Annotated in this window: 42 protein-coding genes; 20 read left to right on the top strand and 22 right to left on the bottom strand. The window is 71.7% G+C overall.

Annotated elements, in window-relative coordinates; all coding sequences use genetic code 11:
* Nucleotides 1-125: 125 nt before the first annotated feature.
* The 5 genes from ACWGH0_RS26595 to ACWGH0_RS26575 all read right to left on the bottom strand — a co-directional run bounded on the left by ACWGH0_RS26595 (nucleotide 126) and on the right by ACWGH0_RS26575 (nucleotide 7,220).
* Nucleotides 126-1,124, bottom strand: coding sequence for a TerC family protein (locus tag ACWGH0_RS26595; protein ID WP_453406764.1), 999 nt, complete (start codon nucleotides 1,122-1,124; stop codon nucleotides 126-128).
* A gap of 226 nt (nucleotides 1,125-1,350) precedes the next feature.
* Nucleotides 1,351-3,330 carry a TerD family protein gene (locus ACWGH0_RS26590; RefSeq protein ID WP_453406763.1) on the bottom strand — a complete coding sequence of 660 codons (1,980 nt, stop codon included), beginning with the start codon at nucleotides 3,328-3,330 and terminating at the stop codon, nucleotides 1,351-1,353.
* A gap of 151 nt (nucleotides 3,331-3,481) precedes the next feature.
* A complete protein-coding gene (locus tag ACWGH0_RS26585) occupies nucleotides 3,482-4,048 on the bottom strand; it encodes a TerD family protein (RefSeq protein ID WP_069930790.1) in 567 nt (188 codons plus the stop codon).
* Between the two features lie 186 nt (nucleotides 4,049-4,234).
* Nucleotides 4,235-6,361: an excinuclease ABC subunit UvrB gene (uvrB, locus tag ACWGH0_RS26580; protein ID WP_453406762.1), complete on the bottom strand. Its 2,127-nt coding sequence runs from the start codon at nucleotides 6,359-6,361 to the stop codon at nucleotides 4,235-4,237.
* A gap of 49 nt (nucleotides 6,362-6,410) precedes the next feature.
* Entirely contained in the window at nucleotides 6,411-7,220 is an 810-nt protein-coding gene (locus ACWGH0_RS26575) for an MHYT domain-containing protein (protein ID WP_453406761.1), read from the bottom strand.
* A 253-nt stretch (nucleotides 7,221-7,473) separates the two neighbouring features.
* Here ACWGH0_RS26575 and ACWGH0_RS26570 point away from each other — a divergent pair, with 253 nt between their 5' ends.
* The 3 genes from ACWGH0_RS26570 to ACWGH0_RS26560 all read left to right on the top strand — a co-directional run bounded on the left by ACWGH0_RS26570 (nucleotide 7,474) and on the right by ACWGH0_RS26560 (nucleotide 10,455).
* Nucleotides 7,474-8,352, top strand: coding sequence for a glycerophosphodiester phosphodiesterase (locus ACWGH0_RS26570; RefSeq protein ID WP_453406760.1), 879 nt, complete (start codon nucleotides 7,474-7,476; stop codon nucleotides 8,350-8,352).
* A gap of 44 nt (nucleotides 8,353-8,396) precedes the next feature.
* Nucleotides 8,397-8,951, top strand: coding sequence for a methylated-DNA--[protein]-cysteine S-methyltransferase (locus ACWGH0_RS26565; RefSeq protein ID WP_453406759.1), 555 nt, complete (start codon nucleotides 8,397-8,399; stop codon nucleotides 8,949-8,951).
* Nucleotides 8,952-9,084: 133 nt separating this feature from the next.
* Nucleotides 9,085-10,455 carry an MFS transporter gene (locus tag ACWGH0_RS26560; RefSeq protein WP_453406758.1) on the top strand — a complete coding sequence of 457 codons (1,371 nt, stop codon included), beginning with the start codon at nucleotides 9,085-9,087 and terminating at the stop codon, nucleotides 10,453-10,455.
* On the opposite strand, the gene ACWGH0_RS26555 is transcribed toward ACWGH0_RS26560, so the two are convergent.
* Both ACWGH0_RS26555 and ACWGH0_RS26550 read right to left on the bottom strand, forming a co-directional pair.
* Nucleotides 10,445-10,807: a cupin domain-containing protein gene (locus tag ACWGH0_RS26555; protein WP_453406757.1), complete on the bottom strand. Its 363-nt coding sequence runs from the start codon at nucleotides 10,805-10,807 to the stop codon at nucleotides 10,445-10,447. The genes ACWGH0_RS26560 and ACWGH0_RS26555 overlap by 11 nt on opposite strands.
* A gap of 184 nt (nucleotides 10,808-10,991) precedes the next feature.
* Nucleotides 10,992-11,417, bottom strand: a complete 426-nt coding sequence (locus tag ACWGH0_RS26550; protein WP_453406756.1) for a VOC family protein — start codon at nucleotides 11,415-11,417, stop codon at nucleotides 10,992-10,994.
* Nucleotides 11,418-11,507: 90 nt separating this feature from the next.
* Here ACWGH0_RS26550 and ACWGH0_RS26545 point away from each other — a divergent pair, with 90 nt between their 5' ends.
* Both ACWGH0_RS26545 and ACWGH0_RS26540 read left to right on the top strand, forming a co-directional pair.
* Entirely contained in the window at nucleotides 11,508-12,428 is a 921-nt protein-coding gene (locus ACWGH0_RS26545; protein WP_453406755.1) for a pseudouridine-5'-phosphate glycosidase, read from the top strand.
* Nucleotides 12,425-13,396: a carbohydrate kinase family protein gene (locus ACWGH0_RS26540; RefSeq protein ID WP_453406754.1), complete on the top strand. Its 972-nt coding sequence runs from the start codon at nucleotides 12,425-12,427 to the stop codon at nucleotides 13,394-13,396. The genes ACWGH0_RS26545 and ACWGH0_RS26540 overlap by 4 nt, the downstream gene beginning before the upstream one ends.
* 378 nt (nucleotides 13,397-13,774) lie before the next feature.
* On the opposite strand, the gene ACWGH0_RS26535 is transcribed toward ACWGH0_RS26540, so the two are convergent.
* The 4 genes from ACWGH0_RS26535 to ACWGH0_RS26520 all read right to left on the bottom strand — a co-directional run bounded on the left by ACWGH0_RS26535 (nucleotide 13,775) and on the right by ACWGH0_RS26520 (nucleotide 16,469).
* The gene (locus ACWGH0_RS26535; RefSeq protein ID WP_453406753.1) at nucleotides 13,775-14,413 is read right to left on the bottom strand and encodes a uridine kinase; all 639 of its coding nucleotides are present in this window, start codon (nucleotides 14,411-14,413) and stop codon (nucleotides 13,775-13,777) included.
* 2 nt (nucleotides 14,414-14,415) lie between these two features.
* Nucleotides 14,416-14,622, bottom strand: a complete 207-nt coding sequence (locus tag ACWGH0_RS26530; RefSeq protein ID WP_453406752.1) for a hypothetical protein — start codon at nucleotides 14,620-14,622, stop codon at nucleotides 14,416-14,418.
* A gap of 21 nt (nucleotides 14,623-14,643) precedes the next feature.
* Nucleotides 14,644-15,099 (bottom strand): cupin domain-containing protein, encoded by a 456-nt coding sequence (locus ACWGH0_RS26525; protein ID WP_453406770.1) that lies wholly within the window; start codon nucleotides 15,097-15,099, stop codon nucleotides 14,644-14,646.
* Between the two features lie 638 nt (nucleotides 15,100-15,737).
* Nucleotides 15,738-16,469 (bottom strand): DUF7873 family protein, encoded by a 732-nt coding sequence (locus ACWGH0_RS26520; RefSeq protein WP_453406751.1) that lies wholly within the window; start codon nucleotides 16,467-16,469, stop codon nucleotides 15,738-15,740.
* 127 nt (nucleotides 16,470-16,596) lie between these two features.
* Here ACWGH0_RS26520 and ACWGH0_RS26515 point away from each other — a divergent pair, with 127 nt between their 5' ends.
* The gene (locus ACWGH0_RS26515; protein WP_453406750.1) at nucleotides 16,597-17,295 is read left to right on the top strand and encodes a DUF2293 domain-containing protein; all 699 of its coding nucleotides are present in this window, start codon (nucleotides 16,597-16,599) and stop codon (nucleotides 17,293-17,295) included.
* Between the two features lie 110 nt (nucleotides 17,296-17,405).
* Here ACWGH0_RS26515 and ACWGH0_RS26510 read toward each other — a convergent pair whose 3' ends face one another.
* Together ACWGH0_RS26510 and ACWGH0_RS26505 are read right to left on the bottom strand one after the other, a co-directional pair.
* On the bottom strand, nucleotides 17,406-18,617 hold the full coding sequence (locus tag ACWGH0_RS26510; RefSeq protein ID WP_453406749.1) for an SWIM zinc finger family protein: 1,212 nt from the start codon (nucleotides 18,615-18,617) through the stop codon (nucleotides 17,406-17,408).
* Nucleotides 18,614-21,478: a DEAD/DEAH box helicase gene (locus tag ACWGH0_RS26505; protein WP_453406748.1), complete on the bottom strand. Its 2,865-nt coding sequence runs from the start codon at nucleotides 21,476-21,478 to the stop codon at nucleotides 18,614-18,616. Before ACWGH0_RS26505 ends, ACWGH0_RS26510 begins: the two co-directional genes overlap by 4 nt.
* Nucleotides 21,479-21,718: 240 nt before the next feature.
* On the opposite strand from ACWGH0_RS26505, the gene ACWGH0_RS26500 reads away from it, so the two are divergent.
* On the top strand, nucleotides 21,719-21,919 hold the full coding sequence (locus ACWGH0_RS26500) for a hypothetical protein (RefSeq protein ID WP_453406747.1): 201 nt from the start codon (nucleotides 21,719-21,721) through the stop codon (nucleotides 21,917-21,919).
* Between the two features lie 58 nt (nucleotides 21,920-21,977).
* On the opposite strand, the gene ACWGH0_RS26495 is transcribed toward ACWGH0_RS26500, so the two are convergent.
* Entirely contained in the window at nucleotides 21,978-22,427 is a 450-nt protein-coding gene (locus ACWGH0_RS26495) for a DoxX family protein (RefSeq protein ID WP_453406746.1), read from the bottom strand.
* A 182-nt stretch (nucleotides 22,428-22,609) separates the two neighbouring features.
* Between ACWGH0_RS26495 and ACWGH0_RS26490 the strand changes: the two genes are divergently transcribed.
* Nucleotides 22,610-22,867, top strand: a complete 258-nt coding sequence (locus ACWGH0_RS26490) for a DUF6343 family protein (RefSeq protein WP_453406769.1) — start codon at nucleotides 22,610-22,612, stop codon at nucleotides 22,865-22,867.
* A gap of 102 nt (nucleotides 22,868-22,969) precedes the next feature.
* Here the strand turns inward: ACWGH0_RS26490 and ACWGH0_RS26485 are convergent, their stop codons facing one another.
* The 4 genes from ACWGH0_RS26485 to rpsA all read right to left on the bottom strand — a co-directional run bounded on the left by ACWGH0_RS26485 (nucleotide 22,970) and on the right by rpsA (nucleotide 26,739).
* On the bottom strand, nucleotides 22,970-23,338 hold the full coding sequence (locus ACWGH0_RS26485) for a tetratricopeptide repeat protein (protein WP_453406745.1): 369 nt from the start codon (nucleotides 23,336-23,338) through the stop codon (nucleotides 22,970-22,972).
* Between the two features lie 140 nt (nucleotides 23,339-23,478).
* Entirely contained in the window at nucleotides 23,479-24,087 is a 609-nt protein-coding gene (gene coaE, locus ACWGH0_RS26480; RefSeq protein WP_453406744.1) for a dephospho-CoA kinase, read from the bottom strand.
* Between the two features lie 33 nt (nucleotides 24,088-24,120).
* Entirely contained in the window at nucleotides 24,121-25,002 is an 882-nt protein-coding gene (locus tag ACWGH0_RS26475; RefSeq protein ID WP_453406768.1) for a PAC2 family protein, read from the bottom strand.
* 222 nt (nucleotides 25,003-25,224) lie between these two features.
* The gene (rpsA, locus tag ACWGH0_RS26470; RefSeq protein ID WP_453406743.1) at nucleotides 25,225-26,739 is read right to left on the bottom strand and encodes a 30S ribosomal protein S1; all 1,515 of its coding nucleotides are present in this window, start codon (nucleotides 26,737-26,739) and stop codon (nucleotides 25,225-25,227) included.
* Between the two features lie 361 nt (nucleotides 26,740-27,100).
* On the opposite strand from rpsA, the gene ACWGH0_RS26465 reads away from it, so the two are divergent.
* Complete coding sequence (locus ACWGH0_RS26465) at nucleotides 27,101-27,967, top strand: class I SAM-dependent methyltransferase (protein ID WP_453406742.1); 867 nt, start codon at nucleotides 27,101-27,103, stop codon at nucleotides 27,965-27,967.
* Nucleotides 27,968-27,971: 4 nt separating this feature from the next.
* A complete protein-coding gene (gene hrpB / locus ACWGH0_RS26460; RefSeq protein WP_453406741.1) occupies nucleotides 27,972-30,557 on the top strand; it encodes an ATP-dependent helicase HrpB in 2,586 nt (861 codons plus the stop codon).
* Between the two features lie 326 nt (nucleotides 30,558-30,883).
* Here the strand turns inward: hrpB and ACWGH0_RS26455 are convergent, their stop codons facing one another.
* From ACWGH0_RS26455 to ACWGH0_RS26445, 3 genes are all read right to left on the bottom strand, one after another.
* Nucleotides 30,884-31,879, bottom strand: coding sequence for a DUF3068 domain-containing protein (locus ACWGH0_RS26455; RefSeq protein ID WP_453406740.1), 996 nt, complete (start codon nucleotides 31,877-31,879; stop codon nucleotides 30,884-30,886).
* A 14-nt stretch (nucleotides 31,880-31,893) separates the two neighbouring features.
* A complete protein-coding gene (locus tag ACWGH0_RS26450) occupies nucleotides 31,894-32,031 on the bottom strand; it encodes an SPW_0924 family protein (protein ID WP_453406739.1) in 138 nt (45 codons plus the stop codon).
* 174 nt (nucleotides 32,032-32,205) lie between these two features.
* Complete coding sequence (locus ACWGH0_RS26445; protein ID WP_453406738.1) at nucleotides 32,206-34,017, bottom strand: lytic transglycosylase domain-containing protein; 1,812 nt, start codon at nucleotides 34,015-34,017, stop codon at nucleotides 32,206-32,208.
* Nucleotides 34,018-34,208: 191 nt separating this feature from the next.
* On the opposite strand from ACWGH0_RS26445, the gene ACWGH0_RS26440 reads away from it, so the two are divergent.
* Nucleotides 34,209-35,105: a DUF4184 family protein gene (locus ACWGH0_RS26440; protein WP_453406737.1), complete on the top strand. Its 897-nt coding sequence runs from the start codon at nucleotides 34,209-34,211 to the stop codon at nucleotides 35,103-35,105.
* A 30-nt stretch (nucleotides 35,106-35,135) separates the two neighbouring features.
* On the opposite strand, the gene polA is transcribed toward ACWGH0_RS26440, so the two are convergent.
* Entirely contained in the window at nucleotides 35,136-37,796 is a 2,661-nt protein-coding gene (polA, locus tag ACWGH0_RS26435; RefSeq protein WP_453406767.1) for a DNA polymerase I, read from the bottom strand.
* Nucleotides 37,797-37,965: 169 nt separating this feature from the next.
* Between polA and ACWGH0_RS26430 the strand changes: the two genes are divergently transcribed.
* The 9 genes from ACWGH0_RS26430 to ACWGH0_RS26390 all read left to right on the top strand — a co-directional run bounded on the left by ACWGH0_RS26430 (nucleotide 37,966) and on the right by ACWGH0_RS26390 (nucleotide 49,308).
* Nucleotides 37,966-40,245 (top strand): FdhF/YdeP family oxidoreductase, encoded by a 2,280-nt coding sequence (locus tag ACWGH0_RS26430; protein WP_453406736.1) that lies wholly within the window; start codon nucleotides 37,966-37,968, stop codon nucleotides 40,243-40,245.
* 50 nt (nucleotides 40,246-40,295) lie between these two features.
* Nucleotides 40,296-40,766 (top strand): PaaI family thioesterase, encoded by a 471-nt coding sequence (locus ACWGH0_RS26425; protein WP_453406735.1) that lies wholly within the window; start codon nucleotides 40,296-40,298, stop codon nucleotides 40,764-40,766.
* Nucleotides 40,767-41,429: 663 nt separating this feature from the next.
* Entirely contained in the window at nucleotides 41,430-42,326 is an 897-nt protein-coding gene (locus ACWGH0_RS26420; RefSeq protein ID WP_453406734.1) for a trypsin-like serine protease, read from the top strand.
* Between the two features lie 51 nt (nucleotides 42,327-42,377).
* On the top strand, nucleotides 42,378-42,791 hold the full coding sequence (locus tag ACWGH0_RS26415) for a hypothetical protein (protein ID WP_453406733.1): 414 nt from the start codon (nucleotides 42,378-42,380) through the stop codon (nucleotides 42,789-42,791).
* A gap of 576 nt (nucleotides 42,792-43,367) precedes the next feature.
* Nucleotides 43,368-44,600, top strand: a complete 1,233-nt coding sequence (locus ACWGH0_RS26410) for a branched-chain amino acid ABC transporter substrate-binding protein (RefSeq protein WP_453406732.1) — start codon at nucleotides 43,368-43,370, stop codon at nucleotides 44,598-44,600.
* 124 nt (nucleotides 44,601-44,724) lie between these two features.
* Nucleotides 44,725-45,657, top strand: a complete 933-nt coding sequence (locus ACWGH0_RS26405; RefSeq protein WP_453406731.1) for a branched-chain amino acid ABC transporter permease — start codon at nucleotides 44,725-44,727, stop codon at nucleotides 45,655-45,657.
* Nucleotides 45,658-45,662: 5 nt separating this feature from the next.
* Nucleotides 45,663-47,396, top strand: a complete 1,734-nt coding sequence (locus ACWGH0_RS26400; RefSeq protein WP_453406766.1) for a branched-chain amino acid ABC transporter permease — start codon at nucleotides 45,663-45,665, stop codon at nucleotides 47,394-47,396.
* 5 nt (nucleotides 47,397-47,401) lie between these two features.
* Nucleotides 47,402-48,595, top strand: a complete 1,194-nt coding sequence (locus tag ACWGH0_RS26395) for an ABC transporter ATP-binding protein (protein ID WP_453406765.1) — start codon at nucleotides 47,402-47,404, stop codon at nucleotides 48,593-48,595.
* A complete protein-coding gene (locus ACWGH0_RS26390; RefSeq protein WP_453406730.1) occupies nucleotides 48,592-49,308 on the top strand; it encodes an ABC transporter ATP-binding protein in 717 nt (238 codons plus the stop codon). Before ACWGH0_RS26395 ends, ACWGH0_RS26390 begins: the two co-directional genes overlap by 4 nt.
* The last annotated feature ends 45 nt before the right edge of the window (nucleotides 49,309-49,353 follow it).

Genomic DNA, 49,353 nt, shown 5'->3' with positions numbered 1-49,353 from the left:
GGCCGGGGCCTGGTACCGTGGGGCAACCCGCCCGGGGGTAAACACCGCCGACCGCCGCCACCCGGCCGGGTGCGAGGGGGCGGCCCGCCCCCCCCGGCCGCTGTCCTGCATGCCGCGCCGGTCGGTCAGGACTCGACGCTCTCCTTGTCCGCGGCCTCCGCGGCCTCGGCCTGGGCGCGCTGTTCCGTCTTCTTGTTGGCGATGAGGCTGGTGATCGTGGTGATGATCAGCACGCCGCAGATGACCGTCAGCGAGAAGGGGATGGAGATCTCGGGGACGTGCACCCCGGACTCGTGCAGGGCGTGCAGCACCAGCTTGACGCCGATGAAGCCCAGGATGACCGACAGGCCGTAGCTCAGGTGGACCAGCTTCTTGAGCAGTCCGCCGATGAGGAAGTACAGCTGCCGCAGACCCATGAGGGCGAAGGCGTTGGCGGTGAAGACGATGTACGGGTCCTGCGTGAGGCCGAAGATCGCCGGGATCGAGTCGAGCGCGAAGAGCACATCCGTGGTGCCGATGGCGAGCATGACGACCATCAGGGGCGTCAGAACGCGCTTGCCGTTGTTCCGGATGAAGAGCTTCGTGCCGTGGTACCTGTCCGCGACGCCGAAGCGGTGCTCGATCGACTTGAGGAGACGGTTCTCCTCGAACGCCTCTTCCTCCTCGTCGGCCCGCGCCTCCTGGATCAGCTTCCAGGCGGTGTAGATGAGGAACGCGCCGAAGATGTAGAAGACCCACGAGAAGTTGGCGATGACCGCGGCGCCGGCGGCGATGAAGATCGCCCTCAGCACCAGGGCGATCAGCACACCGATGAGCAGCACGCGCTGCTGGAGGTGGGACGGCACCGAGAACTTCGCCATGATCAGGACGAAGACGAACAGGTTGTCCACGCTGAGCGATTTCTCGGTGATGAAGCCCGCGAAGAACTCGCCGGACGCCTGCGCGGTGCCGAAGATCAGCAGCCCGAGGCCGAAGAGAACGGCCAGTGCGATCCAGACGACCGACCAGATTCCGGCTTCCTTGATCGACACATCGTGCGGCTTGCGCCCGATGAGGAAGTCGACGGCGATCAGGGCGACCAGACCGAGAATGGTCAGCACCCAAAGGGTCATTGAAACGTCCACTGCGCCTCCGGCAGATAGCTACGGCAACTCACTCAGCGTCGTCGCTGCCGGAGGTCTCTTCCACCCGAGTGCGTGTCCGCGCGATTCGGGCCGACGCCCCGGGACCGATGGCGGTCCGTATTGACGGGTACGTCGCAGCCGGGAGTACTCCCCTCCGCTCATCAAAGAGTACAGGAACACCCAAGAGAAGGTAAAGGGATGGGTAAAGCCCTCCCAAAAGGGCAGGTCAGCGTGGCATTGACCGTCTCGCCGCCGCCACCTGCGCAAGGACTTGGCGCACGACCCGGCTGCCCGGGGGCGGCAATTGCGGCTCGTACGTCCACGTGTGGCCGACCCACGGGTCGATCAGGTGGTCGTCGGGCACCGGCGTGACGCGCAGCATCGAGCGCCACAGCGGATCGAGCACCGGTCCGTAGGCGCTCGCGTCCTCCCGGTCCGCGACCAGCATCAGATGCACGCCGACCGACGGGCCCTCGTCGGCCAGGTAGCGGAGCTGGGTGACGGCACGGTCGTCGAAACCGTGCGGGAAGTCGTTGACGATCAGGAGCTGCTCCGCCGTGTCCAGATCCGGCGGCAGCGAGTCGCTCACTCCGCCGCGGACCGCCATCTGCACCAGCTCCACCCGCTGGGTGAGCTTGGCCAGCACGGCCGTCACGCCCTGGGCGCCGGCCGCCGGCGGCGCGGCGAGCACGCCGGACTCGGTCAGCGGGGCGAGCGCGGTCGCGCCGGTGCCCGCCGGGTCGATGACGTGGACGGTGAACTCCCCCGCGGGGTAGACCGCCAGCAGCCGCGCGGCGTGCGCGACGGCGGCCTCCAGGGCCGCCCTGCGCAGCTGGTCGGACTCCATCATGAGCGCGGCCTCGGAACGGGAGCGGCCGCTGTCGATCCACAGACCGCGCTCGAGCGGGAGCCGCACCAGCATGGGGATGCGCAGGTCGGGCCGTTCGGGGAGGTGGAGGTCGCCGACGCGCAGGGCCATCGGGATCTCCATGGGCACCCGGTAGCCGTGCCAGACCGGGTTGCTCCAGGAGGCGAAGGCGGGCGGCAGGGCCGGCTCCACGACGTCCGCCTCCGCGACGAGCTGCGTCAGCTCGCGCTCCAGTACGTCGCGGGCCTGGCCGACGAGCTGGTCGTGCTTGGCCTGGGCCGCCGCCCGGGCGGTGTCGCCCGCGGTGCCGATGCGGCTGCGCGGATCGGAGAGGGCCTTGTCGAGCTCCTGGTCCATGCGCGACTCGGCGAAGTCGACCGCGCTGCGGTACGCCGAGACGGTACGGGCCAGGTCTTCGAACATGCCCCAGACCTGGTTGTACAGCCGCTCGTCCATGGACCAGCCGGTGGCGTCGCCCGCGACCGGCTGCGGGTGTCCGCCCGGCGGGACGGGGGGTGCGGTGGGCGGCGCGGGCGGCGGCGCGGTGTTCCGGCGGCGCGGGTGCGCGTAGTCGATGGGGCCGCCCTGGGGGGACGGAGAGGCACCGCCCTCGGGGCCGGCCTGCGGCGCGGTGACGGGCGGTACGGGTGTGGGGCCCGGGGCGGGCACGGGCGGCGGCACGGCGTCGCTCTGGGCGTCGCGTCCACCGTTGGCGGCGTGGGGGGCCGTACGCCGAGCCCGGTCGTCGGCCTGGGCGCGCGGCGGGGCCGGGGCGACGGAGCGGGCCACGCCACTGCTGACGGCCGCCTGGATGGCGGCGGCGAGTTCGAGGGCCTGCGGAAGGCCCTGGTCGCGGAGCATGTCGGCGAGGCCGCCCGCGTACCCCTGACCGACGGCGCGCACCTTCCAGACGCCCTGCCTGCGGTAGAGCTCGAGGGCGACGACCGCGGACTCGCTGTCCAGGCCGGTCACCGTGTAGGTGGCGACCTCGGACCCGTCGAGTCCGGTGACGGAGACGAAGGGGGCCGCGACGGCGCCGAAGCGCGTCGGGCCGCCCCCTCCCGCCGGAAGGGCCAGCAGGACGTTCAGCCGGTGCACGGTCTCGGGCAGTGCCCCGAGGTCCACGGCCAGCCGGTGGTCGGCCGCGGCCTGCTTGGACACCTCGAGCCCGGGGAGGCTGGGGGAGCCGGGGTGGGCGACCCATTCCGTGCCGCGTACGGCGCCCTGCTCGTCGCAGAGCGTGGCTCCGGCCACGACCGGCGTACCGGCCGACACCCGGATCTCCAAACGGGCCTGGGGCAGGGGGTGGTTCTGCCCCCGGACCAGTTCGGCCGTCATCGCCTGTCTCCCCCGCGTCGCTTCGTACCCGACCACAGGGGTGGCCGGTGGTGGCTTGTGCGCGGTGCGCGTGTACTCGCGCGGTGCGCATGTGGTGCAGCTCCCGGCGGCGGATGCCACCGGGAGCTGCGCGTGCTTCGGCAGTCGCCTGCTACAGGTGCGGCAGGATCGACGGCATCAGGTCCTGGAAGGTGCGGCCGTTGGCAGGGGTGCCGATGGCCGTCATCTGCCAGCCGGCGCCGGCGCGGTGCACCTTCGCCATGATCTGGGCGGTGTACTGGCCGCCGCCGTCGAGGGTGTAACGGGCCATCTCCTGGCCGTTGGTCTCGTCGACGATGCGGCAGAACGCGTTCTGCACTTCCTGGAACGTCTGGCCGGTGAAGGAGTTCACCGTGAAGACGATCTGGTCGATGTGCACCGGCACGCGCTGGAGGTCGACGAGGATCGCCTCGTCGTCCCCGCCCTGACCGGCGCCGCCGACCAGGTTGTCACCGGTGTGCTTGACGGAGCCGTCGTCGCTGACGAGGTGACGGAAGAAGACGACGTCGACCGGCTGCTTGTCCGCGAACAGGACGGCCGAGGCGTCGAGGTCCACCTCCCGGGTGCGCGAGCCGAACAGCCCGCGCCGGGGCGCCGCCTGCCAGCCGAGCCCCATCCGGACGGCGGTCAGCGTGCCGCCGCCCTTCTTCTCCAGGCTGATGGCCTGACCCTTGGTCAGATTGACGCCAGGTCCCCCGGGCGCGCTGCCCTTGGATACGTCCACCACGCGCTGTCCCCTCTCCTTGCATACCCCGCGGCCCGCCCGTGTGCGTGCGGCTGTCAAGAACCCTACGCAGTCGGGCCCGGGCCGCACAGTCGTGGCGTGCTTTGTGTCGGTCTTGCAACACACCGGGCGCCCGGTGCGTCAGGCCTGCCCCGCCTCCCTCATCTGCCGCAGTTCCTTCTTCAGTTCGCCCACCTCGTCACGCAGGCGGGCGGCCACCTCGAACTGGAGCTCCGCCGCGGCTCCGCGCATCTGTTCCGTCATCTCCTCGATGAGGGCGGCCAGTTCGGCGGCGGGGCGGTCGGTGAGCACGTCGCCCTTCCTGGCCGCCCTGGCGCCCTTGGCCGCCTTGCCGAGTACGGGCACGGGCGCCTTGGCGTTCTTGCCCTCCTTGGCCTGGCGGAAGCCGGAGCCGAGGAGCTGCTCGGTGTCGACCTGCTCGCGTGCGATCGAGGCGACGATGTCGTTGATCTTCTTGCGCAGCGGCTGCGGATCGACTCCGTGCTCCGTGTTGTACGCGATCTGCTTCTCCCGGCGCCGGTTGGTCTCGTCGATGGCCTTCTCCATCGCCGGGGTGATCTTGTCGGCGTACATGTGCACCTGTCCGGAGACGTTGCGCGCCGCGCGGCCGATCGTCTGGATCAGGGAGGTGCCCGAGCGCAGGAAGCCCTGCTTGTCGGCGTCGAGGATGGCGACCAGCGAGACCTCGGGGAGGTCGAGTCCCTCGCGCAGCAGGTTGATGCCGACCAGGACGTCGTACTCACCGGAGCGCAGCTCGCGCAGCAGCTCGACGCGGCGCAGCGTGTCGACGTCGCTGTGGAGGTAACGGACCTGGATGCCGAGTTCGAGGAAGTACTCCGTGAGGTCCTCGGACATCTTCTTGGTGAGGGTGGTGACGAGGACCCGCTCGTCCCGCTCGGTGCGCTTCCTGATCTCGTGCACCAGGTCGTCGATCTGGCCCTCGGTGGGCTTGACGACGACCTCGGGGTCGATGAGGCCGGTGGGACGGATGATCTGCTCCACGAAGCCGTCCGAGCGCGACAGTTCGTACGCGCCGGGGGTGGCGGAGAGGTAGACCGCCTGACCCACGCGCTCCTGGAACTCCTCCCACTTCAGCGGGCGGTTGTCCAGGGCGGACGGGAGCCGGAAACCGTGGTCGACCAGGGTCCGCTTGCGGGACGCGTCGCCCTCGTACATCGCGCCGATCTGCGGGACGGTGACGTGCGACTCGTCGATGACCAGCAGGAAGTCCTCGGGGAAGTAGTCGAGGAGGGTGTGCGGCGCGGTGCCGGGAGCTCGGTCGTCCATGTGCATCGAGTAGTTCTCGATGCCGGAGCAGCTGCCGATCTGGCGCATCATCTCCAGGTCGTACGTGGTGCGCATGCGCAGACGCTGGGCCTCCAGCATCTTGCCCTGCTTCTCCATCTCGGCGAGCCGGTCCTCCAGCTCCTTCTCGATGCCCCGGACCGCCTTCTCCATGCGCTCGGGTCCGGCGACGTAGTGGCTGGCGGGGAAGACGTACAACTGCTGGTCCTCGCTGATGATCTCGCCGGTCAGCGGGTGGAGCGTGGAGAGCGCCTCGATCTCGTCGCCGAACATCTCGATCCGGACGGCCAGCTCCTCGTAGACCGGGAAGATCTCGATGGTGTCGCCGCGCACCCGGAAGGTGCCGCGGGCGAAGGCCACGTCGTTGCGCGTGTACTGGATGTCGACGAAACGGCGCAGCAGCTGGTCGCGGTCGATCTCCTCGCCGACCTTCAGCGGCACCATGCGGTCCACGTACTCCTGCGGCGTACCGAGGCCGTAGATGCAGGAGACGGAGGCGACCACGACGACGTCACGGCGGGTGAGCAGCGAGTTCGTCGCGGAGTGGCGCAGCCGCTCGACCTCCTCGTTGATCGAGGAGTCCTTCTCGATGTACGTGTCCGACTGCGGGACGTACGCCTCGGGCTGGTAGTAGTCGTAGTACGAGACGAAGTACTCGACGGCGTTGTTGGGCAGCAGCTCGCGGAACTCGTTCGCCAGCTGGGCCGCCAGGGTCTTGTTCGGCGCCATGACGAGCGTGGGGCGCTGGAGCTTCTCGATCATCCAGGCCGTCGTCGCCGACTTGCCGGTGCCGGTCGCACCGAGCAGGACGACGTCCTTCTCACCTGCGCGAATACGCCGCTCCAGCTCGGCGATGGCCGCCGGCTGGTCGCCGCTGGGCTGGTAGGAGCTGACGACCTCGAAGGGCGCCACCGTACGTTCGATGCTTGAAACGGGCCGCATGCATCAACCGTACGGCCCGGCACTGACACTCACGTGGCGATCGCCCGCGTCACCGGCGCCACGAGACCTCCGCGGCCGGCCGCGGCATGCCGGTCGCGGGCCGGCGCCGCGCCCGCGGCCGGCCGCCGACGAGCCGCGGATCGCGCAGGACGACCACGCCCGCCACGACGAGGAAGATCACCGGGCCGATCAGCATGGGCGCCAGGACGGGGGCGGCCGACGCGCCACCCGCGGCGCCCGCGGGCTCGTGCAGGTGGACGCTGAGCGCCGCCATGCCGGTGTAGTGCATGCCGCTCACCGCGAGCCCCATGACCAGGCTCGCGCCGAGGCTCGGCAGGAAACCCCGGACCGACACGGCGGCCCAGAGTGCCGTCGTGGCGGCGACGACCGCGATCACCACGGAGAGGGCGACGGTGAGCGTCTCGTACTGCAGCTGTCCGCGCAGTCGCATTCCGGCCATACCGAGGTAGTGCATGGAGGCGACCCCGAGGCCGGTGATCGTGCCGCCGGTGACCAGCGCCATCGGGGTGACACCGCGGTGCCCCACGATGAAGACGCCGATGCCGGCCATGAGGACGGCGACGCCGAGACTGGCGTACGTCAGGGTGGCGTCGTAGCCCACCGGGGTCTCCTTCACCGCGAAGCCCATCATCGCGATGAAGTGCATGGTCCAGGTTCCGGAGCCGATCGCGGCGGCGGCCAGGGCCAGCCAGCCGGCCCGCCGGCCCAGTTCTTCGTCCAGGAGTGCCCGCGCGGTGCAGCGCAGTCCCAGCGCGCCGCCGAGGCAGGCCATGAGGTACGCCGCGGCCGGGGTGACGAGACCGTAGCTGAATCCGTCGACAGTGCCAGTGCCCTGCATGCCTTTTGCGCCCTTCAGCTGCCGTCACCGGGTACAGAGGGCCCCACTCGTGGTACGGAGGCCGTTTTTGGCGAGAGTAGGCGGAGCCGGGTGATCAGTACACGTTTTCCCGGCAAAAACAGCGGTGGGGAAAGTGACACGTGACGCCGCCACGCCGGTTTCGTTCACTTCGTGGCCATCCTTCGCCTGCCCGTCGTTGACTATGTGCTGTCACTCTCGGACCGTCCGTGATCGCCCCATGCGAGGAGTCCTCGTGTACGCACGCACCGTCTCGGCCGCCGCGCTCCTGGGCGCCGCCGCACTGCTGCTGCCCGCCCCGGCCACCCCGGCGTTCGCTCCCACCGCCGCCCACCACGACGGCCCCTCTGTCATCGCCCACCGCGGCGCGTCGGCCTACGCGCCCGAGAACACGCTGGCGGCTGTCGACCTGGCCGACCGGATGGGCATCCACTGGGTGGAGAACGACGTACAGCGCACCAGGGACGGACAGCTGGTCGTCGTCCACGACGAGAGCCTGGCCAGGACGACGAACGTCGAGCAGCTCTTCCCCGGCCGTTCGCCCTGGAAGGTCAAGGACTTCACGGCGGCGGAGATCGCCACACTGGACGCGGGCAGCTGGTTCAGCCGGAAGTTCGCCGGCGCGCGGGTGCCGACCCTGAAGCAGTACGTGAACCGGGTCGAGCGCAACCGCCAGAACCTCCTCCTGGAGATCAAGAAGCCCGAGCTCTACCCGGGCATCGAGAAGGACACCCTGCGGGTGCTCGGCAAGGCGGGCTGGCTGGACCGCCACCACGTCCGGTACCGGCTCGTCGTCCAGAGCTTCGGCGCGGACAGCGTGAAGGCCGTGCACAAGCAGCGGCCCGACGTCACGACCGGCTTCCTGGGCAGGCCCCCGGTCGCCGAACTGCCGAAGTACGCCCGGTTCACGGACCAGATCAATCCGACGCACACCTCGCTCACGGCCAGTTACGTCGCGGCGGTCCACCGGCTGAAGGGCCCGCACGGCAAGCAGGTGCGGGTCAACACCTGGACGGTGAACACGGCGGCGGGCGCGGCGCGGGTGGAGGGCTTCGGCGTCGACGGGATCATCACCAACAACCCCGACATCGTGCGGGACGCGGTCGGCGGATAACCGTCGGCCGGTCCGTTGTCAGTGCCCGGTCGTACCGTGGGCGCATGGACAGTGACGGGCGGATCGTGGAGTGGGCGGTCATCGGCAGCGGCGACAGCGGCATCGGGCCGCTGCTCGTCGCGGCCGCCGACGCCGGCCTGGTCTGCGTGGCCTTCCATGCCGGGCCGGTGACACGAAACCGGACGGTCGCCCGGCTGCGGACGCGCCTGGGTGCCGAGGCGACCGAGGCGCCCGGCTCACCGTGGCTGGCCGAGCCCATACGGCAGTTCGCGTCGTACTTCGCCGGGGACCTCCGCGGCTTCTCTCTTCCGCTGGACTGGTCGCTCACTTCCGGATTCAACCGGCAGGTGCTCCGTGAGCTGGCGACCGGCGTTCCGTACGGCACGGTCGTCGGATACGGCGACCTCGCGGGCCGGGTCGGCCAGCCGGGCGCGGCGCAGGCGGTGGGCGCCGCCATGGGGTCGAACCCGCTGCCGGTGGTGGTGCCCTGCCATCGGGTGGTGGAGAGCGACGGCGGGCTCGGCGGATTCGGCGGCGGCCTGGAGACCAAGCGGGCGCTGCTGGCGCTCGAAGGCGTGCTGCCGCAGCCACTGTTCTGACACGGGACGGACTGGTTGAGGGGGAGGACGGGGCGGTCGCCGGAGCGGCGAGGTGAACGGCGGACGGGGCGGGTGCCGAGCCGGGGCGGCATTCTCGGTTTCGTCCCTTCGTAAGGACTGGCACACTGCGGCGGTGACTACCCCCCCTGCTGCGTCCGCACCCGGTCCCGAGGCGCTGCGCGCCCTGAGGCGGCGTACCTCCGTCGTACTCGTCGTGAGCCAGATCCTCGGCGGGCTCGGCGTACCCATCGGCATCGCGCTCGCGCCCGTGCTGGCGGTCGAGGTCAGCGGCACCGAGGCCGTTTCGGGACTCGCGCCGACCGCGTCCGTCGCCGGCACCGCGCTGCTGTCGATTCCGCTGGCCTCCCTCATGACCTCGCGCGGCCGACGGCCCGGACTCGTCCTCGCGTACCTGATCGGCGCGCTCGGCGCGGGACTTGTGGTCGTCGCCGCCGTCGTCGGGAGCTTCCCGCTGCTGCTGCTCGGCATGGCCGGGTTCGGCGCCGCCTCGTCGGCCAACCTCCAGGCGCGTTTCGCCGCGGCCGACCTGGCCGAGCCGGACCGGCGCGCCCGGGCGATCTCGACGGTCGTCTGGGCCACGACGATCGGCGCGGTCTTCGGCCCCAACATCGCGGCCCCGGCGGGCCGCGCCTTCACCGGCACCTCCATACCCGAGACGGCGGGCCCGTTCCTGTGGGCCGCCGGGATCTTCCTCGTCACGGGCGTGATCGTCGCCGTACTGCTGCGCCCCGACCCGCTGCTCACGGCCCGGGCGCTCGCCCCGGCGGAGTCGCAGTCCGCGCAGAGCCGCTCGCTGCGCGCCGGCCTCGCCGCGGTGGCCGCTTCGTCGCGGGCCCGGCTCGCTCTGGTGACCGTGGCGGTCAGCCACACCGTCATGGTCTCGATCATGGTCATGACCCCCGTCGATCTGGGGCACCACGGCGCCGACCTGGAACTCGTCGGGCTCGTCATCAGCGGCCACATCGCCGGGATGTACGCCTTCTCGCCGGTCATGGGCTGGCTGTCCGACCGCGTCGGCCGTCTGGCGGTCATCGGCCTGGCCGCCGGTCTGCTCTGCCTCGCCGCGCTGCTGGCCGGTACGGCGGGTCCGAGCCACGCCCAGACCGCCGCAGGGCTCTTCGTCCTCGGTCTCGGCTGGTCCGCGGGTCTCGTGTCGGGCTCCGCCCTGCTCACCGACTCCGTCCCGCAGCCCGCGCGCGCCGCCGTGCAGGGGCTCTCCGACCTGACCATGAACTCGGCGGCGGGCGTCGGCGGCGCGGCAGCCGGCCTGATCGTCGCCCAGGCCGGCTACGGCTGGCTGAACGCCATCGGCGCCTGCCTGCTGCTGCCGATGGCCGCGCTCGCCCTGCTGGCCGGCCGGGGCGGGCGGGCCGGAGCCCTGGCGGCCGGTCCGGCCGGCGCCCCCGGCGTCAGCTCCGGCACCGTCGCCCCGCCCGACCCCGCGGGCCCGGCCGACGCGACGGAACCGGCCGCTAAAGGCTGATGTGGTACGCCTTGCGCAGCGTCTCGTGCACGGTCCAGGTCGTACGGTCTCCCTCGCGCAGCACGCACGCGTCACCGGGGCCGATCTCCAGGGTGTCGCCGCCCTCGACCTCCACCGTGGCCCGCCCACTGACCACGACGAACAGCTCGTTCGCTTCGGTGTCGGTGACCACGCCGGGCGTGATCTGCCAGATGCCGCGCAGCTGCTTGCCGTCGGGGGACTCCCACAGCACCTTGCCCGTCACCTCCGGTACGCCGGACACGATCTGGTCCGGGTCGAGGGGCTCCGGCTCCAGGTCGGCGTCCGGGATGTGCACGGAGAAAGAGGCAGGCGTCTGATCGATTGTCGTCATGGCGCGTCACCTTAGCGGTGGCCTCCGGAGGGCTTCGTCGAGGGGCGTTGTCAGTGGTGACCCGTACTTTGGGATCAGTGGGAGCGGCCACCGAGGCCGGTCCTCCGGGGGGAGGGGTGTGCCATGTCCGCTGCCGGCATGCGGCTTCTACGGGGTGCGGGGCGAGAGCAGGCGACTGTCCGGGTCACTCGTCGTAGTGGCGGGCTTCCACCACATTGCCGTCAGGGTCGCGGAAGTAGAACGAGCGGGGGGCGGCGCCGTGGGCCCCGAAGCTGTTGTGGGAGAACCGCGAGACGGTGGCGCCGCTCTCCTCAAGCCGGCCGTGCAGAGCTTCGAACGCTTCCTTGTCCATGGCGAGGCAGACATGGTTGACCGGGTGGCCGGCCGTTCCTTCCTCGCCCAGGACGCCGTCCATGGAGCCCGCCATGGTGAGCGGGACCAGGTCGAGGAGGGAGTCGGCGGAGACGCGCACGGAGGGGAAAGGCGCTTTGCCCTCGGCGTACTCGGCGGCTCGTACACCGGTCAGGCCGACGGTCCGCTCGTAGAACTCCACTGAGGCCAGGGGGTCGTTGACCCAGAGGACGACGTGATCAAGATGTGTATGTGTCATGCGGACAAGGGTCCGGCTTGATCGTCGCCGGGCACAAGGGGCGCGCCGCGGGACGTTTGAGGGCCCGCGCGGCGCGCCAGGGATGGGGACATGCCTGACACCGCCGCACCGCAGATGTCCGGGGAGGTCCGGGAGGCGCTGGAGCAGCGCCGTCCGGTCGTAGCCCTCGAGTCCACGATCATCGCGCACGGTCTGCCGCGCCCCCGGAACTTGCGGGTCGCCGAGGAACTGGAGGAGGTGGTACGAACCGAGGGGGCCGTTCCCGCCACCGTCGCCGTTCTCGACGGCCGGGCTCATATCGGGTTGGACAAGGCGCAGTTGGAGCGGGTCGCGAACGACGACTCCGTGCGCAAGCTGGGCCATCGTGACCTCGCGCCGGCGCTGGCGGCAGGCGCGAGCGGGGCGACGACCGTGTCGGCCACAGCGTTCCTGGCCGCCCGGGCGGGGCTGCGCGTCTTCGCCACCGGCGGACTCGGCGGCGTGCACCGGGAGTGGACCGAGACGCAGGACGAGTCGGCGGATCTGGGGCTGCTGGCGCGGACCCGGATCACGGTGGTGTGCGCAGGGGTCAAGTCCATCCTCGACGTGCCGGCGACGCTGCAACGCCTGGAGACGCTCGGGGTGGGGGTGCTCGGATACGGCACCGGGGAGTTCCCCGGGTTCTACCTGCGCAGTTCGGGAGAGACGGTCGACTGGACCGTGCGGACGCCCGGCGAGGTGGCGGCGGTGATGCGGGCCCAGGACGCCCTCGGCGGTCCTGGGACGGCTCTGCTCGTGGCCAACCCCGTACCGGAGGCCGAGCAGCTCGACCCGGCGCTGCACGACCGGGTGCTGGCCGAGGCACTGGAGGAGTGTGGGCGGCGTGGGATCACGGGGCAGGGCGTGACCCCGTTCCTGCTGGACTTCCTGGCGCGGAAGACCGAGGGGGCGTCGCTTGAGGCCAATCTGGCGGCGGTGCGGGGCAATGTGAGGCTGGCGGCGCGGATCGCCGAAGCGTGGGCTCGGGCATGAGCCCGGACGCGGGAGGAGGGTCGGGAGGGGGTACGCGTGCGAGTTCGCTCGAAGGCGGTGGCGGTGGCGGTGGCGCGTGCGGCGCGCTGCTGGTGGTCGGTGATGTGGTCACCGATGTCGTGGCCCGCCATCGCCGGCCGCTGGCCCGGGCGACCGACACCGCGGCGGAGATCCGGACGCTGCCGGGCGGGGCGGGCGCCAACGTGGCCTGCTGGGCGGCGTACACCGGACTGGCGGACGTACGGCTCCTGGCGCGCGTGGGTACGGACGCGGGTGCTTGGCACGAGGAGCGGCTGCGGAGAGCGGGCGTGCGTCCGCAGATCGTGCTCGACGGGGAGGCGGCGACGGCGACAGTGATCTCGCTGGTCGACGCGGCCGCCGAGCGTACGTTCCTGACGGACAGCGGCGCCGTCCTGCGGCTCTCCCCCGGCGACTGGTCCCCCGCTCTGCTGGACGGCGTCGGCCATCTGCATCTGTCCGGCTACCTCTTCTTCGGTGACACGAGCCGGGGGACGGCCCGGCTGGCGTTGCGGGCGGCGCGGGAGCGGGGGGTGGGCGTGAGCGTGGATCCGGCGTCGGCGGGGTTCATCGCCGGGCTGGGCGTGGACCGCTTCCTCGAAGCGGTGGCGGGGGCGGACGTGCTGCTTCCCAACGAGGACGAGGCGCGGCTGCTCACCGGGCTGCCGGACGCGGAGGACGCGGCGGCCAAGCTGAGCCGACACTTTCCCCTGGTCGCGGTCACGCTGGGCGCGGGCGGGGCGCTGCTCGCCGCCGGCGGGAGCGTGCGGGAGCGGGTGCCGGCCGTGGCGGCGGAGGCGGTGGACACGACGGGGGCGGGGGACGCGTTCGCAGGCGGGTTTCTGGCGGCGCGGCTCGGGGGTGCGGACGATGTGCGGGCAGTGGTGGCGGGGTGCGGGGCGGGGGCGCGTGCGGTGACCTTGGTGGGCGGTCGGCCTCCGCTTCCGTGAGGGGGTGACGGCCGGCCGGCCGGGGTCGCCTGGGGCCGGTCGGTCGTCTCTGAGTCCGGGGGGCTGCGGGGAGGGGGGCGCTGACCGGCGCGGCGCTGGGCCGATGGCCTGGCGGGGACACCTGCGGGGGCGCTGCGACCGGTGCGTGCCGGGGCGTTGGGGGCGGTGCCGTGCCGCGGTGTCTCCTCGGGTGCCGAACGGGCAGCCACTGGCGTTCTTCGGCGGAACAGTGTTCGACACCCTGCGGGGAGCACCGCCACACGTCCCCTCAGGCAACGTGCCCGATGGGAACGGGCCTGGGTGAGCGCATGCGTGCGGTGGTGGGATGTGGACCGGGGAAGGGATGCGCTGCGGTGGCGTGCGTGGTCGGGTGGGGAGTCAGTCGCGTAGGCCCGTCCATGCGGGGTGGCGGGGGTCGTCCGCGCGTACGACGGCGTCGGCGGTCTCGCTCGGGGCGGCCTCCCGCTCGTAGCGGGCCAGGGCGGGGAGGGTCCACCGGGCTTCCGCCTCGGTTCTGCGCTGCAACGCCCCCGGGGACAGGCTCACGTGCACGGTGAGGTCGAAGGGGAACCAGTGCCGCAGGAGCATCGGGCCGTGCAGCAGCAGTACGCCGCCGGGCGGGAGTTCGACGTACGGACTGCGTGTCGCCCGGTCGGTGGCCGGGTCCCACAGGTCGGGCAGGACGCGCCCGGATCCGCCGGGATCCAGCGGCGCGAAGACCTCGCGCCACAGGGCGCCGGTGTCGAACCAGCCGTCGTAGTAGGAGTGGGGATCCTCCTTGCCGAACTCGTAGCGCAGCGAGGCCGGCCGGAGGAAGCCCTGCGTGCCGACGACCAGGACCGTCCGGCCGCGCAGCCGCAGTTCGTCGGCCAGCCGCTCGGCCAGCTCCACGGTGCCGGCGGCCGGGGCGCCGTCCAGAGCCGCCTTGAGCCACGGCGACGACTGCTCGTGCTCGCCGCTGAGCCGGTCCGCGAGGGCGGCGGTGAGCCGTTCCCAGGTGATCGCTTCGAACCGCACGGTCACCCCGTGTGCGCGGGCGGATCCGACCGGCCGAGCACCGCCGCACGCTCCGCGACCAGGTCCTGGCAGGCCCGCAGGCCGGGCCTCGGCTCGACACCCGAGGAACGGACGGCGAAGACGGCCTGGACCGAACGCTCCTCGGCGACGAGTGCGTCCACCTTGTCACGTACGGCGGCGGGGAGCGCGGACCAGAGATCGGAAGTCATACGCCCGACCCTAGTCGCTCCCTAGTCGCTCGCCTCGTCCGAGCCTTCCCGCTCACAGGCCGGCGCTTCGGCGTCGACGGAGAGCGGGCTGCCGGCGGGCAGCATGTAGGTCACGTACAGCACGACCGGTTCGGTCCCGAGGTTGCGTCCTATGTGCCGGTGCTCGGGACCGGACGGTTCGATGAAGGACTGGCCGGCGGTCGTCGTCTCGACGGAGCAGTCTTCGAGCGTCCGCGACAGCGTGCCCTGCTGTACGACGGCGATGAGCTGCCCGGGGTGGTGGTGCCAGCCGGTCGAACCGCCCGGGGCGATGGTGATCGTACGGACGACCACGTCGGTGACGCCCTTGGCCTCCACCTTCATCGTCCCGGACGACGTACCGGTGGCCAGTACCGTGCCGCTCACGCCGCTGCCGGGGGTCGCCAGCGCGGCGGACGGCACGATGCCGAGCGCCGCGACGCACCCGCCGAGGAACATGCCCTTGCGCCCCCGAACCTGCTCGCCGCTGCGCACCAGCCGCCGCAAACCCGAAAACCTCATGGGTCCCTCCAATTCAAGTGCCCGGAACGGCGGTTCGGCCGAAAGTCATCGCCCGACCGCCGAAACGGGCTCACCGTATCCGAGAGTCGCCCCACGTCACAGGGGGTGCGCGACGATCGGACGGCCGCGGCCGATCACCAGGCGGACGGCCTGTGTTGGTGTGATGGGTGGGGCGCTGAGCGGCCATCCACGGATCGGGACGCCGGGCGCGGTTCTGTGCATACGGAAGCGGGCCCGGGGGCGTAGCCGGCCCCCGAGCCCTGAAAATGCCGCCCATCTGGCACGCCGTCCAGTGAGGGACCAGGTCAGTCGTAATGTCGCCGTGTCATGCCTTTAGACCACCGCGGACCGAGCTCCGCGGGCCGGAATTGAACCGGCATCTCGACGCGCATGGGCCTGGGCCCGGTCGAACCGGCGATCGGCGGCGAATGCTGAGTCTGGAGCAAGAGTCTGAGATTGATCGCGGCCCGCATCCGGAACCGGTTGCGCACCGCGGCAGTCACGACGAACTTCAGTTTCAGCTTGCGCTCCTCGCGCACCCCGGCCGCACGATGGCGGCCGGGGAGTCAATGAGGCTACCCGAACAGGTAGCCGAAAACGGCGTCACCCACCCGCCGGTCCGTGACCTCGGCGCCGTTCGCCTCTTCCCGCGCGAACTTCACGGCCTGCTGGAGCTTCTCCACCCGCTCCAGCAGTTCGTTGACGCGGCGGGCCGTCAGCGCGCCGGAGAACTTCACGGTCGTCCAGTACCCGACCGGAATGTCCTCGTAGTACACCTCGACCTGCGCCGGGTGCTTGTCAGTCGCCTCCGCCTTCACATGGTTGCGCGGCACCTTCTTCGTACGGAGTGTCCGTACGGCGTCCGTCTTCCAGTCGTCGGTGGAGGGGTCCAGCGTCCACGCCTCGGAGGCGTCGAGCACCGGCAGTTTCCGTACGAAGGCGTTGATGTCCGCCAACTGCTTCTCCAGGAAGAGCAGGTACGAAACCGGCGCCTCGCTCACGAGCACCCGCCCGTCGACGGTCACGTCGGCGCGGGCGGTGCAGTTGGCCCAGTCCTTGGTGGCGGTCACGTCGAACAGCCGCGTCAGCGACTTCGCGGTCTCGCGCAGCACGTCCTCGGCCCTGACCTGCACCCGCGTCGACTCGGGCGGCAGCTGCTCGCCCTCCTCGTCCTTCGCCTGGTACGTACGCGAGATGCCCGCGAGCAGGGCCGGCTTCTGCAGGCTGTGCTGAGCTGCCGTCAGGTCCTGCTGGGCCTTGAACTTGACGCCCTTCTCGACTGCGATGATCTGATTGAGTTTCGCCACGTCCGTGACGCTAGCAACATCAACGGGCCCAACTCGAACGATTATTCAGGGGCGGGGTGCGAAAGCGCCGCCCGGAGCCGGGGGCGTACGGGACTGCTCGCGTGCTACCGCTGGGTACGCTCCCCGTATGGACCTGGTGGTGATCGAACCAGAACCACGGCGGCGCAGACACTGCGCCGAATGCCGGCGGGGGCCGCTGCGCTTCCACACCCTGGAGTTCAACGCGGTCATCTGCCTCGACTGCGCCGACCTGGCCCACCTCGTCCACCTCCCGCGGGGCAACGCGGCCCTGACGCGCAGAGCCCGCGAGGCGAGTTCCCTGTGGGCGGTGGTGATCCGCCACAGCCGACGCCGCAAACGCTACGAACGCCAGGGCCTCCTCGTCGAAGCGCAGGCCCTGGCCCGCGCCGAAACCGCCTGCCTGGCCGACGCGGACGCCCGGGCCCGCCGCCGCGAGCGCGACGCGGCACGCCGCGCGGCCGAGGACGTACGTTTCACGGCCACGCTGACCACCGAGATCCTCCGCCTCTTCCCCTCCTGTCCGCTCCCCCGCGCCCGGGCCATCGCCACCCACACCTCGCAGCGCGGCAGCGGCCGCGTGGGCCGCACGGCGGCGGGCCGCTCACTGGACGAGGGCGCGGTGACAGCGGCAGTCCGTGCCGCGATCCGCCACGAGGACACGCCGTACGACGCCCTGCTGATGAGCGGCATCCCGAGAGGGACGGCACGCGCGAGCGTGGCATCGGCCATCGAGACGATCCTGACCGCCTGGCGCGCACCGCCGCCGCCGTCGACGACGCCGTGGACCGGTTCTGTTCGAGTGTGATCGTGCACCTGGAGCCCCGGGCCGGCCGCCGGTCACCGGAGGTCGCGTCGGCCTGAGGCGGCCGGGCGGCTCCTCAATCGTGCCGGACGCCGCCTGGGCCCCGGGCGGGCTCAGGCGTTCAGCAGTGCGGTCAGGGCGCCCACCGGGTCCGCGTCCGGGGTGCCCGTGGGCCACCAGTCGTCCGTGCCGGGGTCCGATTCGTAGGGGTACCAGCGGTCGTCGTGGCCCAGGCGGAGCTGGATGCCGCGTTCGGCGTCGCTCAGGCGGTTGCGGTCGGGGCGCAGGCGGGGAAGGTCGGCGGCGGCCAGGGCGGGACGGGCCCGGTCGAAGGGGCCGGCCGGCGGGTCCCAGGGCGTTTCGAGGACGGACAGGCCGGTGAGACCGCCCTGTTGCCAGGCCGCCACGGCGCGGGCCAGGTCGGTGGGGCTGCGGTCGTGCGCCGAGGCGAGGGTGGCGTACAGCTTGCGGGTGGCGGCGGTCAGGCCCGATCCCGGCTGGGCGGCGGCCAGGCGGACGGCGTCCTGCCAGGACGTGAGCGTGCCGACGGGGTCGGCGCCTGTGGTGAGAAGGGTGTGGGCGCGGGCCGCCGCGTCCGTGACGAGGAGGTCGAGGGAGAGGGGGTCCGGCGCGCCCCGCGTGCCGGGGTACGCGCCCGAGGCATGGCCGGGGTGTGCGGGTGCGGGCAGCGGGCCCGGCAGGGGCGGGAGCGTGCGCGGGGCCAGCGCGGCGGCGGCCGGTACGCCCGGGAAGGGCGGCGGTGCGGGCTTCTCGCGGGCGGAATGCGCGGCGTTGCGGCGGGCGAGGTCGTCGAGGAGTTCGCGCTCGGTACGGCCCCGCATGAGCAGCAGTACGAAGGGGTCCGCGTCCAGGAGGCGGGCCGTCTCGTAGCAGAGGGCGGCCGCGTGCTTGCAGGGGTGGCCCCGGTCGGGACACGAGCAGGACGGGACCAGGTCGCCGGCGGCCGGCAGGAGGTCCACGCCCACCTCGGCGGCGGAGTCCACCAGGGAGTGCGGCATGTCCTTGTCGAGCAGGGCCGCCATGTGCGACGGATCGGCCGCCGCCATGGCGAGGAAGCGGTCCCAGTCGTCGTCGGAGAGCGTGCGCAGGCGGATCTCCGTACGGTACGGGCGCGGGCGGCTGCCCCGTACGTACGTGATGATCCGGCCCGGCGCCACGCTGATCGCTCCGACGTTGCCCCCGCCGGCGTACGTGTGGCCGCGGGCCAGGCGGGCCGGGTCGAGCGACAGCGCTTCGAGGGCCTCGACCCACGCGTTGCCCCACCAGCTGCCGGTGCCGGTGCTGTCGCCGGTGCTCGCGCTCATGACGGCCTCCGCAGTGAGACCAGGTCGGCCAGTTCGCGGTCGGTGAGTTCCGTGAGGGCCGCTTCGCCACTGCCCAGGACGGCGTCCGCCAGCGCCCGCTTCGACGTGATGAGCTGGGCGATGCGGTCCTCCACCGTCCCCTCCGCGATGAGCCGGTGCACCTGCACCGGCTGTGTCTGGCCGATGCGGTACGCACGGTCGGTCGCCTGGTCCTCGACCGCCGGGTTCCACCACCGGTCGTAGTGGATGACGTGGGCGGCCCTGGTGAGGTTCAGGCCGGTCCCGGCGGCCTTGAGGGAGAGCAGGAAGACGGGGACCTCGCCGGACTGGAAGCGGTCCACCATCTCCTCCCGCTCGGGGATCGGCGTTCCGCCGTGCAGCAGCTGCGCCGGGACCGCCCGGGCCTTCAGGTGGTCCGCGAGGAGGCGGGCCATGGTGACGTACTGCGTGAAGATCAGGACCGAGCCGCCCTCGGAGAGGATCGTGTCGAGCAGCTCGTCGAGCAGTTCCAGCTTGCCGGAACGGCCGGTGAGGCGCTTCGTGTCCTCCTTCAGGTACTGCGCGGGGTGGTTGCAGATCTGCTTGAGGGAGGACAGGAGCGCCATCACGAGGCCCCGGCGCGCGATGCCCTCCGACTCCTCGATGGCCGCCAGCGACTCGCGCACCGACGCTTCGTAGAGGGACGCCTGTTCGCGGGTGAGCGAGACGGGGTGGTCGGTCTCCGTCTTGGGCGGGAGCTCCGGCACGATGCCCGGGTCGGACTTCTTGCGGCGCAGGAGGAAGGGGCGTACGAGTCGGGCGAGGCGCTCGGCGGCCTCCTCGTCCTCGCCGCTCTCGACCAGGCGCGCATGGCGGGCGCGGAAGGACTTGAGCGGGCCGAGCAGCCCCGGCGTGGTCCAGTCGAGGAGCGCCCAGAGCTCGGACAGGTTGTTCTCGACGGGCGTTCCGGTCAGGGCGACGCGCGCGGGGGCCGGGATGGTGCGCAGCGCCTTCGCCGTGGAGGAGTACGGGTTCTTGACGTGTTGCGCCTCGTCGGCGACGACCATCCCCCACGTGTGGGCCGCCAGTCGCGGAGCGCTGGTGCGCAGGGTGCCGTACGTCGTGAGGACGAAGCCGGCGTCGCCCGTCTCCGCGTCGTCCAGTGTGCGTGCCGCGCCGTGGAAGCGGCGGACGGGGACGCCGGGAGCGAAGCGGGTGATCTCGCGCTGCCAGTTGCCGAGGAGTGACGCGGGGCAGACGACGAGCGTGGGGGCGCCTCGGGCGCGGCGGAGGTGGAGGGCGATGACGGTGATCGTCTTGCCGAGGCCCATGTCGTCGGCGAGGCAGCCGCCGAGGCCGAGGGACGTCATCTGATCCAGCCAGGCCAGGCCGTGGAGCTGGTAGTCCCGCAGCGTGGCGTCGAGGCCGGGCGGCTGCTCGACGAACGCCCCGGAGCCGAGGCCGGCGGTGAGACGGTCGCGCAGTGCGGCCAGGGCCCCGACAGGAACCGCTTCGACCTGCTCGCCGTCCACCTCCGCGCTGCCGGTGAGGGCGGCCGCCAGCGCGTCCACGGGCTGGAGCAGGCCCAGCTCGCGCTTGCGCGCCTTGCGCACGAGCGCCGGGTCCACCACCACCCACTGGTCGCGGAGCCGCACGATCGGGCGGTGCGCCTCGGCGAGCGCGTCCATGTCCGCCTCGCTGAGCGGCTCGCCGCCGACCGCCAGCTGCCAGCTGAACGCGAAGAGCTCCTGGGCGTCGAAGAAGGACGTGCCGTCGGTCGCGGAGCCCGGCGCGGACCGTACGACCGCGCTCGCGGTGAGCGTACGGGCCAGCTCCCGGGGCCAGTGGACCGCGACGCCCGCGGCGGCGAGCCGGGCCGCGGCCGGGCCCAGGAGTTCGTACAGCTCGTCCTCGGACAGGGGCAGTACGTCGGGGACCGACCGGTCGAGGAGGCGGCCCAGCGGCTCCCAGACGCGAGCCGCGCGGCGCAGCGCCAGCACCGCGTCGATGCGGGCGCGCGGGCCGAACCCCTCGCTGCCGCTGCCCGACCACAGGGCGGCCGCGTCGATGACGTGCGTGGGGTCGGCCAGGCTGTGAACCTGGACGAGCGCCGCACCGGCTCGGCGCTTCTCGCCGTCCTCCCCCGGCCGCCCGGCGTCGTTCCCGCCGCCTCGCTCCGCTTCGTCCGGTGTTTCGTGTGCCGCGCTGTCGAACAGCTCGAACTGGGACAGGTCCAGGCGCAGCGACACCCGTACGCCCGCGTCCATCCCGGCAGCGACCTCCGCCGCCCACTCCCGCAGGCGCGGCAGGTGCTGCGCGGCGCGCGCGGCGAAGGGTGCGCCCACCGCGTACGCCGCCGAAGGCGTCCGGGGCAGCAGGTCCACGACCGCGTCCAGGAACGCCTTCACCAGGGCTTCCGGGGCGGGGAGCTGGAGGGGCGCACGTCCGGTCAGTGGGACGGCGTGGGCTTCGGGAGGCATGGCCGCGGCGATGGCCCGCACCTGGGCGACGTCGTCGGCGTCGAGGGGTCCGGCACGCCAGGCGTCGTGGTCCCCGGCGGTGAGCCCGGGCAGCAGGCGGCCCCGGGCGGCGAGGTGCAGCGCGTGCAGCGCCGCCGCACCCCAGCAGCGGGTGGCGGGATGAGCGGCGGCGTCGTGCCGGGCGCGGGCCAGCAGGGGAAGGGCGTCGGTGAGGGAGAGGAGCACGGCGGGCACGGTCTGGCGGCGGACGGCGGTGCCGCCGGCCCCGTGGCGGCGTACGACGGTGATCTCCGTGGTGGCGTCCGGCAGCGGGCCGCCTGCCGGATCCCACAGTGCGATCCGGCCGTCGCGCGGCAGCTCGGCGGGCAGGAAGACAGCGGCCCGGTGTCCCGTGTCCTTCATGACTCCCACCCCCGTCTTCGCTGGTCGCGGCGGTGCCCGTGCGTGCGTGGCGACGCTCGTGCCCCTCGGTCTGCTGTCCACGTGCGAGTCTACGGGCGGGGTCTGACACTGGTTCCGGGCCGAGCCGCGAGGGCACCGGCGGCGGTTCGCGCATGAACCTCCCGCCACGAGGAACCCGGCCGGGACCGGCACGGCGATCGTGCCGCACAGTGATCGAGGACGTAGGAGAGGAGCATTCCCGTGGGCGAACAGCACAACGAGCCCCGTACCGCCGCCGAGGAGCTGGCGGAGGAGATCAAGCAGTCGGGGCCCCGCACCACGCGGCGCAACCCCGCCCGCGGGGCTGTCGACGGCGAGGGCGGCGACGCCACCTCGCCCAACACGGGCGCCCAGCAGTCCGTTCACCGCCGCGACGCGGACGGGCGCCAGGAACAGGGCTGAGACGGACCGGGGGCAGGTGCCGGGGAACTCTCGGCCCGTCCCCGGTTCCGGCCGGAGCCTACGCGCGCGGCCGCGGCGCGAACCGCATGCGGTCGCGGCGCGTCCACGCGACGGTCAGGAGCAGAACCAGCAGGATCAGCGGCGTGGCGGCGTTCCGGCCGTCGAAGACGGCGATCTGCGTGACGAAGGCGCCGACCATGAGCGCGCCCAGCGCCAGCGCCGCCACCCCGGACAGCGCGGGGATCAGCAGAGCGATCGCACCCGCCAGTTCGAGGCCCCCGACCGCGTACATGAACCAGTCCCCGAAACCGATCCGGTCGAAGATGTCCGACGCCGACGAGTGCCCGACCAGCTTCGGCGCGGCACTGGCCACGGCGAAGAACAGCGCCAGCACGATCCGCAGGACCCGCAGGGCGACGCGCCCCGCCCGGGAGGCCCCGGTGACGGCTGCGGCGGTGGTGCCGGTCGTGGCGCTGATGGTGTTCGCGGACATGCTGGCCTCGGACATCGTGGTCTCCCGGGAAGTGGCGGCTTGTCGTCACGTATTCGTGCTTGCCTTGCACGGATACAGACCGCGCCGCCCCGGGAAAGTCATCGGCGGACCGGCGTCGAATGCCGGTCGACGCCCCGGTCTACGCGCGCCGGGTACGGGTACGCATCCCTGCGGGAGGAGGGCGATCCGTCATGATCATGCGTACGGGAAGTGAACCGAAGACCGCGCGCAGCCCCCTGCGTATGCGTCTCGTACTGGGCCTGTGGGGTCTGCTCTGGTCCGTCGGCGGCACGCTGGCCTTCGCCGCGACCGGCCGCACCGGCTGGGCCGTCGCCTGCGGTTGCCTGGCGGTCCTCGTCATCGCCGACCTGGTGATGGTCGTACGGCACCTGCGCCAGGGCCCGCACTACCAGCCCGGCCGTGACGTCCCGCCGTACGATCCGCCCAGCCGGTAATACCGCGCCCGAGCCTGGGGGGCCGTGCCCGAGCGGATGCACAATTCAGGCGGATCGGCCGTGCCCGAAGGGACTCAAGCGGAATCGGGCTCCCGTCCCCCGTCACTCGTCGGCGTCGAACCGCGCCGCTTCCAGGTACTCCGGCTTCGGATCGAGCGCCGCCGCCAGCCTGAAGTGCCGCTTCGCCCGGTCCGCGCGCAGAGCACGCTCGTACGTCCGCGCCAGGGCGAAGTGGGCGAAGGCGTTGTCCGGCTCGCGCTCCAGCACCAGCTGGAACTCCAGTTCCGCCGAGCGCAACTGGGCCGACGCGAAGAAGGCACGCGCCCGCAGCAACCGGGCCGCGGTGTTCTCCGGGTGGGCGGCGATGACGGAGTCCAGGAGCTTCACGGCTCCACGCGGGTCGCGGGCGGCCAGCAGGTGCTCCGCCGCGCGGTAGTCGATGATGTGTGTCTCCGGGCTGCTTTCGGGCACGCTGGCATCCTTCCGCTCGGCTCATCTCTTTCCAACCGCCCCGGCCGCATGCGCTATTCCGAGTCCGAGTCCGAGTCCCAGCCCGAGTCCGCGTCCACGTCCACGTCCGCCAACGGTCGCCGGGCAGCAGGGCGCGAGGGTCAGGAGGCGGCTCGTGCGGCACGTTCCGACAGCTCCGCCCAGACCTTGCGCACCTGTGGTTCCAGCGCCTCCAGCGGCCCGTCGTTGTCGATCACCAGATCGGCGATCGCGAGCCGCTGCTCCCGGCTCGCCTGGGCCGCCATCCTGGCCCGCGCCTCGTCCTCGGTCATGCCGCGCAGCCGTACGAGCCGGTCCAGCTGCGTCGGCGGTGACGCGTCCACGACGACCACCAGGTCGTACAGCGGCGCCAGGCCGTTCTCGGTGAGCAGCGGCACGTCGTGGATCACCACGGCGTCGGCGCCCGCAGCGCCCTCCAGCTCCGCCGAGCGAGCGCCCACCAGGGGGTGGACGATCGCGTTCAGCGTCGCCAGACGGGAGGCGTCCGCGAAGACGATGGAGCCCAGTTTCGGCCGGTCCAGGGTCCCGTCCGCGGTGAGCACGTCCTCCCCGAACGCCTCGACCACGGCCGCGAGCCCCGGCGTTCCGGGCTCGACGACCTCCCTGGCGATCTTGTCGGCGTCGACGAGGACGGCTCCGTACGAGACGAGCAGCCGCGACACTTCGCTCTTGCCGGCGCCGATTCCACCGGTCAGGCCCACTTTCAGCATGCGCGGAAGCCTAGACGAGGGGCCTGCGCGGGCCTAGACGTCGCCCTCCCGCTCGGCGAGGAACCGTTCGAATTCGAGGCCGATCTCGTCCGCCGACGGCAGGTCGACCGGCTCGGCCACCAGATTGCCCCGCGTCGCCGCGCCCGCCACCGCGTCGTACTGGTGCTCAAGGCCCCGTACGAGCGAGACGAGTTCCTCGTCGCCCTCACCGACCTGGCGGTCGATCTCGTCCTGCGTACGCCGGGCTTCGGTGCGCAGCGCGTGCGCGACGCCCGGCAGCACCAGGCCGGTCGCCGCCGTGATGGCCTCCAGGGCCGTCAGCGCCGCGTCGGGGTACGACGAACGCGCCACGTAGTGCGGCACGTGCGCCGCGACACCGAGCACGTCGTGCCCCGCCTCTTCGAGCCGGAACTCGATGAGGGACTCCGCGCTGCCGGGCACCTGCGCCTCGTCGAAGGGGCTGCGGTGGCCGGGCATGAGGTCGGTGCGGTTGCCGTGCGGGGTGATGCCGACGGGGCGGGTGTGCGGGACGCCCATGGGAATGCCGTGGAAGTTCACCGCGAGGCGTACGCCGAGCCGCTCGACGATCTGCCGTACGGCGAGGGCGAACCGCTCCCACTCGACGTCCGGTTCGGGTCCCGAGAGCAGCAGGAACGGCGCTCCGGTCGCGTCCTGGACGAGCCGGACGTCGATCTCGGGCGCCTCGTACTCGGACCACCTGTCGCGACGGAAGGTCAGGAGCGGGCGGCGGGCGCGGTAGTCCACCAGCCGGTCGTGGTCGAACCGTGCCACTACCTGGTGGGGCAGCGTGTCCAGCAGCTTGCCGACGATCTGCTCGCCGGTCTCACCCGCGTCGATGTAGCCGTCGAAGTGGTAGAGCATGACCAGTCCGGCCGATTCCTGCGCGAGCGCCATGTCGACGACGGCGAGGCCCTTCGGCTCCCACTCATACAAATCCTGCGGATCAAGCACGATTACCGCTCCTCCTCGTGTTCCTCAGGAAGAACGTGCCGCGGGGCGTGGGCATTCCCGGTCGGCGCCCTTCCGTGATCACGGAGTGCGGGCATGAGCAAGGCCCGCCTCCCCGGGGGGAAGCGGGCCTTGCTTTCAGCCGGTCACCAGCTGGTGGTCAGAGCGTCAGCTTTGGCCGCCCGCCAGCTTCTCGCGCAGCGCGGCAAGGGCCTCGTCCGACGCCAGGGCGCCGGAGTTGTCCGCCGACTCCGAGGAGTAGGAGCCGCCACCGCTGCCGCCGGAGGCAGCCGGGGCGCCGGCGGCCGGGGCTGCAGCGCCCTCGGCAGCGGCGGCCTCGTCGGCCTCGCGGGACTTGATGACCTGAGCCTGGTGCTGCTCGAAGCGCTGCTGCGCCTCGGCGTACTGGCTCTCCCACGCCTCACGCTGGGTCTCGAAGCCCTCGAGCCAGTCGTTCGTCTCGGGGTCGAAGCCCTCGGGGTAGATGTAGTTGCCCTGGTCGTCGTACGACGCGGCCATGCCGTACAGCGTCGGGTCGAACTCGACCGAGGCCGGGTCGGAGCCGAACGACTCGTTGGCCTGCTTCAGCGAGAGGCTGATGCGACGACGCTCGAGGTCGATGTCGATGACCTTGACGAAGATCTCGTCGTTGACCTGGACGACCTGCTCCGGGATCTCCACGTGGCGCTCGGCCAGCTCGGAGATGTGGACCAGACCCTCGATGCCCTCGTCGACGCGCACGAACGCACCGAACGGAACGAGCTTCGTGACCTTACCGGGAACGACCTGCCCGATCTGGTGCGTACGGGCGAACTGCTGCCACGGGTCTTCCTGCGTCGCCTTGAGCGACAGCGAGACGCGCTCGCGGTCCATGTCGACGTCGAGGACCTCGACGGTGACTTCCTGGCCGACCTCGACAACCTCGGAGGGGTGGTCGATGTGCTTCCAGGACAGCTCGGAGACGTGCACGAGACCGTCGACGCCACCGAGGTCCACGAACGCACCGAAGTTGACGATCGAGGAGACGACGCCGGAGCGGACCTGGCCCTTCTGCAGGGTCGTGAGGAAGGTCTGACGGACCTCGCTCTGGGTCTGCTCGAGCCAGGCACGGCGGGACAGGACCACGTTGTTGCGGTTCTTGTCCAGCTCGATGATCTTGGCCTCGAGCTCCTTGCCCACGTAGGGCTGGAGGTCGCGGACACGGCGCATCTCGACGAGGGAGGCCGGCAGGAAGCCACGGAGGCCGATGTCGAGGATGAGACCACCCTTGACGACCTCGATGACGGTGCCGGTGACGATCCCGTCCTCTTCCTTGATCTTCTCGATCGTGCCCCAGGCGCGCTCGTACTGCGCGCGCTTCTTGGACAGGATCAGACGGCCTTCCTTGTCCTCCTTCTGGAGAACGAGGGCCTCGATCTCATCGCCCACGGCGACGACCTCATTGGGGTCGACGTCGTGCTTGATGGAGAGCTCGCGGGAGGGGATGACGCCTTCGGTCTTGTAACCGATGTCGAGCAGGACCTCGTCCCGGTCGACCTTCACGATGACGCCGTCGACGATGTCGCCGTCGTTGAAGTACTTGATCGTCTCGTCGATCGCGGCGAGGAAGGCTTCCTCGTTACCGATGTCGTTGACCGCTACCTGCGGGGTGGTGGAAGCGGTGGTCTCGGTGCTGCTCGTCATGTGGGTAAGGGCTCCGGTACGGACAGTAAGTCGTAGGTACTGCTACGCCGGGAGCCCGTATCGGCACCTGCTGACGCCGGGCAGCCTAGGAGGCGCGATTCCGGGGAACGGAAAGGCCTCGACAACCGAGGGGACATACAACCGGTGCAAGCGCAGCCTGCTCTGTCTGAGGTGCGCAGGCTCGCAGCGCAACTTGTAGCATACGGGGGCAGCCGGGCAGGGTCAATGCGCGAAGGCGCACACCCGGGGCGGAACTTCCCATACCCGGCACAATCAATGTTCGGCGAGGCCACGACGGCCGCTCGGCACACCGCGGCCACCGGTTCGAGCGGAGCCTACGCAGACGAGACAGACGGGCGCAATGAGCCAGAACCAAGACCCCGAAGACGCCGCGGCCGCCTTCGAGGCCCTCGACACGTACGGGCCCGGCGACGCCGACGAGGGCGAGGCGACGCGGCGCGAGGCCGGCGAGGCGGAGAGCAGCAGGGCGAGTCGCGGCTGGTGGGACCGGAACGCGGACGAGTACCAGAGCGAGCACGGGGCGTTCCTCGGCGACGACCGCTTCGTGTGGGGCCCGGAGGGGCTCGACGAGGCGGAGGCCGGCCTGCTGGGGGCGGCGGCGTCCCTGAAGGGGCTCGACGTCCTGGAGATCGGCGCGGGGGCGGCCCAGTGCTCGCGCTGGCTCGCCGCGCAGGGCGCCCGTCCGGTGGCCCTCGACCTCTCGCACCGGCAGCTCCAGCACGCGCTGCGCATCGGGGGCGATGTCCCCCTGGTGCAGGCGGACGCCGGAAGGCTGCCCTTCGGGGACGCGTCCTTCGACCTGGCCTGCTCGGCGTACGGGGCGGTGCCGTTCGTCGCCGACCCGGTGGAGGTCTTCCGCGAGGTACGGCGTGTCCTGCGGCCCGGCGGGCGGTGGGTCTTCTCCGTCACGCATCCGATCCGGTGGGCCTTCCCCGACGAGCCGGGCCCCGAGGGCCTGTCGGTCGCCGCCTCGTACTTCGACCGCACCCCGTACGTCGAGCAGGACGAGCGGGGGAACGCCGTCTACGTGGAGCACCACCGGACGATCGGCGACCGCGTACGGGACGTGGTGGCCGGCGGCTTTCGCCTGGTCGACCTGGTGGAGCCGGAGTGGCCGTCCTGGAACACACAGGAGTGGGGCGGCTGGTCCCCGCTGCGCGGGAACCTGATCCCGGGAACGGCGATCTTCGTGTGCGTGCGGGACTAGGGACGTGATCCGCGCCGAGGCCCTCGGGGGGCTTCCCGTACGTACCGTCGTGCCCGCGCTGGAGCGCGCCCTGGACGCGCACGGGACCGCCGTGCTGTGCGCGCCCCCGGGGACCGGCAAGACGACGCTGGTGCCGCTCGTGCTGGCCGGGCTCGTCGGCGACGGGCGGCCCGTACGGAGGGTCGTCGTCGCGGAGCCCCGGCGCATCGCCGCACGGGCCGCCGCCCGGCGCATGGCGTGGCTGCTGGGCGAGCGTGTCGGGGGGCGCGTGGGCTTCACCGTGCGCGGGGAGCGCGTGGTGGGGCGCGACACGGTGGTGGAAGTGGTCACCACCGGTGTGCTGCTCCAGCGCCTCCAGCGGGACCAGGAACTCGCCGGCGTCGACGTGGTCGTCCTCGACGAGTGCCACGAGCGGCACCTGGACGCGGACACCGTCGCCGCGTTCCTCCTCGACGTGCGGGCCGCCCTGCGGCCCGAGCTGCGTCTGCTCGCCGCCTCGGCGACGACGGACGCCGAGGGCTGGTCCCGGCTGCTCGGTGACGCTCCGGTGGTCGAGGCGCAGGGCGTGTCGCACCCCGTGGAGACGGTCTGGGCCCCGCCCGCCCGGCCGGTGCGGCCGCCGCACGGCATGCGGGTCGACCCGGCTCTGCTGACGCACGTGGCCGCCGTGGTGCGCAGGGCTCTCGCCGAGCGGGAGGGCGACGTGCTGTGCTTCCTGCCCGGCGTGGGCGAGATCGCGCGGGTGGCCGGGCAACTGGGCGCCGTGGGGGCCGAGGTGCTCCAGGTGCACGGGCGGGCTCCTGCGGCGGTGCAGGACGCGGTGCTGGCCGGCTCGGCAGGTCCGCGCAGAGTGGTGCTGGCGACCTCGGTGGCCGAGTCGAGCCTGACCGTGCCGGGGGTTCGGGTCGTGGTGGACTCCGGTCTCGCACGTGAGCCCCGTACCGACCATGCGCGGGGGCTGAGCGCCCTCACGACCGTACGGGCCTCCCACGCGGCCTCACGGCAGCGTGCGGGGCGGGCCGGCCGGGAGGCGCCCGGCGTGGTCTACCGGTGCTGGGACCAGGCCGAGGACGCGCGGCTGCCGCGCTTCCCTTCGCCCGAGATCAAGGTCGCGGACCTCACCGCGTTCGCCCTCCAGGCGGCCTGCTGGGGCGACCCGGAGGCGAGCGGGCTCGCGCTGCTGGATCCACCGCCGGCGGGCGCGATGGCGGCGGCCCGTACGGTGCTGGCGGCGATCGGGGCCGTGGACGGTGCCGGCCGGCCGACCGGGCGGGGCGTACGGATGGCCCGCCTGGGCCTGCACCCCCGGCTCGCGCGGGCGCTCGTCGACGGCGCGCGCGAGGTCGGCACGCGCCGGGCGGCGGAGGTGGTCGCCCTGCTGAGCGAGGAACCCCCGAGGGAGTACGGCGACGACCTGGCGGCGGCCTGGCGCGCGGCCCGCCGCGGGAACGACGCGTACGGGGCCCGCTGGCGCCAGGAGGCGAGGCGGCTGGCTTCGGCGGCGGGTGAACCGGAGAGCGACGGCACGGGACGCGGTGGTGCTGGTGCTGGTGCTGGTGCTGGTGCTGGTGCTGGTGCTGGTGCTGGTGCTGGTGCTGGTGCTGGTGCTGGTGGCGATGATGCCGTCGCGGGGCTGGTGGCCGCCCTCGCCTTTCCCGAGCGGGTCGCCGCACGCCGCGGGGAAGGGTCCTTCCTCATGGCGTCCGGCACCGGGGCGGAACTGGCCGGCGGCTCCCGGCTGCGGAGCGCGCCATGGCTGGCGGTCGCCGTCGCCGACCGGCCCGCGCACTCCGCCTCCGCGCGCGTGCGGCTCGCCGCCGTCGTGGACGAGGACACCGCCCTGCGGGCCGCCGAGCACCTGCTCGTCTCGGGCGAGGAAGTGCGCTGGGAGGGCGGGGACGTCGTCGCGCGGCACGTGCGGCGCCTGGGTGCGGTCGAGCTGACCGTACGGGCGCTTCCCCAGCCGGATCCGGAACGCGTACGGGAAGCGCTGCTCGACGGACTGCGGCGCGAGGGCCTCGGGCTGCTCCGCTGGACGCGCGACGCGCGGGCGCTGCGGGAGCGCCTCGCCTTCCTCCACAGGGTGCGGGGGGCGCCCTGGCCCGACGTGTCGGACGCGGCGCTGGCGGACCGTACCGACGCGTGGCTGGAGCCGGAGCTGTCCCGGGCGCGCCGAAGGGCCGACCTCGGCCGGATCGAGGCGGGGCAGGCGCTGAACCGGCTGCTCCCCTGGGCGACCGGGGAGGCGGCGCGGCTGGACGAGCTGGCGCCGGAGCGGATCGAGGTGCCGAGCGGGTCGCGGGTCCGTATCGAGTACGGCGGGGAGCAACCCGTGCTGGCGGTGAAGCTCCAGGAGATGTTCGGGCTGGCCGAGACACCCCGGGTGGCGGGAGTACCGGTGCTGGTGCACCTGCTGTCCCCCGCGGGGCGGCCGGCGGCCGTCACCGCCGATCTGGCGTCCTTCTGGCGGGACGGGTACCGGGGAGTGCGGGCCGAACTGCGGGGGCGCTACCCGAAGCACCCGTGGCCGGAGGATCCGGCTGCGGCCGTGCCGACGAAGCACACGAAGGCGCGACTCGCACGCGGCTGATCCCGGCGATCGACCGCTCACGGGAACGGCTGGTGGGTGGCTCGCGAGCGCGAGCGCCGTTCACAGGAACGGCGGGCGGGTGGCGCGAGCGCCGTTCACGGGAACGCTCGGAGCGCGCGAGCCGCCACGCCCGGGAGCGGCTCCGCGCGCGTAACAGGAACGCCCGGGAGCGGCTCCGCGCGCGTACGGGAACGAGCGGAAGCGCCTTCGGCCGCGTACGGGAACGAGTGGTCCCCGAGAGGCTGTCGGCCCGTGCACGGGAACGGTCGGAATGCCGCGGGACCGTTCGCTGCGCAGGGCGGCGGCCGGGCGGCTTCGCGGACCGGTCAGGCGGTGACCGTTTCCGGGCGTGGGGCCTCGTCCCCGGCCGGGTCCTGCGGGGCGCGCCCCCGTGCCTCCAGGTAGAGGGCTAGCGCGAGCAGGGAGCCGCCGAGGAGCAGGAAGCCCCAGGGGAGGTACGACGTGAGCATGAGCACCGCCGTGCGGTTCGACTTCACCAGCTCGACCGTGGAGTCGACGTAGTCCTCCCGCATCTTCACGTGGCCGGCGAAAGCGGTCACCTTGGCACGGCCGCCGAGGAGGCTGCCGCCGCGCAGTTCCTCCCGGTGGACCTCCTCGCCGTTCACGGGAGCGCCCGTGACGGGGTCCACCCAGAACATGCGACGGGTGGTGTACCAGCGCGTGGTGCCGGTCTGCTGCTCCAGCTTCGTCGCGTCGATCCCCGGCATGGGCATCTTCTTCGGGTACTTCACCTTGGTCCACGGAATGGTCTGCTCGAAGTAGTAGACGTCCATACCGCGAAACGTCCGCTCGCCCCTGTAATGGATCGGCGCGGACGTGCGGGTCTGGGCGTCGAAGTACGCGTAGTCGCGCTTCTCCGTGAGGAAGGGCCACTTGAACTCGATGCCCTCGCGCCTGACCCGGTCGCCGTCCACCGACTCGCCCGTGGCGTGCACCGGGGCCTGGCTGTGCGCGTCGAAGATGTAGCGCTCCGGGATGGCCGAGACCATCTTGCCGTCGGGGCCCTGGACGTACGAGAGGGAGTCCCAGACGACCACGTCCCGGCCGGCGCTGCGTTCGATCTTCTCGGACTCCTCGACGTTGCCCTTGAGGGTCTGGACGATGGTGACCTTGTCGACCTTCCTCGCCTTCATGGAGTCGTACTCGAGCAGCGTCGCGGGGCTCGCCTCCAGCACCGTCTCCTGGTACTGGCCGGGCGGGATCTTGGCGAGGCGCGGGAAGGCGTACCAGCGCAGGAGCGGCGACAGGGCGGTGAAGAAGACGGCGAGGGCGAGGAGGACGAGGCTGGCTCTGCGGCGCACGGCGGGAGCCCCCTCTACTTCTTCGGCCCGGGAACGGTCGTCAGCAGGGGCTTGGGCGAGGTCTCCCCCGGCGGCGGGCCGACGGCGGTGACGGCGAGGACGAGCGCGAGGGCGGCGGCCAGCCCGACGGCGGCTGCGACGAGAGCACGCATGCTCGGCCTCCCCGAGATCTGATGCTACGTCAGACTGATGGGCGGGGGGCACCGTAGCAACGTGGCCGCGAGATGAGAACAGGTCGCACCGGCGCGTACCGGGCCGCACACGCCGTCGCCCCGCCGCGGAAGAGGTCCGGGGCGGGGCGACGGCAGGCGCCGTGGGAGCGGCGGTTACGCGGTGGGGGTGGCGGACGGCGGGGCCGACGGGTCCGCCGAGGGGTCGGTCGCCGGCGGGTCGGCGGGCGCCGTGACGGTCAGTTCGACGGTGAGGACCACGCCGTCGGCGGTCGTGAGACGCAGTGTGAACGTCCCCGCGTTGCCGTCGGTGTGGATCTCGGGCAGCTGCAGAAGGCCGTTGGCGTCGGTTGTGAGAGCGGTCAGCGTACGGACCGCCTTGCCTTCGGCGTCCTTGAAGTACGGCCCCTTGTCGTTCAGGGCGGGCTTCTCGGCGTCGCCCGTGACCATCGTGGCGGTCACGCCGACCCCCGCAGCCGCCTTGCCCTTGTACGTCGCCTTCACCTCGACCCGGTCGGCGAAGAGACCGCCGGTCGGGGCGGTGAGCGCCTTGTCCGACGTACGGACCAGCGCGTCGGACTGCGGCGCGGGCGCCGGCTTCGCCTTGACCGTGGCGGCGAAGTCGACGGCGGGCGCGGCGGTGCCGAGCGCCTTGGCGTGCACCACGAACCGGCCGGCCCGGCCGCCCGCGCCGAGCACGGGCGCGGTGGCGATGCCGTCGGCGCCGCTGGTGACGACGACGATGGTCGCGGCGCCCGGGAAGCGCGCCGCCGTGTCGCCGGCGATACGGAACTGGACCTTGGCGCCCGCGACGGTCTTGCCCGTGACGGTCTTGGCCCGTACGCGCAGCCGGTCCGGGAACTTCTCCCCCTCCGTCGCGGTCACGGTCGCGCTGCCGAGCCGCTCGAGGACGGCGACGGGAGCCGGGGCCGGGGGCCGGGGCGTGATGGGCGGATTCGTGTCCGGCGGGGTGCTGGGCGGCGTCTTCGGCGGCTTGGCCGGCGGTTTGGCGCCGCCACCGCCCGGCTTGTCTTCCCCGGAGGCCGGGGGCTTCGACGGCGGAGTCGTGGTGGGCGGGGTCGTGGGTGCGCCGTTGCCGTTCCCGCGCCCGCCGGCGTTCTGGCCCGCGTTGCGGTGGCTGTCCGGTTCGCTGCTGTCCGGCAGGACGCCGAAGCCGTCCGGCACCTCGTGGTTGCCGCGCCGATAGTAGTCGAACCACGACATGACCGTGCGCAGGTACTCCCGCGAGCGGTTGTAGCCGAGGATCGCCTGGTCGAGGTCGCTCTGCACCGACAGGTCGCGGTCGTGGGCGCACAGGTAGTTGCCCGCGGCGAGCGCCGCGTCGTAGATGTTGTTGGGGTCCTTGCGGCCGTCGTCGTTGCCGTCCCGGCCCCAGGTCGCCCAGGTGGACGGGATGAACTGCATCGGGCCGACCGCCCGGTCGTGCGTCGCGTCGCCGTCGTACGCGCCGTCGTCGGTGTCGGAGATGTTGGCGAAGCCGACGCCGTTGAGCTGCGGGCCGAGGATCGGCGTCAGCGTCGTGCCGTTGGCGTTGACCCGTCCCCCGCGCGCCTGGCCCGACTCGACCTTGCCGATGGCGGCGAGCAGTTGCCACGGGAGGCGGCAGCCGGGCTGGGAGGCCCGGACGGCGTCCTCGGCCCGCCGGTAGGCGGCGAGGACGGTGGCGGGTATGCCGGCTTCGGCGGGGCCGGTCACCGTGGGCAGATTGATCGAAGTGCCCGGTTTGTTCGGCCTGTTGGGGGTGTTCAGGGGCGGCAGGTCCGTGAAGTACGGCGAGTCGCCCGTCACCGGAGTGCCGGGCGGGTCGATCGCCTCTGCGGCTCTCTGGTCGGCGGGCGTCATGGTGCTGCCCGGCGCCTGCGAGGCCGAGAGTGCTGCCACCACGAGCGCTGCCACCGTGGTGGCTGTAGCCCCCTTGCGCAGCCTGCGACCGAATTGCGCTGCCATACGTCTGGCCCCTCCCGTCATCGGCTGTCTCCGCGCTCCCCAGCGCGAGGACTCAGGCGACATTACGACAACTGGCGTCGCCGGGACACCGGCCGCTGCCGTCTTATTGCCGCTTGTTCACGAAAATTCAACTCGGAACCACAGACGGCATACTGATCGTCATCGACCATAAGCGGTGCAGGGGGGAAGTTTTGCCGTTCACACTGAGCCACGCGGCGGCGGTCCTGCCGGGCCTGCGACGCGACGGCACCGGGCGCGGGCCACTGCTCGCATCGGCCCTCGTAGCAGGGTCGTTCGCGCCCGACATGACCTATTTCGCGGCCACCGCCGCGCCGGCCGCGATGCGTTTCGGGGACGTCACCCACTCCTTGACGGGTCTCGTCACGGTCGACGTGCTCATCACGGCGGCCCTCGTCGGCCTGTGGCTGGTGATGCGGGAGCCCCTGCTGGCACTGGTGCCACGGCGCAGGCAGGCCCGCTTCCACGGCTTCGTACGCGGCGAGGACTGGCGGGGCGCGCAACTCCCCTCGCTGGCGTGGCGGTTCTGCCTCTCGGCCGTCATCGGCAGCTGCACGCACGTCGTCTGGGACAGTTTCACCCATGTCGACCGGTGGGGGATGCGGGCGTTCCCGGTGCTCGGCGAAATCGTCGCCGGCTTCCCCGTGTACATGTACGCGCAGTACGGCGGCTCCGCGGTGGCCCTCGCGGTGCTGACGTGGTTCACGGTCTCGGCCCTGCGGCGGCGGCCGGACGGCCCCGCCCCCGCGTCCGTGCCGCTGCTCCCCGCGCGCGGGAGGCAGGTCGCCGGGGGGCTGCTCGCGCTGTGCGTGCTGGCCGGCGTCGTACACCGGTGCGTGCGGTGGTACGCCGCCCAGAGCGTGACTCTGAGGCCGCTCGACTTCGTGCCCACCGCGTGCTTCGGCGCCGGGGCGGGGCTCGCCGTGGGGCTCGTCCTGTACGCCGTGGGGGTGCGGCTGTGGGTCCGCCGCACGGTGCCGGGGGCGGCCGCCGCGGACGGCCTCCCGCCGTCGCCGGACGGACCGCACCTCCCCGTACGGGCGGGGCGGACCGGCCGGTCCGGCGACTGACGGCGCTTCCCGGAGGAGCCGGCGGGCCGGTCAGTGCGCTGCGGACTCCCAGTCGGTTCCGACACCCACCGACACGTCCAGCGGGGCCCGCAGGCTGACGGCGCCCGCCATCTCGCGGCGGACGAGCTCCTCCACCCGCTCCCGCTCCCCCGGGGCCAGTTCCAGGACGATTTCGTCGTGGACCTGGAGGAGCATCCGGGTCTTGAGGCCCGCTTCCGTCAGCGCCCGGTCGACGTTCAGCATGGCGACCTTCACGATGTCGGCCGCGGTGCCCTGGATGGGTGCGTTGAGCGCCATGCGCTCGGCGGCCTCCCGGCGCTGGCGGTTGTCGCTGTTGAGGTCGGGGAGGTAGCGGCGGCGGCCCAGCATCGTCGCCGTGTACCCGGTGGCCCGCGCCTCGTCGACGGCCCGCCGCAGGTAGTCCCGCACCCCGCCGAACCGCTCGAAGTACGTGTCCATCAGGGCCCGCGCCTCGCCCGCGTCGATGTTGAGCTGCTGCGAGAGGCCGAAGGCGGACAGCCCGTAGGCGAGTCCGTACGACATGGCCTTGATCTTGCGCCGCATCTCGGCGTCGACCGCGGACCGCTCCACGCCGAACACCTGCGAGGCGACGGTGGTGTGCAGGTCCTCGCCGGAGGTGAACGCCTCGATGAGGCCCTCGTCCTCCGACAGGTGCGCCATGACCCGCAGCTCGATCTGGCTGTAGTCCGCGGTCATCAGGGCCTCGAAGCCCTCGCCGACGACGAACCCGCGGCGGATGGCACGGCCCTCGTCCGTGCGCACCGGCACGTTCTGGAGGTTCGGGTCGGTGGAGGAGAGCCGGCCGGTCGCCGCGACCGTCTGGCTGAAGGTGGTGTGGATCCGGCCGTCGCCGGCGACGGTCTTGATCAGCCCCTCGACGGTGGACCGCAGCCGGGCCTGCTCACGGTGGCGCAGCATGATGACCGGCAGTTCGTGCTCGGTCTGGGCGGCCAGCCAGGCCAGCGCGTCCGCGTCCGTGGTGTACCCGGTCTTGGTCTTCTTCGTCTTGGGCAGGTTCAGCTCGCCGAAGAAGACCTCCTGGAGCTGCTTGGGCGAGCCGAGGTTGAACTCGTGGCCCACCGAGGCGTGCGCCTCCTTCACGGCCTGCTGCACCGCGCCGGCGAACTGCTGCTCCATCGCCTCCAGGTGGGGGCGGTCGGCGGAGATGCCGTACCGCTCCATCCTGGCCAGGAGCAGCGACGTGGGCAGCTCCACCTCGTGCAGCAGCTCGGTCGCGCCCACCTCCTTCAGCTTCACGCCGAACGCGTCCCCGAGGTCGAGGACCGCGCGGGCCTGCGCCATCAGGGCGTCGGCCTCGGCCTGGTCGTCCTCGTCGGACCCGAAGGCCAGCTGCCCGTCGGCGGCGGCCGGGGCGAGCTCGCGGTGCAGGTACTCGACGGACAGGGCGTCCAGCGCGAACGACCGGCGGCCGGGCTTGACGAGGTAGGCGGCCAGCGCGGTGTCCATCGAGATGCCCTCGATGGACCAGCCGTGCTCGGGGAAGACCCGCAGCGCGTCCTTGGCGTTGTGCATGACCTTCGGGCGGGCCGGGTCGGCGAGCCAGGCGGCGAAGGCCCGCTCGTCGGACTCGTCCAGCTCGGTCGTGTCGAACCAGGCCGCCGCGCCGTCGGCCGCGGCCAGCGCGACCTCGCTGACATTGCCGACGCCCAGGGCCCAGCTCGCCACGGTGGACACGCCCAGGGGCTGCCCGCCGTGCTGCTCCAGCCAGGACGCCAGCTCGCCGGCGCGCAGCACCGTGCCGTCCAGCTCGACGCCGGCGTCCGGGGCCGGGGCCTCTTCCTCCTCCGCGCCCGGGTCGACCGCGAGCAGCCGCTCCCGCAGGCTCGGGTTGCGGATCTCCAGGACCTCCAGGAACCCCTTCAGCGCGGTCCTGTCGTACGGCGCGCGCTCCAGGTCCGCCACGGCCTTGGGCAGCTCCACGTCGCGCACCAGCTCGGTCAGGTGGCGGTTGAGCTTCACGGACTCCAGGTGGTCGCGCAGGGCCTGCCCGACCTTGCCCTTGACCTCGTCGGCGCGCTCGACCAGCTCCGCGAACGAACCGAACTGGTTGATCCACTTCGTGGCGGTCTTCTCCCCCACACCGGGGATGCCCGGCAGGTTGTCCGACGGGTCGCCGCGCAGGGCGGCGAAGTCCGGGTACTGCGACGGAGTCAGCCCGTACTTCTCCTGGACCTTCTCCGGAGTGAACCGGGTCAGCTCGGAGACGCCCTTGGTCGGATACAGCACGGTCACGTGGTCGGAGACCAGCTGGAACGAGTCCCGGTCGCCGGTGACGATCAGCACGTCGAAGCCCGCGGCCTCCGCCTGGGTGGCGAGCGTGGCGATGACGTCGTCGGCCTCGAAGCCGTCCACCGCGAAGCGCTCGGCGTTCATGGTGTCCAGCAGCTCACCGATCAGCTCGACCTGCCCCTTGAACTCGTCCGGGGTCTTCGAACGGTTCGCCTTGTACTCCGGGAAGTCGGCCGAGCGCCACGTCTTGCGCGACACGTCGAAGGCCACCGCGAAATGCGTGGGCGCCTCGTCACGCAGCGTGTTCGCCAGCATCGACGCGAAGCCGTAGATGGCGTTCGTCGGCTGGCCGCTCGCGGTGGTGAAGTTCTCCGCGGGCAGCGCGAAGAACGCTCGGTACGCCAGGGAGTGCCCGTCCATGAGGAGCAGGCGCGGACGGTTTTCTGCGGGCTTCTTCGATGCTGTCTCTGACACGCCCCCGATCCTAGGCGGCACCACTGACAATCCGGCCCGCGGCGTCGCGCTGTCGGTGCCGCGTGACAGGATCGAAGGCGTACGTGACACCACCGCACGCTCAAAGGGGAGCGCCATGGCCGCCAAGCCGCCCACAGGTGACCCGATCCAGGACGCGCCGCAGGTCGCCGCCCCGCAGCACGCCGCGGCAGGGCTCCCCGCCATCGGGCACACGCTGAAGGCGGCGCAGCAGCAGATGGGCGTGCGCCGCACCGCGCGCACACTCCTCAAGGTCAACCAGAAGGACGGTTTCGACTGTCCCGGCTGCGCCTGGCCGGAGGAGGACAAGCGGCACACGGCGGAGTTCTGCGAGAACGGCGCGAAGGCGGTCGCCGAGGAGGCGACGCTGCGCCGCGTCACGCCCGACTTCTTCGCCGCGCACCCCGTCGCCGACCTCGCCACGCGCAGCGGGTACTGGCTGGGCCAGCAGGGCCGCATCACCCAGCCCATGTACCTGGCCGAGGGCGCCGACCGGTACGACGCGGTGACCTGGGAGCGCGCCTTCGAGATCATGGCGGAGGAGCTGCGGGCGCTCGCCTCCCCCGACGAGGCCGTCTTCTACACCTCGGGCCGCACCAGCAACGAGGCGGCGTTCCTGCTCCAGCTCTTCGCCCGCGAGTTCGGCACCAACAACCTGCCGGACTGCTCCAACATGTGCCACGAGTCCTCGGGCTCGGCCCTCACGCAGACCATCGGCATCGGCAAGGGCAGCGTCTCGCTGGAGGACCTGCACCAGGCCGACCTGATCGTCGTCGCCGGGCAGAACCCGGGCACCAACCACCCCCGCATGCTCACCGCGCTGGAGAAGGCCAAGGCGGCCGGCGCGAAGATCATCTCGGTGAACCCGCTGCCCGAGGCCGGGCTCGAACGCTTCAAGAACCCGCAGACGCCGAAGGGGATGATCAAGGGCGCCGCCCTCACCGACCTCTTCCTCCAGATCCGCCTCGGTGGCGACCAGGCCCTCTTCCGGCTGCTCAACAAGCTGATCATCGAGGCGGACGGCGCCGTCGACGAGGAGTTCGTACGGGAGCACACGCACGGGTACGAGGACTTCGCCGCCGCGGCGCGCGGGGCGGACTGGGACGAGACCCTCGCCGCCACCGGCCTGCGGCGCGCGGAGATCGAGCAGGCGCTCGCCATGGTCCTCGCCTCGCGGCGCACCATCGTGTGCTGGGCCATGGGTCTGACCCAGCACAAGCACGCCGTGCCGACCATCCGCGAAGTCGTCAACTTCCTGCTGCTGCGCGGCAACATCGGCCGCCCCGGCGCCGGTGTGTGCCCCGTGCGCGGCCACTCCAACGTGCAGGGCGACCGCACGATGGGCATCTTCGAGCGCCCGGCCCCCGCCTTCCTCGACGCCCTCGACAAGGAATTCGGGATCACCTCGCCGCGCCACCACGGTTTCGACGTCGTCCGGTCCATCCAGGCGCTGCGCGACGGCGAGGCCAAGGTCTTCTTCGCCATGGGCGGCAACTTCGTCGGCGCGACCCCCGACACCGACGTCACCGAGGCCGCGATGCGCCGGGCCCGCCTGACCGTCCACGTGTCGACGAAGCTCAACCGCTCGCACGCCGTCACCGGAGCCCGCGCGCTGATCCTGCCCACCCTCGGCCGCACCGACAAGGACGTGCAGGCGGCGGGCAAGCAGTTCGTCACGGTCGAGGACTCCATGGGCATGGTGCACGCCTCGCGCGGCAACCTCGCCCCCGCGAGCCCGCACCTGCTGTCGGAGCCGGCCATCGTCGCCCGCCTGGCCCGCGCGGTCCTCGGCCCCGGCTCGGCCACGCCGTGGGAGGACTTCGAGAAGGACTACGGCACAATCCGCGACCGGATCTCCCGCGTCGTCCCCGGCTTCGAGGACTTCAACGCACGAGTCGCCCGCCCCGGCGGCTTCACCCTGCCGCACGGCCCGCGCGACGCCCGCCGCTTCACCACCGACACCGGCAAGGCGAACTTCACCGCCGCGCCCGTCGAGTACCCCGAGCTGCCCAAGGGCCGGCTGCTGCTCCAGACGCTGCGCTCGCACGACCAGTACAACACCACGATCTACGGCCTCGACGACCGCTACCGGGGCATCAGGGGCGGCCGGCGCGTCGTCCTCGTCAACCCCGACGACGCCCGCGAACTGGGCCTGGCCGACGGGGTGTACACCGACCTCGTCAGCGAGTGGAAGGACGGCGTCGAGCGGCGCGCCGCCGGATTCCGCGTGGTCCACTATCCGACCGCGCGCGGCTGCGCCGCCGCCTACTACCCGGAGACCAACGTCCTGGTACCGCTGGACGCCACCGCGGACACCAGCAACACCCCCGCGAGCAAGTCCGTCGTCGTACGTCTGGAACAATCGGCAACCGCCTAAGCGTTCGCTTAAGGACGATGGACACCGTACGACGATCGGAGCCGGGCCCCATGGGCGAGCAGACCGCAGCTGTGAAGTTCCCGCAAGAGGTCATCGACGAGTACGCCCAGCTGGGCGTCGACCTGCCCGCTCTCTTCTCCGCCGGGGACCTCGGCACCCGCATGGGCGTGCGGATCGTCGAGGCGTCCGCCGAGCGCGTCGTGGGGACCATGCCCGTCGAGGGCAACACCCAGCCGTACGGCCTGCTGCACGGCGGGGCCTCCGCCGTGCTCGCCGAGACCCTCGGTTCCATCGGCTCGATGCTCCACGGCGGCGCCTCCAAGATCGCCGTCGGCGTCGACCTCAACTGCACCCACCACCGGGGCGCCCGCAGCGGCCTGGTGACGGGCGTGGCCACCCCCGTGCACCGCGGGCGCTCCACCGCTACGTACGAAGTCGTCATCACCGACGATCAGGACAAGCGGGTGTGCACCGCCCGGCTCACCTGTCTGCTGCGCGACGCCCAGGCCGTCGGCGGCTGACCGGACCTCCGCCGTGGTGGGCCCGGACGGATCGACACGTCCGTCCGGGCCGTGGTGACGCAGCGTGTGGTCCCGGTGTCCGATATCGCCTCCAAAGCCACACCTGCGCCTGTGACCCACACGGGGGCCGGCCGCGTCGCACGCCCCGCTTCGTCCCGCATTGACCACCTGCGGCGGCCCGACCGCGACGCGCCCCGGATGTCCGGTTACGGGCGCCCCGTCCGGTCAAGAACCGGCCTCATGAAGCGCTTTCCGGCCACCGGCGCCTGTTCGATATACGTACCCGGTGTCCGCGAGACACCCCTGCGCCGACGCTCCCGTGACGCCCGCCGATCCGTCACCGCGCCCGAGCCGAATCCTTGCGCCGAAGCCGCGGCCCGGCGGTACGGCCATCACGCGCGGTGACGATCGCGGTCGGCCGCAACGCCCGTCGCACACCCGCGCACACCGCGCCGACCACCGCGAAGAGCGGGCGGCCAGGCGGCTCGACGGTCCGCGCGGGCGGCTTCCCCCAGCCGCCGCAGGACCGCACCCGCAACCGTCCCACCTCACACAGTGTCAACTCCCCGCGTCAACAGCACGCTTGCCCACCGGACAGCGAACCGGTTCACTGTCGTCCACCCCCACAGGAGGGCACCCGTCCGTCACACACAAGGGGTTCTCTTGACCGCAGTACGCATCACCGCAGCACGCACCACCGCAGCCGCCGCAGCCACCGCCGGGGCGTTCGCGCTCGTGCTGGCCGCGGCCCTGCCGTCCGCCGCGATCAACTCGTACAACGCGACGCCCGCACCCGAGCGAACCGAGGTGGGGGCACTCGTCGCCACCTGGGACGCCGACGCGAACCCCGCCACCCCGGACCGCGTCGACTGGGTCTGCTCCGGCACCATGATCGACGCCGACACCTTCCTCACGGCGGCGCACTGCACCACCGACTGGCCCGACAACGTGCGGTTCTACGTCTCCCTCGACCAGGACGTGCAGGCCGGACTCGACAAGGCGGCCGCCGAACACCCCTCGGACCCGGCGGCGGTGGCCCGCGCCGTGGCGGTCCCGGGGGCGGCCCACAACCACCCCGCCTACCCCGGCCCCGCCTCCGACACCCACGACATCTCCGTCGTCGAACTGCCCGCCGCCCAGGTCAAGGCACGCTGGACGTTCAGCCCCGCCACGCTCCCCAAGGCCGGCGCCCTCGACGCACTCGGCCCGCAGGGCCTCGACGACACCGACTTCACCGTCGCCGGATACGGCACCCGGGAAGCGGAGCGCGGCCCCGGCGGCCACACCCACCCCGGCGGCGGCGTACGCATGAAGGCCCCCGTCACGTACAACGCGCTCAACGACGCCTGGCTGCGCCTGTCCATGACCGCCCCCCAGGGCAACGGCGGTGCCTGCTACGGCGATTCGGGCGGCCCCAACTTCGCGACGCTCGGCGGGAAGCGGACCCTGGTCGCCACCACCATCACCGGCGACACCCCCTGCTACGCCACCAACGTCACCTACCGGCTGGACACCGCGGGAGCCCGCGCCTTCCTCGCCCCGTTCACCAAGCTGCCGTAGGGCACGCTCGTCCTGTTGTGTCACGGATTGTGACGACCTAGCGTTCCCCTCATGGAGACGGGAGCGCACGCGCGGGCCGGGTACGCCGCCTGCGTCCTGGTGGCCGTCATGACCTTCGCGGGCTGCATGACCTTCGCGGGCTGCTCGGCCTCCCGTACGGCCGGGCAGCCCGCGCCGCCGAGCACCGCCCCGCCGCCGCCCCATGTGACCTGCGCGAAGCTGGTGTCCTACTGGGCGGGCGAAGCCCTCAGGGGCGGCAAGTGGGCCGGGCTCGACTGGGAGCAGAAGGGGCTTTCGAACGAGCAGTACGCGATCCACGAGGAGGTCCTCGCCGCCGGTCGCGCCGAGGCCGCCCGGCGGGGGCGCGTGGCGGGCCTGCGGCTGATCGACCGCCTGGCCGGCGAGGCGTGCAGGGCCGCGAACGGCGCGACCGGCAGCTCGGAGAACTGGCGCCCGCCCCGCTGAGCTGCGGCCCGACGCGGACCCGCCCGCTTCCCGCCCCCGCCCTCCACGCCTACTCCCGCACCGCAGTTTCCCAAGTCCCGCTTGGCGCAGGGTAGTTGCCCGAGCGCGCCGCCGAGGCGTCCGGCGCAGGTCAGCACGCCGGCCGCAGCACCCCGCGAGGGGGCACATTGCGTCGGCGTAACACTACGTAACAGCGGTGCGAACGGGATCCGGCGCTTCGCGCTCGACACCTGACCCCGGCCACCCGCCCGAGAGCGTTATGGGCACCCTCGGCAGCCCACGGCTTGATCACCTCAAGCGCTGCTGCGGAACTGGGAATTCTCAGCATGCGGACTTTCTTGTCGGTGAACTTTCAACCCATCTGTCCACACTGCCCCACCCAGCATTGGCCTTGGCATAACAAGAGCGTCACATCCTGACTTCACACCTCCACGACCCCTCCACCTCCGCCTAGAGTCACGGCCAGTCACCGCGCCGCCGGGCGCGTCTGCTGCACGGCCCCTGTATCGACCAGTACGGCCCGGCGATCGTCACGGCACCTCAGCAGAGGAGGCCGCGCCAGGGAAAGGACCTTTCGTGCGACACCGTTCTTTGCTCATACTCACCACAGCGCTCACGACCGGAGCACTGACGCTCACCGCTTGTGGGTCGCGCGACGACGCCAAGGGCGGCGACGACAGCAGCAAGAAGACCACCGTTGTCATCGGTGTCTCCGTCCCGCTGACCGGCTCGCTGTCCGCGCTCGGCCAGGGCATCAAGAACTCGGTGGACCTCGCGGCCAAGACCGCGAACAAGAACAACGAGGTCCCGGGCGTCGAATTCAAGATCGAAGGCCTTGACGACCAGGCGGTTCCTGCCTCCGGCCAGACCAACGCCACCAAACTCGTAGGCAACAAGGACGTCATCGGTGTCGTCGGCCCGCTGAACTCCGGCGTCGCCCAGTCGATGCAGAGCGTCTTCGAGAAGGCCGGCGTCGTCCAGGTCTCCCCGGCGAACACCAACCCGGCGCTCAGCCAGGGTGACAACTGGGCCAAGGGCGACCTGCAGCGTCCGTTCAAGACGTACTTCCGCACCGCCGCCACGGACGTCGTCCAGGGCAAGTTCGCTGCGCAGTACCTCTACAACGACGCCAAGAAGCGCAAGGTCTACGTCGTCGACGACAAGCAGACCTACGGCGCCGGCCTCGCCGCGATCTTCTCCGCCGAGTTCAAGCGGCTCGGCGGCAAGGTCGTCGGCACCGACCACGTCACGGTGAAGGAGACCGACTTCTCCAGCACCGCCGACAAGGTCAAGGCGGCGAAGGCCGACTCCGTCTACTTCGGTGGCCAGTACCCCGAGGGCGGCCTGCTCTCCGACCAGATCAAGAAGACCGGCGCCAAGATCCCCACCATGGGCGGCGACGGCATCTACGACCCCGCGTTCATCAGCGCCTCCGGCGTCGCGAACGACGGTGACTTCGCGACCTCGATCGGCTACCCGGTCGAGAAGCTCCCGACGGCGAAGAAGTTCATCGCCGACTACGAGGCCGCGAAGTACGACGACCCGTACGCGGCCTACGGCGGCTACTCGTACGACGCCGGCTGGGCCGTCGTCCAGGCCGTCAAGGCCGTCGTCGCGGAGAACGACGGCAAGCTGCCCGAGGACGCCCGCGCCAAGGTCCTCGCGGCCATGTCGAAGGTCTCCTTCGACGGTGTGACCGGCAAGGTCGCCTTCGACCAGTACGGCGACACCACGAACAAGCAGCTCACCGTCTACAAGGTCGAGGGCAAGGTCTGGAAGGACGTCAAGTCCGCCACCTTCGAGGACTGATCCTTCACAGTCCCCGCACCACCTGCCTGAACCGCTTCACCCGATCCATCTGATCGAACCGCGCGAGGGCGCAACAGCGCCCTCGCGCGGTGTCATATCCGACAAGCTCATCGGAGGCCCTGCGGTGCACGAACTGCCGCAACAGCTGGCCAACGGCCTTGCACTCGGCGCCCTTTATGGCTTGATAGCCATCGGGTACACCATGGTGTACGGCATCGTCCAGCTCATCAACTTCGCCCACGGCGAGATCTTCATGATCGGGGGCTTCGGCGCCCTCACCGCATACCTCGTGCTCCCCAGCGGGACAACGCTCCTCGTGGCCATCCCGGTCATGATCATCGGTGGCGCCATCACCTCCGTCGCCGTAGCGACGGCAGCGGAACGCTTCGCCTACCGCCCCCTGCGCGGCGCCCCCAGGCTCGCTCCGCTCATCACCGCAATCGGCCTCTCGATCGTTCTCCAGCAGCTCGTCTGGGGCTTCTACCCCGACGCGAAGAAGCCGCGCAGTTTCCCGGAGTTCCAGGGCGAGTCGTTCAAGATCTTCGACAACCTCTACCTCCAGCGCGCCGACGCCTTCGTCCTCGTCCTCGCCCCCCTGTGCATGCTCGCCCTCGGCCTCTTCGTGGCCAAGAGCCGCAGCGGCCGCGCCATGCAGGCCACCGCGCAAGACCCCGACACGGCGAAGCTGATGGGCATCAACACCGACCGCATCATCGTCATGGCCTTCGCCATCGGTGCCGCGTTCGCCGCCGTCGGAGCCGTCGCGTACGGCCTCGACAAGGGCCAGATCAACTTCGAAATGGGCTTCATCCTCGGACTCAAGGCCTTCACCGCCGCCGTCCTGGGCGGCATCGGCAACATCTACGGGGCCATGGTCGGCGGAGTCGTCCTCGGTCTCGCGGAAGCCCTGTCGATCGCCTACATCGAAGAGATTCCCGGGATGCAGCAGCTCGGCGGAGGCGCCTGGGCCAACGTCTGGGCATTCGTACTTCTCATCGTCGTGCTCCTCGTCAGGCCACAGGGCCTGCTCGGCGAGCGCGTCGCGGATCGGGCGTGAGAGCCATGACAACCGACACCACGACAGCCAACACGGCGACCGCGGACACCGGCGCCAAGGCAGACCTCTTCCGCTGGCTCACCGCCGCGGGCGGCCTCGCCACCATCGCCAGCACCTTCCTGTCCTGGACCTACACCGACGAGTTCCCCGGCGACCTCACCGTCTACGGATACCCGGGCGGCCTCCAGGTCCTCACCCTCGTCGCGGGCATCCTCACCACGCTCTTCGCCCTCGCCGCACTGGACATCAAGGGCCTGCGCTGGCTCGCGCCCACCGGCACCACCTCGGCCCTGCGCCTCGCCGCGCTCGGCGCGCTCGGCACCACCTGGTTCACGGTCATCGCCATCGCCGTCGAACTCGGCGGCTTCGTCCACCTGGAGCCGGGCGGCTTCATCGCGGCCGTGGCCTCCGTCATCCCCGTCGCCGCCGCCTTCCAGCTGCCCGACGACACCCGCAAGGCCCGCCGCCCCAAGGAACTGCCCTCCTGGGCGGAAATCCTGATCATCGTCGCCGCCTTCGCGATCGGCCTGTTCGTCGTCACCTACGGCATCGACACCGAGTACGCCGAACTCTTCACCGGCTACATGATCACCGCCGGGTTCGGCATCGCCGCCCTCTTCAAGGCCGGCCTCATGGCGCGCCTGTCGGCACTCACCGCCAAGTACCGCTCGATCGCCGTCGCAGCCGCCTTCGTCGCCGCAGCGGCCTTCCCCTTCACCCAGAACACCGACCAGTTCACCCTGATCGCGGTCAACATCCTCATCTTCGCGACCGTCGCTCTCGGCCTGAACATCGTCGTCGGCCTCGCCGGACTCCTCGACCTCGGATACGTCGCCTTCCTCGGCGTCGGCGCCTACACCGCCGCCCTCGTCTCGGGCACCACCGCATCCGCGTTCGACGTCCAGTTCCCCTTCTGGGCATCCGTCCTCACCGGCGGCGTCGTCTCCCTGATCTTCGGCGTCGTCATCGGCGCCCCGACCCTGCGGCTGCGCGGCGACTACCTCGCCATCGTGACCCTCGGCTTCGGCGAGATCTTCCGCATCACGGTCGGCAACCTCGACGGCGTGTCCGGCCCGCAGGTCACCAACGGCCCCAACGGCGTACCCAACGTCCCCGACCTGAACTTCTTCGGATACGACTTCGGCGAATCCCACACCATCGCCGGCTTCGAACTCGGGTCGTACGCCAACTACTACCTGCTGATGCTGCTCGCGATGATCCTCGTGGTCCTCGTCTTCAGCCGCGCCGGCAGCTCCCGCATCGGCCGCGCCTGGGTCGCCATCCGCGAGGACGAGACCGCCGCCACCGCCATGGGCATCAACGGCTTCCGCGTCAAGCTCATCGCCTTCGCCCTCGGCGCCACGCTCGCCGGCCTCGCCGGCACCGTCCAGGCACACGTACAGAGCACCGTGGTCCCCGAGATGTACGTCTTCGCCGGACCCGTACCGCCGAACTCCGCCTTCCTCCTCGCCGCCGTCATCCTCGGCGGCATGGGAACCATCAGCGGCCCCCTCATCGGCGCCACGCTCCTCTACATGATCCCCGCCAAGCTGCAGTTCCTCCAGGACTACCAGCTGCTGGGCTTCGGCATCGCGCTGATCTTCCTCATGCGCTTCCGCCCCGAAGGCCTCATCGCCAACCGGCGCGCCCAGCTCGAGTACCACGAGACCGACCAACTCGACGTCCCGGAAAAGGGCCTGCCCGACTCCGGCGTCGGCATCACGAAGGCGGGGGCGTGAACGACATGACGACCACCACCGAGAACACCGCCGCAACCGCCGAGACCACCACGGTCCTGGACGCCAGCGGCGTCACCATGCGCTTCGGCGGCCTCACCGCCGTACGCTCGGTCGACCTCACCGTCAACGCCGGCGAGATCGTCGGTCTCATCGGCCCCAACGGCGCCGGCAAGACCACCTTCTTCAACTGCCTCACCGGGCTCTACGTCCCCACCGAGGGCAAGGTCTCGTACAAGGGCACCGTCCTGCCGCCCAAGCCCCACCTGGTCACCCAGGCAGGCATCGCGCGTACCTTCCAGAACATCCGGCTCTTCGCCAACATGACCGTTCTGGAGAACGTCCTCGTCGGACGCCACACCCGGACCAAGGAGGGCCTCTGGTCGGCCCTCCTGCGCGGCCCCGGCTTCAAGAAGGCCGAAGCCGCGTCGCACAAGCGGGCCATGGAACTGCTCGAGTTCATCGGCCTGGAGCACAAGGCCGACCACCTCGCACGCAACCTCCCCTACGGCGAGCAGCGCAAGCTCGAAATCGCGCGCGCCCTCGCCAGCGACCCCGGCCTGCTGCTCCTGGACGAGCCCACCGCGGGCATGAACCCCCAGGAGACCCGCGTCACCGAAGAGCTCATCTTCGCGATCCGGGACCAGGGCATCGCCGTACTCGTCATCGAGCACGACATGCGCTTCATCTTCAACCTCTGCGACCGCGTCGCGTGCCTCGTCCAGGGCGAGAAGCTCGTCGAAGGCACACCCGCCGTCGTCCAGGGCGACGAGCGCGTCGTCGCCGCCTACCTCGGTACGCCCTTCGAGGGCGCACCCGGCGCGGAGGAGGCCGCCGAGGTCGAGGCCGCCGAAGCGGTGGCCGAGGCGGCCGGGGCGAGCCGGGCCACGTCGGCCGAAGCGACGGAGGCGACCGAAGCGGCCGAGGCCAGCGAGGCCGCCGAGGTCGAGGCCGCCGAGGCCGCTGAGGCCGCCGAGGAGGCTGCCGCCGCTGAGGCGAACGCCGCCGAAGCCGCTGAGGCCGCCGAGACCGCTGAGGTCGCCGAGGCCGCTGAGACCGCCGAGCCGACCGAGGCAGCTTCGGCCGACGGGGCCGCCGAGGAAGCCGGGGCGACCGAGTCGGCCGCGGCCACCGAAGCCACCCAGGCCGAGGGCACCACCAGCAAGACCAGCAAGACCAGCCCGGAAGGGGAAACCCAGTGACCGCTCTCCTCGAGGTCGAGGACCTCAGGGTCGCCTACGGCAAGATCGAGGCCGTCAAGGGCATCTCCTTCAGCGTCGAAGCCGGCCAGGTCGTCACCCTCATCGGCACCAACGGTGCGGGCAAGACCACCACCCTGCGGACACTGTCCGGACTGCTCAAGCCCTCCGGCGGCCGCATCCTGTTCGACGGCAAGCCGCTGCACGGGGTACCCGCGCACAAGATCGTGTCCCTCGGGCTGGCCCACTCCCCCGAAGGCCGGCACATCTTCCCCCGCCTGACCATCGCCGAGAACCTCCAGCTCGGAGCGTTCCTGCGGACGGACAAGGCGGGCATCGAGAAGGACATCCAGCGCGCCTACGACCTCTTCCCCATCCTGGGAGAGCGCCGCAAGCAGGCCGCGGGCACCCTCTCGGGCGGTGAACAGCAGATGCTGGCCATGGGACGCGCGCTCATGTCCCAGCCCAAGCTCCTGATGCTCGACGAGCCGTCGATGGGCCTCTCCCCGATCATGATGCAGAAGATCATGGAGACCATCGTCGAACTCAAGGCACAGGGCACGACCATCCTGCTCGTCGAGCAGAACGCCCAGGCCGCGCTCTCGCTGGCGGACCAGGCGCACGTCATGGAAATCGGCACGATCAAGCTCTCCGGCCCCGGCCGTGAGCTGCTCCACGACGAGTCCGTCCGCAAGACGTACCTCGGCGAGGACTGACCGTACCCACGCACAGCAAGAGGCCGCCCCCGCACTGCGCGGGGG

It is taken from the genome of Streptomyces sp. NPDC054887 (assembly GCF_053610585.1).
This window is presented reverse-complemented; position numbering and strand designations above follow the sequence as displayed.

What these genes read in the sequence shown, in the direction of transcription:
- ACWGH0_RS26590 (WP_453406763.1), bottom strand. Translation starts at nt 3,330, where the DNA reads ATGACGGCCGAACTGGTCCGGGGGCAGAACCACCCCCTGCCCCAGGCC.
- uvrB (WP_453406762.1), bottom strand. Translation starts at nt 6,361, where the DNA reads ATGCGGCCCGTTTCAAGCATCGAACGTACGGTGGCGCCCTTCGAGGTC.
- ACWGH0_RS26575 (WP_453406761.1), bottom strand. Translation starts at nt 7,220, where the DNA reads ATGCAGGGCACTGGCACTGTCGACGGATTCAGCTACGGTCTCGTCACC.
- ACWGH0_RS26565 (WP_453406759.1), top strand. Translation starts at nt 8,397, where the DNA reads ATGGACAGTGACGGGCGGATCGTGGAGTGGGCGGTCATCGGCAGCGGC.
- ACWGH0_RS26555 (WP_453406757.1), bottom strand. Translation starts at nt 10,807, where the DNA reads ATGACGACAATCGATCAGACGCCTGCCTCTTTCTCCGTGCACATCCCG.
- ACWGH0_RS26550 (WP_453406756.1), bottom strand. Translation starts at nt 11,417, where the DNA reads ATGACACATACACATCTTGATCACGTCGTCCTCTGGGTCAACGACCCC.
- ACWGH0_RS26545 (WP_453406755.1), top strand. Translation starts at nt 11,508, where the DNA reads ATGCCTGACACCGCCGCACCGCAGATGTCCGGGGAGGTCCGGGAGGCG.
- ACWGH0_RS26540 (WP_453406754.1), top strand. Translation starts at nt 12,425, where the DNA reads ATGAGCCCGGACGCGGGAGGAGGGTCGGGAGGGGGTACGCGTGCGAGT.
- ACWGH0_RS26530 (WP_453406752.1), bottom strand. Translation starts at nt 14,622, where the DNA reads ATGACTTCCGATCTCTGGTCCGCGCTCCCCGCCGCCGTACGTGACAAG.
- ACWGH0_RS26525 (WP_453406770.1), bottom strand. Translation starts at nt 15,099, where the DNA reads ATGTTCCTCGGCGGGTGCGTCGCGGCGCTCGGCATCGTGCCGTCCGCC.
- ACWGH0_RS26515 (WP_453406750.1), top strand. Translation starts at nt 16,597, where the DNA reads ATGGACCTGGTGGTGATCGAACCAGAACCACGGCGGCGCAGACACTGC.
- ACWGH0_RS26510 (WP_453406749.1), bottom strand. Translation starts at nt 18,617, where the DNA reads ATGAGCGCGAGCACCGGCGACAGCACCGGCACCGGCAGCTGGTGGGGC.
- ACWGH0_RS26505 (WP_453406748.1), bottom strand. Translation starts at nt 21,478, where the DNA reads ATGAAGGACACGGGACACCGGGCCGCTGTCTTCCTGCCCGCCGAGCTG.
- ACWGH0_RS26495 (WP_453406746.1), bottom strand. Translation starts at nt 22,427, where the DNA reads ATGTCCGAGGCCAGCATGTCCGCGAACACCATCAGCGCCACGACCGGC.
- ACWGH0_RS26490 (WP_453406769.1), top strand. Translation starts at nt 22,610, where the DNA reads ATGCGTACGGGAAGTGAACCGAAGACCGCGCGCAGCCCCCTGCGTATG.
- coaE (WP_453406744.1), bottom strand. Translation starts at nt 24,087, where the DNA reads ATGCTGAAAGTGGGCCTGACCGGTGGAATCGGCGCCGGCAAGAGCGAA.
- ACWGH0_RS26475 (WP_453406768.1), bottom strand. Translation starts at nt 25,002, where the DNA reads ATGGCGCTCGCGCAGGAATCGGCCGGACTGGTCATGCTCTACCACTTC.
- rpsA (WP_453406743.1), bottom strand. Translation starts at nt 26,739, where the DNA reads ATGACGAGCAGCACCGAGACCACCGCTTCCACCACCCCGCAGGTAGCG.
- ACWGH0_RS26465 (WP_453406742.1), top strand. Translation starts at nt 27,101, where the DNA reads ATGAGCCAGAACCAAGACCCCGAAGACGCCGCGGCCGCCTTCGAGGCC.
- ACWGH0_RS26450 (WP_453406739.1), bottom strand. Translation starts at nt 32,031, where the DNA reads ATGCGTGCTCTCGTCGCAGCCGCCGTCGGGCTGGCCGCCGCCCTCGCG.
- ACWGH0_RS26445 (WP_453406738.1), bottom strand. Translation starts at nt 34,017, where the DNA reads ATGGCAGCGCAATTCGGTCGCAGGCTGCGCAAGGGGGCTACAGCCACC.
- polA (WP_453406767.1), bottom strand. Translation starts at nt 37,796, where the DNA reads ATGGACGGGCACTCCCTGGCGTACCGAGCGTTCTTCGCGCTGCCCGCG.
- ACWGH0_RS26430 (WP_453406736.1), top strand. Translation starts at nt 37,966, where the DNA reads ATGGCCGCCAAGCCGCCCACAGGTGACCCGATCCAGGACGCGCCGCAG.
- ACWGH0_RS26425 (WP_453406735.1), top strand. Translation starts at nt 40,296, where the DNA reads ATGGGCGAGCAGACCGCAGCTGTGAAGTTCCCGCAAGAGGTCATCGAC.
- ACWGH0_RS26415 (WP_453406733.1), top strand. Translation starts at nt 42,378, where the DNA reads ATGGAGACGGGAGCGCACGCGCGGGCCGGGTACGCCGCCTGCGTCCTG.
- ACWGH0_RS26400 (WP_453406766.1), top strand. Translation starts at nt 45,663, where the DNA reads ATGACAACCGACACCACGACAGCCAACACGGCGACCGCGGACACCGGC.
- ACWGH0_RS26395 (WP_453406765.1), top strand. Translation starts at nt 47,402, where the DNA reads ATGACGACCACCACCGAGAACACCGCCGCAACCGCCGAGACCACCACG.